Consider the following 57671-nt stretch of genomic DNA (forward strand, 5'->3'; position numbering starts at 1 on the left):
CCGCCGTAGGGGACTGGCGAACCCGAAGGGCGAACCCGAAGGGCTAATGGCTAATTTCCTGCCGTAGGCGACTGGTGTATAGCCCAGACGGGTATCGTCTGCGGCATTGGGTATCCCTAGCCCAGACACTGCGCGTATAGCCCTTACAGGCACAACCTACAGCATCGTGTAGCATACGCAAAGCACACGGTATCTCCAAAAGGAGATAGGGCTAATGGCTAATAAAAATAAACAATTAACAATTAGCCATTAGCAATTAGCTATTAGCTATTAGCAATTAACAAATAATAAACACCACATAAGAAATGACAAATATGCATATCGCGGTAGTGGGGTTAAGCCATAAAACAGCCCCTGTTGAAGTGCGGGAAAAGTTGAGTATTCCAGAACCACAAATCGAAAGCGCAACAGGTCAGTTGCTAAGTTATCCCCATATTGAAGAAGTCGCAATACTAAGCACTTGTAATCGTCTGGAAATCTATATCGTTACCCAAGAAACAGAACAGGGTATTCGTGAGGTGACTCAATTTCTCTCAGAACATAGCAAATTGCTTGTATCTTCTTTACGCCAACATTTGTTTGTCTTGCTGCATCAAGATGCTGTGATGCATTTACTGCGTGTTGCTGCTGGATTGGATAGCCTCGTTCTTGGAGAAGGTCAAATTCTAGCTCAGGTGAAAAATACTCACAAACTCGGACAGCAATATCAAAGTATTAAAACAATTTTGAATCGGTTATTCAAACAAGCTCTGACCGCAGGTAAGCGAGTGCGTAGCGAAACTAGTATCGGTACGGGCGCAGTTTCTATTAGTTCGGCTGCTGTTGAACTGGCTTATATGAAATTGGACAATTTAGCAGCTTGTCAAGTAGCAATTCTTGGGGCTGGTAAAATGTCGCGGTTGCTAGTACAGCACTTACTTTCTAAAGGAACTAACAGAATTTGTGTTTTAAATCGATCTCTCGAACGTGCTGAGGAATTGGCAAAACAGTTCCCCGAAGAATCTATTAAAACTTGTTTGCTTTCGGAAATGACAGCAGTTATTTCTGAGTGCGATTTAGTGTTTACAAGTACATCAGCAACAGAACCGATTCTTGACCGTGCTAAGTTAGAAATGGTTTTAGAACCCAATCGTTCTTTGATGCTGATTGATATCTCTGTACCTCGCAATGTCCACGCGGATGTCAATGAAATGACAAATGTACAGGCGTTTAATGTGGATGATTTAAAGGCAGTTGTGGCACAAAACCAAGAAAGTCGTCGCAGAATCGCTCAAGAAGCAGAAGGCTTGTTGGAAGAAGAGTCAGAAGCTTTTGATGTTTGGTTGCGATCGCTTGAAACAGTGACCACTATCAGTTGTTTGCGTGACAAAATAGAGACTATTCGCGAACAAGAGTTAGAAAAAGCTTTGTCGCGATTGGGTTCAGAATTTGCTGAGAAACATCAAGAGGTCATTGAGGCTTTGACGCGAGGCATTGTTAATAAAATTTTACATGACCCAATGGTACAGTTACGAGCACAACAAGATGTTGAGGCAAGGCGTCGCTGTATGCAAACTTTGCAAATGCTGTTTAATTTAGATGTAGAAGAATTGTTTAGCTGATTGCTAATAGCTAATAGCTAATAGCTAATTGTTCAACAACGATTAACTATTAGCCATTAGCCCTATCTCAGAAGCGGAGACGCTATGTGCAAGGCACAGGCTCCGTGATGCCGCAGGCTATGCCCGTAAGGGCTATACGCGATGCCGCAGGCTATGCCCGCAGGGCTATACGGGTTCGCCAGTCCCCAGGGCGTGGGAAACCTGCCTGCAGCACTGGTCTCGCCATTAGCTATTAGCCTTAGCATGGATTATGAATCGTATTTTTAAATCGGTTGTTTTTCTGTTGGGATTGTGGCTGTGTTTTGATTTAATATGCCATTTGACGGGAGAAATATTGTGGTTTGATGAGGTTAAATATTTTAGAGAATTTTGGGTGCGTTTGGCAACTCAACTCGGTTTATGGACGCTCGCTTTCTTCTCTTCAATTTGTTTTTTGCTTGGCAATTTAACTATAGCGTCTCGTCTAAAATACTCTCATGAAAAACCAGGGGTTATTGTCAGCGCTTCCTCCCGTTTCCCGTCTTATCCCCCAGATCTCAAGCCCCCTTTCTCTCCTTCCTCAACTCTCCCACTACGCTTTTTATTGCCACTAGTTATCATCTTGAGCGTGGTGGTAGGGTCGGTAGTGATTTTTTACAGTCAAAGAGTTTTAGATTTTTGGGAACCTAATATTAAATTGCCAAGTGCTCCCCTGCAATTATCACCTTGGTTAAAGCAAATAACTCAGCAATTGAATATCCAACAATTATCTGTTCCACCCGTACAGTTGGGATTGCTGCTGATTTTAACAATTGCAATTCTATGGCATAGCGAGTTTTGGTTAAGGGCTATTGCTGTATTTATCAGTTTATTATTAGGGTTTCTTTTGTCGGCAAAGTGGGACAAGGTTTTACTGTCTTTTCATCTCGTCCGTTTTAACCGCGTCGATCCCTTATTTCATCAAGATATTAGTTTTTACGTATTTTCATTTCCAATTTGGGAATTGTTAGTTTCTTGGCTTTTAGGGCTGTTGCTTTTTAGCTTAGCTGCGGTTGCTTTAACTTACCTATGTTCGGGAAATAGCCTCAGTGAAGGTCAGTTTCGCGGGTTTTCTGTGTCGCAACGACTTCACTTAAATGCTTTAAGTAGCTTGTTTATGTTGGGAATTGCTTTATATGACTGGTTGCAACGCTACAAGCTTTTGTATTCTACCCGTGGTGTCAATTATGGTGCGAGCTACACTGATGTTACAGTTCTGTTACCAATTTATACGGGATTAAGTCTTTTGGCAGTTGCGATCGCAGTTTATTTAATGATGCGAGTTGTCCTTTTGTCAAAGACAACAAAAACGCGCTTCAAACCTATTCCCTACCCAATCCATCTCATATATGCTTTAGGGCTGTATGTCCTTGTGGTGGCAATTTCTGGAGAAATCTTGCCATCAGTTATACAACGCCTGGTAGTTCAACCAAACGAGCTCATCCGGGAACGTCCTTATATCGAGCGTACTATCTCCCTGACGCGAGAAGGATTTAATTTAAACACTATAGAAGCAAGAACTTTCGATCCGCGAGGTCAACTCACGACCAAAGATTTGCAAGCAAACAACCTCACAATTCGCAATATTCGTCTTTGGGATACGCGTCCCCTTTTACAGAGTAACCGCGAGTTGCAACAAATCAGACCTTACTACAAGTTTCCCGGTGCTGATATTGACCGTTATACTCTCAAGCGAGAGGCGACAACTGAAAAGCAGCAGACGATTATAGCAGCGAGGGAACTAGACTACAATGATGTTCCCCAACAAGCACAAACTTGGATAAACAGACATCTGATTTATACTCATGGCTATGGTTTTACACTCAGCCCAGTAAACCTTGTTGGTCCGGGTGGATTACCTTATTACTACGTTAAAGACATTGGAGTTGATGAAGCTGGCGATCGAGGTTCGTTACAGATATCGAGTGAATCAGTGCGAGCTAGCCTTCCCGTAGGGGAACCGCGTATTTACTACGGTGAAATTACTGATACTTATGTGATGACTGGGACAAGAACTCAAGAGTTAGATTATCCCAGTGGCAATGATAATGCATACAACATTTATGATGGTCGTGGGGGTATTGGAATCGGTCATATGTGGCAGCGTATTCTATTTGCCGAGTATTTGAAAGATTGGCAGATGCTGCTAACGAATAACTTTACCCCCCAAACAAAGCTGTTGTTTCGCCGCAATATCAAAAAACGAGTACAAGCCATTGCTCCCTTTTTACGTTACGATAGCGACCCTTATCTAGTTGCTGCTAATGGGGGTGGAACAACGAGCAAAGGAGAAGGAACTTATCTTTACTGGATTCTGGATGGCTATACAATTAGCGATCGCTACCCTTATTCCGATCCTGGGAACAATCAATTCAATTACATTCGCAATTCTGTCAAAGTTGTTATTGATGCCTACAATGGTTCGGTTAACTTTTTTGTAGCTGACCCAACAGACCCAATAATTAACGCTTTCAAAGCCATCTTTCCTGGCTTGTTAAAACCCTTAGACGCAATGCCGATTGCTCTTCGCAATCACATCCGCTACCCTGTTGACTTGTTCAACACTCAATCAGAACAATTGCTGACTTATCACATGATCGATCCCCAGGTATTCTACAATCGAGAAGACCTGTGGCAAATTCCCAACGAGATTTACGGTAGCAAACCGCAACAGGTAGAACCTTACTATCTCATTACAGCGCTACCGCAAGCGGAATCAGAAGAATTTATCTTACTGCTACCCTTTAAACCCACACAACGCGCAAATTTAATTGCTTGGTTGGCTGCCCGTTCAGATGGAACGGAATACGGCAAGTTGCTGCTTTACGAATTTCCCAAGCAACAGTTGGTTTACGGAACCGAACAAATTGAAGCTTTGATCAATCAAGACCCCGTGATTTCCCAGCAAATTTCCCTGTGGAACCGTCAGGGCTCGAGGGTAATTCAAGGAAATTTACTGGTGATTCCTATTGAGCAATCTTTGCTTTACGTTGAGCCCCTCTATTTAGAGGCAGAACAAAACAGTTTGCCAACGTTTGTTAGGGTAATTGTCGCTTATAACAATCGAATTGTCATGGCAGAAACTTTGGAGCAAGCACTTGCTGCTATCTTTAAGCCAGATCGAGCTACAACACCTGCGATCGTGCGTCCTGTGGAGTAACGGTACGGTGGAGGACAGACAAACCAAATGGTCAAGAATTAGACTAACGCTTATGTGCCTAATGCAATCAATATATATTTTTTTTGCAAAAGTTGCTACCAAAGTAGATGAATGGCAATCTATGGAAACCGATTTGACTAATTCAGATAACAGCTTGCTTGTTCGCTTGGAGGTGTTAAAAAGTAAATTTACGCTACTACAAGAACAATCTAGCGTCACTAAAGCAAAATCTACCATACTTATAGAGCAGGCTCATACGCTTATCCTTCAGTCTAAAAATCTAGAATTTAAGTCTGATGAGATTGACACAAAATTGATGAAAATTAGATATTTATTTAACAAGCCGTAGTCTGAATTTGTTCTGCCACTTTTTCTGTCATAATTTCCTTGATTAAGTGGTCAGCGATCGCGTCTAGAGGAAGAACCCAATCAACTTTGCCAGTATCAATAGCAGATTTGGGCATACTGAAACACTCGCAGGTTACCTCATCCTGAGCGATGACTAGACCGCCATATTTTTTTATAGCTACCACGCCTAAAGTGCCATCGCTGTCTTTGCCTGTGAGAACGACTGCGATCGCACGACTTTTAAAACTAGCTGCAACTGAGATAAACAGTTTATCAGCTGCAGGGCGGACAAAGTGTACCTTTGGCCCATATGCAAAAGACAGCGTAGCGTCTGGCTTAACTATCAAATGTTTGTCAGGAACACAAGTATAGACTGTTCCTGGGCGTAAAAGTTCCCCCTCCTCTGCCTGCTTTACACGCAAAGACGTGCGGTTAGCCAGGATTTGTGCCATATAGCTGGGGAACTTGGAAGACAAATGCTGTACCACGACAATTGCTGCCGGAAAATCAGCTGGCAATGCTGACAAAATTTTGCCGATCGCTTTTAGCCCGCCTCTGGAAGCCGCTATTGCGACTATGTTATATGCAACATTGGGAAAATGGGAGATCGCCTTATGATTTTCTTTGAAAATAGGGCATTGGGCATTGGGCATAAAAAAAATTATTTTTCCGCTTGGCTGCGAGATTTTTTTGTAAACAGCTGTGTTAGCTAATTCCGCAAGATACCAACTGCTAGCCTGAAGGAGATGAAATGCTTGTGTTGACTTGTTTACAGATAACCTAATTATATTGTAAATAAGTTTTGTACGCTTGCGTACAAAACTTATTTACAATGCTTTTTTCTTTCGCCAGACGACATGGACTGACGCAATGAGCTATTTGATTGATATACCACTGGCTTAAAGAGGTTTCTGATGTCCGTGTCTCAAAACTCTCACAATCCTGTAAATCGGCTGCTCGGTGCCATTCCACCCGAGGAATACCAACGTCTTTTGCCTCACTTAAAACCTGTCTTCCTAGAATACAAACAAATCCTCTACCAACCAAACGAACCCATCGAGCACGTTTATTTCCCCAATAACGGCGTTATTTCCCTGCTGACTGTTATGGAAAATGGTGAAGCAGTGGAAGTGGCTACGGTGGGTAATGAAGGCATGATCGGTTTACCCGTATTCCTAGAAGCCAATACAATTCCCGGTCAGGCGTTTAGTCAGATTCCAGGTGAAGCTCTGCAGATGAGAGCAGATGTTTTCAAACGCGAAGTGACTTCAGCTAGCCCCCTTTTCAAGCTGCTGCAATCCTATACGCAAGCATTGTTTAATCTAATTGCCCAATCGGCTGCTTGCAATCGTTTGCACTCCATTGAAGAACGATTTTGCCGATGGATGCTAATGACTCAAGACCGAGTTGGGTCAAACGAGTTTCCCCTCACCCACGAGTTTTTAGGGCAAATGCTGGGTGTGCGTCGTGCAAGCGTGAGCGTAGTTGCTGCTACGATTCAGAAGGCGGGGTTCATTAGCTACAGGCGTGGCAAAATGAGCATTCTTGACAGAGAAGGTCTAGAAGATATCACTTGCGAGTGTTATGGGATTGTCAAAGCTGAGTTCGATCGCTTGCTGGGAGGCAATTAAGCATATTAGTTTAACCGCGATCTGTAACCAGTGAAGCATCCCCTACTCCCCAGTCCTTATTTTCAAGCTTGTTGTTCTAAATAACTCACGTCTGAACTATTGGCGAGCGCTGGCAGTTGCACGGTAAACGTTGCTCCCTGACCCAATCCAGGACTTTCTACTTGAATAGTACCACCATGTAGTTCCACTAGCTGGCGGACGATCGCCAGACCTAGCCCCAATCCATTGTGCGCCCCAGTAGTCGTATCCTCGGCTTGGCGGAAGCGATCGAACACGTAGGGCAAAAAGTCAGGGCTGATACCAATCCCAGTATCGCTCACCTTAATTTGGACTTGGGAATTGGCAGTTGTTAACCAAACTTTAACTTCTCCACCAGCAGGCGTGAACTTAATAGCGTTGGAGAGCAAATTCCAAACGATTTGCTTTAAGCGGTCGGGGTCGCCCCACACCAAACCAACTTTGGGATCGAGATAGGATGAAACTTGAATCTTTTTAGCGTCGGCAGTGGGATGCACTGTATCAATAGCTGCTTCGATCGCTTGTACAAGGTGGGTTGGATGGGCTTGCAAGCGAACCTGACCCCGAATGATGGATGAAACATCTAACAAATCTTCAATTATTTGTTTCTGAGCTTTGGCGTTGCGCTCAATAATTTCTAGTGCTTTATTAGTTTGAACTGAGTCCGAGTTACCAGAACGCAGTATTTTCGACCAACCAAGGATAGCATTCAAGGGCGATCGCAACTCGTGGGAAACAATTGCCAAAAACTCGTCCTTTGTACGGTTTGCTGCTTCGGCTTCAGCACGTGCAATTTGCTCGCGAAGCAACTGTGCGCGATCTTCTTCTGCGCGTTTGGCTAGAGTAATGTCGCGTTGCACTGAAACCCAGTGAGTGTAACACCCTGTTTCATCCATGAGCGGTACCAGGCTCATCTCTATCCAATATTCCGAGCCGTCCTTGCGATAGTTAATTAGTTCGACAACCACAGGCTCAAATTTCTCTAAAGCTGTCCGAAGTGTATTCAGCACGGCGCGGTCAGTCTTTGGACCTTGCATAAAGCGTGGGGATTTACCAAGCACTTCTTGAGGATGGTAGCCACTTATGCGAGTAAAGGCTTCGTTAACATACACAATACGCGGACCTGGCTCGTCAACAGGCTCAATTTCTGTAATGAGAATAGCTTCATTGATATTTGTAACTACCGACTCCAGCAACCGCAACCGCTCCAGAACCTGTTTGCGTTCGGTGATATCGCGTAGCAGCCAGCGCAAGGCGACTAATTCACCTTTCTCATTGCGGATAGCGCTTACCGTCATAGAAGCGTCAAAAGGTGCCTTTGTACCCTCTCGCTCGCGTGGCACCAAGCGCACTTCCCAGTCTTGCACCCAGTTCACCTGGCACATCTGATATAGTTTAATACGAAAATTTTTCCGCTCTTCACGGGTGACGAAGTTAACTAGTGGTTTGCCCACCAAAAACTGAGGAGCGATGTTAAGCAAATTGGCAGCAACGTTGTTGGCTTCCTGGATCTTTCCGCGTGCATCAGTAACAAGGTAGCCGTCAGGAGCAAACTCGAATAAATCCCGGTAGCGCTGCCGCTCTGCTTCTACTGTCTGACGAGCAGTTGCTAACGCTTCATTTTGCGCTCGCAGCTCCTCCTCAGCCACCTTTAATTCCTCAAAGGCGGTGTTAAGTTCCTCAAGCGCTACACGCAGCCACACTTGAGCCGACAGCGATGTACCACTAGTATCATTCTGTAAGGCACTCACGCGCTCGTACAAAATCTTTAGTTGCTGGAAAAATTTCTCCTCGTTCACGCCTAATCTCTTCCATTCGTGACGCTCAATTGCTAGATAAAGCAATTTTAGAATAACTTCTTCATCAACAGGTTAAGGCTTATTTGAGCCTGCTTCAATCTCACGAATGAAAGAGATTTAAACTATTTGTTTTGTCACCAGCAACTTTTGTAGATAGTTAGCGATCGCGCTCATAGGGAAGAATGAAATCAATTTTCCCAGTATCAGTAGCCAATTTGGTCGTACTGTAACATTCGTAACTATCCTTATCCTGCCAATTCCAACCACTAACTACGGTACGGGCGTAAGGCGTTACGCTTCTACCAACCACCAACTAAATGTTTATAATAAAATTCGTTTTCTTGCTTGATAATCCAATAAAGCGCCTTGAGTTACTACAGTTCTTCCATTTCTTCTACTAGTAGGAATTTCTCCTTTTTGCAACGCAATGTAAAGAGTAGACTGTTCTACTTGTAAGTATTTTGCTGCTTGTACAAGTGAAATGCCTGTCTTAATCATAATCTAACCTCATGATTCATATTAGCGATCGATAATTTATGGCGAAATGTAAAGAACTGCTTAAGAAAACTAAATATTCTTAGTCATTTGTAACAGAATTAACTTAACTAAAAAATTCTCAAGACAAGCTCTGTGCTGCGTCAAAGGAGAACAGCACCTTTATTTTGATGAATATCTAATTAGATTTGCGTCTAACAGCAGTATAACAGAAGATGAACAGTGAGCAGTTTCAAATTCTGCTGCGCTTTTTGAAGGCGTTAGCAGATGAAAGCCGACTCAAAATTTTGGGTATCCTCGCGAATCAGGAGTGTAGCGTTGAAGAATTGGCAGTTCTTCTGCAACTGAAAGAGCCAACAGTGTCGCATCATCTTGCAAAACTGAAAGAGCTAAACCTAGTGACAATGCGTCCGGAGGGAAATACTCATTTGTATCAGTTGAACAACCAATCCCTGGAAAAGATTGGCAAGGAGATTGCTAAGCCGGAGACAATAGCCTCTTTGGTTGAAGATGTGGATACCGAAGCATGGGAAAGCAAAGTTCTTGGTACATATATAGAAGGCGATCGCCTCAAAGAAATTCCCACAAGTCGTAAAAAACGCTTAGTTATTTTGAAGTGGTTGGCAAGCAAATTTGAGGTAGGAGTAAATTACTCAGAAAACACTATGAATGAAATTCTTCAGCAGTACCATCCTGACTGCGCGACTTTACGCAGGGAATTAGTTGGTCACCAGTTAATGCAAAGAGAGAATGAAGTTTACCGACGTTTTGTAGAGGAATAATAAGGGAATAATCCATCTGTAAGTTGACGTTTCTCTTCCCCCTCTCCCAACGGGACCTGCGGTGGTGTACACAAGTCTTCTAAGATGCATTAAAAGCGGTTTCGATCCCCCCTAACCCCCCTTAAAAAAGGGGGGAACTTCATTCCAATTCTCCCTTTTGACGATGTTTCATCTCTTTTTTAAAGATTTGTACACCACCGTAGCCCAACGGGAGAGGGGCTGTGTCGTTGCTGACGGGTCATAGGTCATTGGCTAGCGATCGCAGTAACCAATTTGGTCTTGATTCTCGATCCATCCAGTTTCCCCATTGGGAAACTTGTATCTTTCTGCCATTGGGGTTTTGTAAAGGTCAATTTCTACCCAGAGCAAATCTCTATTGCGATAAGAACTAACACTACCATCTCGTCTCAATCTCACCATGACAACTTGTCCGCTTCTAACCGTTGCAATTGGTGTGTAGTTTTTATCGGGTTCTGGATAAACCTCATATTGTACGTTTTCTATTCCTCGGATTCTTCTGCAAGCTGTAGTCCTAGGCGGCTTTCCATTACCAGAGTCGTTAGATGAATCGCAAAAATCCAGTACTTTGGTTTGGATATATCCATATTTTTCTGAGTCTGGTTCAAAGACTGCAATCAGTTGAAGCCCTTTTCGAGGGGATTCTTGTAGCAAGACCCGACCGCCTTTATCAACAGTACCAATTTGCTGTGATGTCGTTGTGCGTTGTGTAAACAGAGGAGTATCTGTTGTTGTAGAACGACATCCAAATTCAGGAGGTGAATCTATTTGTTTGGGGCGAGCTTCTGCTACGGTGAATGAAGTGGAACTCCAAAGGATGGAAACAATGAGAACAATTTTTGAAGCGTTATGAGCAATCATAGCCGGTGAATTTGGTAGTCCCCTCGAAAACTTTTGGATAATTCTAGTTAAATCTTATTGCAAGAGCAATATCAATAAATAACATTTTGAAATTTTGAAGATGCTGGGCGAATAGAAGTCTGTTCGCCCAGAACTCCCAATATCATTTCACAAAATACCCGATACAAATGATGAGTCTCTCATTGTTTCCCCATCGCTTCATCTCCCTACTGCCTATTTGTATCAACCTTAAAGTGAAATGATATAACACGCTTGAAGATAAAAAAAATCACCCTCGAAGGTACTCTTTTCTATCTGTGTTGCTTGTAGGGAACTCTGAAGTCTGTTTTATAAGTCTTAAAAAATCTCCCTCACATAAAAAACTTTCTACTTATGCCCGCTATCATTCAGTACCCTACTCAACGACCCACTTTACAGTTTGGTGCTTTCGGTCAAATTGTCAAAGAAATGCAGAAAGCTTTGAACCAAAGACTCGTTCAATTAGACACTGTATCAGCTTGTCCCATGTCAGTTCCCACAACAGGCTACTTTGACCGACAAACTCAAAATGCTGTGAAGTATTTGCAATGCCTTGCTTTTTTAACCGTGGATGGAATTGTCGGAGAAGAAACTTGGAATTATCTGTACAAAGGGTCTGATAGTCTACCAAAACTTAGCATTGGCAGTCACGGATCTGTTGTGCAAGCCCTTCAAGAAGCACTCAAAGCTGGTGGCTATTATTCTGGAACTGTCGATGGTGTTTTTGAAGCAAAGACTGAGAATGCAGTTCGGGCATTTCAAGCAGAGCATTACTTGGTTAGTAATGGCATAATTGAATCACGAACTTGGCGCATGTTGAGCAAGCTAGAAGTTCATGCTTGTCGCTGTAATATTAATGCATTTAGCGGTTAGTGTCGCAAATCTTGTAGGTTGTTTTTTACGAACTCAACCTACAAAATTTCAGTTTAAGAGCTACTGTGGTGTACAGATCTTTATAAAAGAGATGAAACATTGTGAAAAGGGAGAATTGAAATGAAGTTCCCCCCTTTTTTAAGGGGGGTTAGGGGGGATCGAAACCGCAATGAATGCACTACATAACACTTGTGTACACCACCGCAGCGATGAATTGGGAGGAATAAAGCCCCCATGCGCGATCGGGCGGTTCGGGAATCTTCAAGGATTAAATATTGTTAACTGAACCGTATTGGTTCAAGAGCTAACGATCCATCACATTGATTGGAAACGAGACAGACAATTCAGATCTACTCAGCAAAATGACCCCTTTTCATTCGCGATTTTGTATCCTACAAGAAGTTGGGTACAGCGATTCAAATGCAAAATCGGTTAATCCAAAATTTCTTTCAAGCCGATTTTCCGAGGTAAGCTTCTAAAACTTTTGAATTGTTTTGAATTTCTTGTGGTGTTCCATCAGCCAAATTTTTTCCTTCTGCAAGCACCCAAACGCGATCGCACAAGGACATGATGACGTCCATATTATGCTCAATAATTAGAAATGTCATCCCTGCTTTGTTCCAAGAAGCAATGCGATCGCAAATGTCATCAATCAATCTGGGATTCACGCCAGCTGCTGGTTCGTCAAGCAAAATTAACTTGGGATTAGTCATCAGTGCTCTTCCCATTTCTAGCAGCTTGCGTTGTCCGCCGGATAAACCCCCTGCGTAGTCCTGTGCTTTATGTGCCAAACCTACAGATTCTAACAAGAACATGGCTCGTTCTTTTAGTTCTTTTTGTTCTTGAGCGATTTTGTGTTGTTGGAATTGCACTTGCCAAAAGTTTTCGCCCGTTTGTTTTTGCGCTGCTAGCAGCATATTTTCCAGCACTGACAGACGCGACAGCGTTCTGGCTACCTGAAAAGTTCGTACCATACCAGCACTGGCAATTTGATATGGCTGCAAGTGCTGAATGGGTTCTCCATCAAAAATCACCCGTCCTTTATCTGGGCGGATAAAGTTTGAGAGTAAGTTAAATAAGGTTGTTTTGCCAGCACCGTTAGGACCAATTAAGCCAGTGATACCACCACCGGCTGCATGAATTTCAGCATTATCAACTGCTCGAATACCGCCAAAGCTTTTACAAAGCCCGGTGGCTGATAGTAATTGAATTTGGGATGGCTCTTTATTTACCAAGGGTAAGTTCCTCCTTTTTCCCTAAGATACCTTGAGGACGCCAAATCATCAGTAGCATCAGAAGGAGACCAATAATCATGATACGAAGCGCACTCAATCGATCTGAATCTAGGGGAATGATTCGATCTAAATTACGAGTTCCTTCATAGTAAATAAAGTAAATGACTGCGCCAAGGATTGTCCCGAGATTGCTGCCAGAACCGCCAAGAATGACCATAATCCAAGCGTTAAAAGTTTCTTGCGGTTCAAAATTATTGGGATAAATTGCAGCAAGTTGCCATGCAATAAAAGCACCAGAAATCCCTGCGATCGCACCTCCTAACATGAGGGATTGTACTTTATACCAGAAAACGTTTTTTCCCAGTGCTTTGGGAATTTCTTCATCTTCGCGGATAGCTTTAAGAATGCGACCCCAAGGAGACCGCACCAAAATTTCCAACCGCCAGAATACAAAAGCTAAAACTATAAGTGATAGCAGCATTAAACCTGCTTTTGGATCGTAATCATACAATTTAATAACACCAGAAATATAAATGACTGCTATTAACAGTACCAAGAAAATTCCTACGATGAGACGAGAGATAAATTCTTGTTTTTTAACTGTTACTCTATTGGAATCGGCGTGTGTGACCTGAGAAGCGCGAATCCATCGCCATAACTGCCATAAAGAGATAGCAGCAAGCAGGGTTAACAGTGCAATCATCAAAAGTCTGATCAATAAATTGGGTGCAAAAGTTGCTAGCGGGATGGGATAACTTTGTACACCAAAAGCACCAGATCTCCATTGGTCGCCCACAGGTAAATCCTGGTTATTGACTACCAATCGAATCAGCTCGCCAACACCGATAGTGACAATTGCTAAATAATCTTCCCGCAAGCGCAAAGTCGAAAAACCGATGATGAGTCCCAACATCGCAGCAATAACAGATCCAATTATCGCTGAGAGGATAATGGGGATACCCTTAAGGGTTAACAGTATAGTGGTGTAAGCGCCTAATGTCATAAAGGCGACATGACCAAAATTAATTAAGCCTGTAAAACCCCACTGTAAGTTCAGCCCCAAACTGAACAAAGCAAAAATTGACGAAGAAATTGTGAGAAAAACTAGGTATTCTGCCATAGGAACTTAGGTGTTCGTTGTTAGTTGTTGGTGGTTGGTGGTGTAGGACAGGTGTCTTCCCTATCATCGTAAGTGGTTGGAAGTTACTCACTTTGTCGCTGGCTGGTTGTTGCTCGTAACAAAGTAACCATTATTACTGGCTAACCATTAACCACTAACCATTGACCATTAACCAAATGTGTTAAGCATTGCCATTGTTATGGGAACACTATAATGGACTGTGGTTGGGGTAAAACATATGAATTTGTTGCGAATTAGGATACATCATTTAATTGAGCAGTTGGCGGATGAGGATTTGGAGAGTTTTTGGAGTTTGGTACACGCAAGGCATTGTGACTTTTATATGCTAAAAGCCATACAAGAAGTTAAGCGATCTCAGCAGCCTTGGGATACTCTAACCCATGAAGAAGCGTTGCGACTGTTGATTTTTTCATAAATGACGGTAATGAGTGGGTAATGATTTGTGAGAATAGAAGTCCGCTATGCAAGGTCTTTTTTAAAAGATCTTAAGAGTTTAGAACCTGCAGCATACCAGCGGGTTTATGATTTTGTTTTTATTGAATTTGCTAATAAAGGGCTGCTGCACTGTTTGCCAGAGATGCGCCAGATTGACAGCGAGGGGATTTTTTACCGTTTTACTGTAGATGATTATTTGATAGGATTAGAGGTTAAAGGGGAAATTGTCAAGTTCCTTAGGGTCATACCCATGCCAGATGTTTAAGCTATAGAGTTGGGCAAACACTTAAAACTGTATAAGAGAGACCGAGGAACGAGAGCACCTTGGCTTAAACTTGTTTTTGAAAATCACTTTACTTGAGATCTCCCTATGGACGCTACGGCACTTTGGCAGCGATACCAGCAATGGTTGTATTTCCATGAAGGATTGGGCTTGTACTTAGATGTTAGCCGGATGCGCTTTGACGATGCCTTTGTCGAGAAGTTACAGCCGAAGTTTGAAAAAGCTTTTGCGGATATGGCGGAACTTGAGAAGGGTGCGATCGCCAATCCAGATGAAAACCGGATGGTTGGGCATTATTGGCTGAGAAATCCGGATTTAGCGCCTTATCCAGAGCTAACCCAAGAAATTGTCGATACAATTGAGCAAATCAAGGATTTTGCTGATAAAATTCATACAGGTGGAATTCATCCCCCAAAAGCTCCCCGCTTCACCGATATTATCTCCATTGGTATAGGTGGTTCTGCCTTGGGTCCTGAATTCGTTGCTGAAGCCTTGGCCCCAGACTTCCCACCACTGGCAATTCACTTTATCGATAATACCGATCCAGCAGGAATTGACCGCATCTTAACTCAAGTGAGAAATCGCTTGGCTAGTACTTTAGTACTAGTAATTTCTAAGTCTGGGGGAACTCCAGAACCCCGCAATGGCATGCTCGAAGTCAAGAAAGCTTACGCCGGACAAAATTTGGACTTTACCCAGTATGCGATCGCCATCACCATGCCAGGGAGTAAGCTAGACGAACAAGCAAAATCTGAAAACTGGCTGGCTAGATTCCCCATGTTTGACTGGGTAGGAGGAAGAACTTCCGAGATGTCAGCGGTAGGGCTTGTACCAGCAGCATTGCAAGGAATTGATATTCAAGCAATGCTAGAGGGGGCAAAAGAGATGGATGATGCCACCCGAGTACCCGATTTGAAAAAGAACCCAGCTGCATTGTTAGCGTTGTCTTGGTACGCTGTAGGCAATGGACGCGGAGAAAAAGACATGGTTGTCCTACCTTATAAGGACAGCTTGCTTTTATTCAGTCGCTACTTGCAACAGCTAGTGATGGAATCCTTGGGTAAGGAAAAGGACTTGGAAGGAAATGTCGTCCACCAAGGAATAGCCGTTTACGGTAACAAAGGTTCCACCGACCAACACGCTTACGTTCAGCAGTTGCGTGACGGTGTACCAAACTTTTTTGTGACTTTTATTGAAGTTTTGGAAGACCGCAAAGGTTCATCTCCAGAATTAGAACCCGGAATCACAGCAGGCGATTACTTATCCGGTTTTCTCCAAGGAACCCGCCAAGCGCTGTATGAAAACCAGAGAGATTCAATTACAGTCACCATTCCCCAAGTCAACTCCCGTACAGTGGGTGCATTGATCGCCTTATACGATCGCGCTATTGGTTATTATGCCAGCTTAGTTGGCATCAACGCCTACCATCAACCAGGGGTAGAAGCCGGGAAAAAAGCAGCCGCTACAATTCTTGAATTGCAAAAACGAGTTGTGGAAGTCCTGCAAAATGAAACAGCAGCCCTTTCTGTAGAAGAAATAGCTGCTAAAGCAGGTGCATCCGACCAAGTGGAAGCCATTTACAAGATTTTGCGACATTTACATACAAATCAGCGTGGTGTAGTGCTAGAAGGTAACCTCGGACAACCCAGCAGTTTAAAAGTTTCTCTCGCCTGAGTTGGTCTACATTCCCGACTTCTTCAAGAAGTCGGGGAGATAGTCATACCGATATTGGAAGCTTCACATATCACATCTTGTGCCTTTTTTGTTGTAAAAGTAACATTTTTTTAATGTAGAGCATTTAAGATTGAACGTAAACCTTTAATCTTAAATGCTTTTTTAGGATATTCAAATGAGTAAATACCGGGGGATAGAAATCCGCAAGTTAGAATCCAGCAAAGGCGGAATGTTGCACTTTTTTACAGCACAAGCCAGTGATGAAACTATGCTGGTACAGATTCCACCCAATACAATAGATGATTTATTTGTTCATAAAACACATACCGACCAACTATTAGTTGTTAAAGGTAAGTTTGTCATTGTAACTATGCTTGACAAGCAGTATCAGTATATTCCTTTAAGTGAAGACCATCCTGTCATGGTCGTTATTCCACCAGGTGTTCTACATGGAGCCATAAATTTGAGTTCGGAACCCGTTGTTTTGGTGAATGCGTTATTGCGTCACAAACCACCTATTGAACGAGATTATATTCCACAAAAGCGACCTTTTTCTTACGATTTAGAAGCAGCAAAAGCAGCGTTGAGAAACTTGGAAAAGAGAGAACAAGCAAGTAGTTTGGCGTAAGAAAATCTCACCCCCAATCCTTTTTCCTCACAGGGAGAGAGGGCTGTTTGCGCTTGTAAAGCGGGTGAGGACAAAAACCATCCTTATAGTTCAATACGGTTCAGATAAGACTCGATCCCCCTGGGGGAGCATCCCGTTTTGACAAAATGCCCTCAGAATAGAATTCTGGACGGCAGGCGCTTCAACGGGGGGAACCCTCCGAAGTTTGCTATTGGGGGAAACCCCCAAGCCGCAACTTCTCTCCGCAACGCGCTGCCTCGGCTATACAAACTAAGTCCGCCTGCGCGGACTTAATAAAAAGTCCACGTAGGTGGTGAGTCCAGCTCTGATAGCGCAGCGTGGCACTTTCGTGCCATAGGCGGGTTTCCCTGGCGACTGGCGAACAAGGGAGGGCGAACCCGAAGGGACGAGCGTTTGTATAGACGTGATTACGAACATCGCAAAGCGTATTGTTTCCAAATTGGGATGCTCCCTCTCCCTGGGGCGTGTTTTCACGCCTATCTGTTCAGCCTCCTAATTTTCTAGATCCCTCTAAATCCCCCGATGAATTGGCGGACTTTTAAGTATCTTAGCCCCCCTTTTTAAGGGGGGTTGGGGGGATCTTCAAGGATTTAGATATTGTTAACTGAACCTTATAGTTTGATTTTTAGTAGATTTGTACAGCTTTTCAAGTAGTATTAAAATACTATTGTTTAATGAATTTACCATATATGAGTGAAACAACATCACAACAACCTGTACGTCGTCGGGGACGAATATTTCCTGAAATTACCATACCATTAGAAGAAGTTACTAAACGTAAAGCAGAAGATGAAATATTTTATCAACGGTGTTGGTCAATTTTTGAGCGAGTCCGTTCCGAGCTTATTGAGCAATATTCTGGCTGGTACATAGCTGTTGAGCCAGATAGCGGTGATTATTTCATTGATGAAGACAAAGAAACTGCTACCAAGAAAGCTTGTCAGAAGCATCCAAACTCTATCCATTTTATGTTCCGCCTCAATGAAACTGGAGCTACAGGCAGAATATGATTCAAGGTATGTTTGGCGAACAAGGACAGCTATTTTTTGAAATTGAATTGCTGAATACAGATTGTTTGAACTTGCCTGTGGATGCTATGTTAGATACTGGTTTCACAGGCTTTCTAGCAATGAACAAACAAGATCTGGAGAGCTTTGATTGGGATTTTATACGTAAAGAAAAAATGCAAACCGCACAGGGAGAATCAAGGTTTGATATTTACGCAGGCAAAGTACTTTTAGATGGACAAGCATATGAAGTTCCTGTTTGTGCAGGTGAAGAACTGACGGAAGTTTTGTTGGGTTCAGAGTGGCTCAAGATTCTACCCTTAACTGCTAATTATCAAGCAGAAATACTGACGTTGGGATAAAGAAGGGAATGCATCTACTTGTTAGCTTGTAGCAAGAGAATTTTTTTAACTCTGCGATCGCAGGAATGAACCACAGTAGATACAGAGGCAAAATTTATGTTTCTACAAAGCTTGAAATTCCGCCTCGTTGTAGACATCTGCTAAGGAAATCTGAAACGGAATTGAGGTAAAATTTATACTCTCATCTTCTTCGTTATATTCACAAAGCGACCCGCTATAGGAATGATTAGACCGTCAATATACTCACTCTTTTACTCGGCAATTTCTTCTCGTTGTAAATATTCTTCAGGCGAGTCATATCGCTGTTCTTGGTAGGTTTGCATAGCTTTTAAAGACTTTATCTTTCACACAATACCGCCGTTAGCTCGAATATGCTGTCCCGTTATCCAGCGTGCATCCTCTGAAATTAGCATAGCTACTACATCAGCAATATCAGCAGGCTGTCCAAGCCGCCCAAGAGGTGTTTGTGCAATCAACTGCTCGACCTGTGCTTGCTCCAAGACCAAACCGTCGGTGCCTGTGACTCCCGGAGATACAGTATTTACCGTAATTCCACGTACACCCAGTTCTTTTGCTAATCCTGCACTAAATTGCTCGATCGCTGCTTTACTACCTGCATAGGCACCTCCTGTTGGAATAGCCATCGCTGTGCCACTAGTAGAAATACTGATAATCCGACCTCCATCTGCCATATGCTTTGCTGCTTCTTGCAGAGCAAAGTAAACGCCTCTGGTGATATCGAACATACTATTATATTCTTCTTCAGTCATCTCAGCAGTGGGTTGGAAAATATTTTTTCCGGCAGCATTGTTTACCAGTATGTCTAACTTACCGAAACGATCTAGTGTTTTCCGAAAGAGGCTGCGAACGTCTTCAATTTCTCTGACGTTGAGTTGTACAGCAATTGCCTCTGAACCACTTGCTTCAATCGCTGAGACAACTTCCTCCGCCTTATTCTGATATCCGGCGTAGGTGACGACTACTTTTGCTCCATCTCGTCCTAAACGTTCAGCAATTGCTCTTCCAATCCCGCGTGATGAACCGGTGACAATAGCGACTTTTCCTTGCAAAGATGACATAGAATTTGCTGTCCAATAGCAGATGGTGGTTAAACAAATTCCAAGATAAACGTATACTGTTTTTTTTGGAAGTACTTACTTTTTTGTAAGTACCTATGAGTCCTTAAGGAGGCACAGATGTCAGAACAGACGGAAGGTACCGTGTTTGTGCAAACCACGCTCAAAGTTTTGGGCGGTAAGTGGAAGATTTTGATTTTGTGGCACTTGAAAGATCGAGCAAGACGCTTCAGTGAACTCAAGCGATTAATACCTGAAATCACAGAGAAAATGCTAATACAACAACTTCGCGAACTGGAAAAAGATGCGATTGTGAATCGGAACATTTATTCGGATGTGCCTCCTAAAGTTGAGTATTCGTTTACTGATTACGGTAGAAGTCTCGAACCTGTTTTAAGCGCACTCTGCAAATGGGGTGAGGAACATTTCAAACGGCTTAATCGGTAGTTACTGTATCAGTATAGTAAAATGCAAAAAAAACAAAGGGACTAACCAATGAATATTTCTCTAACTTCCGAACGGGAGAAATTTATAAAAACTCAAATTTAAAAAGGTAAATATACCAAGGTTTCTGAGGGGATTAGTGCTGCTTTTAAACTGTTAGAAGACAATGTTCGACAGCAAGAAGAATTGCAAGACGGTGCTTTCACTAGTTGGTGGAGGATGAAACGCTTTAATTTCACCAACTTGGGCGATCGCACAAGGCATATCAAGAGGAACACCAAAGATGAGTCATAGATTAAGAAATCCATTGACAGCCATTTTCAAGTCAATGAACTACATTTTTTTTTGCGTTAAAATAGTCTGTAAAGGTTGTAATAAAATTCCCAATATTTTATCAACTTCTTTAATATAGTATTCCACCAAGTCTATATAAACCGTCTTTCTTTCTATAAATAAAAATCTCCAATTAGTTCCGGTAGTAACAGACCCATAAATACGTTCAATCTCCTTTCCTTGACCTTGATTGAATAATTGGGCTGCAATCATCGCCGCCACGCATTGACCGAGACCACCATTAATATCTTCTTTTTTCGCCTCAAAAATAAACATTACAGGAGTAGAAATAAATAATTGCTCTTGCGAACCACTGATAATATAATCGCAAAAGCCTTGTAATCCTTTGCTTGCATCAACATTAAATTCATTCCCAGAAAATAGTGATATTTGATTTTTTAATAACTTTCTTACCTCCGCTAGAATTGGTGCTATCAAAAACTCCGAGCGAGCTTTTTCAGTGGCAATTGAAGTTGCCAAAGGTATGTAATCGCTCAAGAGAGTTCTTAGCATTTCTGATGGAGGAACTGGTTTTATATCGGCAAATAAATTACCAGTTTCATCGAATGTTAAGTCAAAGCTTTCTTTGACCTTAGCAAGATTAAAATCACTGTATGCCATCTTTCTACCTCGCGATTACTCTTGCCGTGCATACATTAATATCCCACATTCCGAGAGAATTTATTTCTTGGAAATCCCTAAATTAGTATCTCAGCAGACTAGGAAACGCTATAAACTATTGGTAAGTCTCGCAGGAAGTAAAAGCGATCGCTTTTCCAATCACTGCCTTTTATTCGCCCTAAATACCCTGTTAGTGGTGAGGAAAGCTCCAGTAAAATTTCGTGCATTTCTTCACGAGTTATGCTTTGAGGTGGATTGGAGTAACCATAAGCTCCAAACAGAGTTGCAACCTCAACATTGTTATCGCCCGTGTTTTCTTGGTGTTTTTTGACAAGTTGTACGAGATGAGAGCGCAATTTAATTGTTTTATATACTAGTTGAATATATTTTTCAATTTCATCATCAGCAGAGCCCGGTTTCAGATGTTCTTTAAGCTTAAATAAATCTACTGAACCGGGATAATTACTGTGCAACTTTACTAATTGCTCTAAAGTTTTTGGATTAATAATTGCCATACCATGTATTATTGCTGCATCTTTTAATTGAGTCGTGGGTTCTCCAGGACCGATGATTAATTTAGCTGATTGCTTAAATAGTTCTGGACTTTTTAAACGTAGGGTTCCTAAATTGAGTAATTGTACTGCCGTAGGATTGGGGATTTTTTTACCTGCTTTACACTCTCCAACAAGAGGATAGGGTTTTGAACAAAAAACATCTACACCCCCAGCGCCACCTTTGTGAAAATAATCAACTGTAAATCCCAAGAATTCCAGGCTTTTACGGACTATGTTTTCAAAGTCTGTTCCTGCTTGATAATTACTTCTGCCTTCATCGTGCTCTTTGCTGCGATCGCCCAGTGCTGCAATATCGTTTATCCAATTCAAGTTCGTATTTAATATTCGACTAGGCGGTTCACTCGTCCAACCCAATATTTGCTTAATATCATAATTTAGCTGTTGAACCTCTGGATTTTTGTCTAAAATCTCCTCACATTGAAACTGGAAAATTTCAAGACTTGTATATTCATAATCTTTCCCTACTACCAATAAAGCTTTACGCTTATTAAAACTTGTCTTGTAAAGTACTGGAGTATTACTTTCACATACAGTAGTTATTGAGTCTTCAGGTTTAGGCCAGAAGAAAGCACCAGGATCTGTTGGAGAGTTAATAATACAAGGAGTTGATAAGCGATAAACTCGTAATATCAACATTTTTATAACCTGGTATTGGTCAAACATAAGTTCCAAAGCATTCAAGTTCCAAACTGTTGCTCGTGCAATTTTAGATAAAAAATGCTTTTGTTCAGAATTGATCCGCCAGTGCTGTTCACAACGCGCCCAAGCTTGAATATGAAATGGATGCGTTTTATATTTAGCAAATACACTTTTAGCCCTATTTAGATACTCAGGCTGATAGTATTCCTCCAAGCTTAGATTCAAAGGAAGATTTTGACTAGGATATAGCCAAAATGCTCTGCCTTCCTTTTGAAATTGGACAAAAGGTACTACAATTAATTTACCCAAGCTCAGCATTTCTACATCAAAAGCTGGCAGTTGAATTCCATTAATAATCGGGCTACTCATCTTACACTGGCGCACTTAGAATTTGACAAATTAGTGGATTATCAGCAACTAGCCTTAACTCTTTCACAATGTTAATAACTTCATTTTTATCAAAGCAGTAGTTTTCAGCTTGTTCATAAATTGTTTGTATTGCTACAAGAGGCTTAATCTCATTCCTTTTTAAAACAACTACTTCACCGCCTTGCTGATTAACAAGTTGATCTTTTAATTGGTTTCCAACTTTCCAATTACGAGGAATGTCGGTAGAACGCACCAAACAGCCACGAGTTATTCCATGTTTACTATAATCTAGTAGTCTTCTAATAACCGCGTTAAATGTGTTACCAGTAGTAGTTTCACAAACTCTCACTCCTATCTTGACATTACGTTGATGAAGACAATCGTAGCCACAAACTGTTAAATGCAGCTCGTGTAATGAATTATTATTTATTAGAACTTCAGTAACGACGACATTTTCCGTACCTCCATTAGGAATCATTCTCATAGCACAGGCAATAATTGTTGCTAATTTGTCATCATCTTTTATAGGAATATAAATTCGGTTCAGTAAATCATTGTAGGTATCCAAAAATTCTGTTTTTTTCCTATTTATTGGATTTGGTGGTCGTCTCCCCTCTATTTGTTCAAATTGCTCGGCACACCATTTCATTAAGGAACGCACACCAGCAGCTTCATTCGCTATCTTTTTAATTTGGTCTTCTTGAAAAGGGTGTAAATCGGGATAGTCGTGAGCATTAAGATTATTTTTCTTGTAAAACCAATCCAGTCTTAGTTTGACCAGTTCTACGATTTGTTCAGCAGCAGGTGGCTTAGCAGTAACTAACCATTGACCCACTCGGTCTGGAATACCACTTCCCATCTGCTCAATTTCACGCCATGTATCGCTGATAACACAGCAAATGAGAATTACATTACTACATAAAAAGTAAATTTGATCGATACACTTAGCAACAGTTTCTGCTGGACTATCTCCACAATCACTATCAGTTCCAGCACAATCTAATTGATCGAAGCAAATCACTACGGGAAATGATGCAATTTCAGAGATTCGGCATATTTGCTGAATCATCCAGATAGATTTTTCCTCTTTTTCTTCAGATGGAAATTCGGGTAAACATACTTTCTTAATTTCTGGGTTATCTTCACCTTTAATCCAAGCTAAGGCAATTTGAGCATCTTTTTTGTTTTTTAATACTAAAAATAGTATCGCTCTCAAAAAATGGAAATCAATGTTAGGTTTTTTCTCTAATATTGCTTCAGTTAACTCATCAAAAAATTCTAGTAATTTATCTTTTTGTAAATTTTCCTCAATGTACTTTTTTAAGTCGTTAGGAGTATTGCATCTTTCAATATATGGATGGTATCGTTCCTCAAATTCTGTATCTTTTAAAGTACTGATTGCAGCAGCAGCAAGCTTCTGCCACTGGGTTACTCCATTTATATCCTGATTACTGAAGCTACTTGCTAGATAAAAACGTACATGAGAGTTAATGCGCTTGGGATTAGAAAAGGGACCTATATAGGCAAATACGCATTCACCTTTTTGTTCAATATGCTTCCATATGCGATGGATTACATGACTTTTCCCTGTTCCTCTATCACCCTTAATAGAAATTCCAATTTTGTTAGAATACTTTTGCTGAACTTCATATATGGCATCATATATTTTTGCATCAATATGTTGATTTAAGCTGGGTAGATTAGTCAGAACCTCACCCCAAACCTCTTTGTCAGCTACGACTGTTTCTAGTTTAAAAGGATTTGGGCATTGTTTACGCGCTTGTGCAAACAATGCAAATGCATCTGTACTCGACATTACTTTTTTCGTTTACCTTAATTTCAAGATGGTTTGCTAGCAAAAAATAAAAGCCCTCGAATTTCACTCTCAATTGAATTCCGCTTCTGCTCCTCAGTTGCTCCACGAGCTTCGCCACTTTGAAGATAAAACAGCTGCTCTTCCTGCATTGTCATCATCCAGTTATTGAAGTTTTCGCGGTTCACTTGCTTTCCTAAAATGTCACGTAGATGCCAGATCGGAATAAGACCACCATAACTATGGGTAATGTTTAGTTCATTAAACAAGTTGAGAGCTACTGGCTTAAACTCGTCGTAAGAAGCGATTGCTTTGCCAACATTAGAAGCTGCACTTTTCACCCCATTAGTTGATGAAGCCAGAGAACTAACCATACTGTTTGTCTGACCGATCCATTTCAGGAGTGCATTCGCGGTCCAAGTTCCGACAATAGTTCCTTCAAATTTAAAATGCGGGCTTTTGAGCCCTTCACCCAAAACTTCTAAACCTTTGGGAGAGAGTATAGTGAAGCCTGTTTTCGAGATAGCGATCGCACCCTGTTGTTGCAATTCGTTGAAAATACCCTGATAATCTGCTACTTTCCGGGTTTTTGATACAATCCGCTTGGTGAGTTCGCCTTTCTTCACTTCTTGCTTTGCTCCACCTAAATCCCACAATGCAAGGAGCAGACGAGTAGTTGCTTGAGTTTTCATAAGATGTAAGCTTTTTGACTTTAAATCAATGATTATCTTCGGCAGAACCAGTATAGTTTTGACTCAAAGCTTTTCACTGTTGGGAAAATACTGAAAAATCTCAAGTAATTTCTTCCCTATGACCTGAAGTTACTTACGTAGACTTATCTATATTTCCTGTGGCTGAATGCAGTGTCCTTCAAAGGCAAGATGAATTCCTAAAGAAATTACATCATGATTGCAAGCATACTGTTTACCTGTGCTGTTGTAGATGGAGCGGCAATTGTTCTTTTACTATGCCATTGGAAGCAGCAGGAATTCAACACTGTTGTTGCAACAGCAGGGCATTTAGCAAATGCAGGACAATTGAAAAAACACTATGAACATAAATTTCTCGGGGCGCAAAATTACGTCTTTTCCAGTTGCTGTTTTTCTTTCGGCATTACTAACAGTTCCAGTTCTTAGTGGCTGTGGTGGTGGAAACCCTCAAAGTAGTGCTCCACCTGTTGATGATACCGTCAACGGGAGAAATGTGAATTATCCCAATCAAGCCAACCCACCACAACAAGCGAGAAGGGGATTATCAACGGGTCAGAAAGTAGCTATTCTTGCGGGTGCAGCTGCTCTTTACTACCTCTACAACCAGCGCAAGAATGCACAGGGAACAGGACCTCAAAGCAAGTACTACATATCTAAGAACGGGCGTGTTTACTACCGTGATGCTCAAGGTCGCGCTCATTGGGTAACACCTCCCTCTGAAGGAATTCGAGTTCCGGCGTCTGAAGCAGAACGGTATCGGGATTTTCAAGGTTACAACGGACGCAGTACAGGTCGCACTTTAACTGACATAGCTCCGCAGGAAGTTTATTAAGAGATTTTCAACAAGTAGATTTTGAATCTTGTGGGGTGAGTGTCTTTGGCTTGCCTTAAAGCCCTCACCACAGTAAAGGCAATTAGTACCACAAGACAACAAGAGCAAAGCGCAATTAACTAAAGAAATAAAAAGGAGATAGGTCATCATGGTAGACGACTTTTTTAGAAAAGCAAAAGATTTGTTTGTTGGATCGGATGAAGATAACCGTCAGGTACGTCCCGCTAGTGAAGACCCATACGGCGATCCAGCTGACCAAGAATATTATGGAAACAGCCCTGTAAATCAAGACCCTTACGGTGACCCCTACGGTCAATATGGCAATGCTATCCCAGCAAGCCAAGACCCTTATGGCGATCCAGCCGACGTTTACGGGCAGTATGGCAATGCTATCCCAGCAAGTCAAGACCCTTATGGCGATCCAGCCGACGTTTACGGGCAGTATGGGAATGTAATTCCAGCAAGCCAAGACCCTTACGGCGATCCCGCTGATGTTGACGGGCAGTATGGCAATGTGATTCCAGCAAGCCAAGACCCTTACGGCGACCCCGCTGACCAAGAGTATTACGGCGACCAACGCGATCGCAACTACCGTTAATTCTCAATGCATTGGTCTAGTGCGATCGCGTATAAATATCTAGAGCATCAGTAATACCAAGAACCCAAAACCCGGTTTCTCTACAACTACTTAGAGAAACCGGGTTTTTTAGACCTTTGAGTATGGAATTTATATTGTAGTATAAAATTCACATTCAAGTTGGGTGTAAACGATGGCATTCATAAATAAAAACTATGAATAAATATAAATTTATAAATTTTTTAAAGATTTTGCGTATACTTTCGAGCTATCCGCGATAAGTCATGATTGACAACGATTAAATCTCAGCAAATTTTATGTATAAAAAAGGACGACTTAGAAAAAGTGTGCGCTTATTAATAATCATTAGTACGTGCTTTGCGCTACTTTTGGGATGGAATGTACTCGTTATGGCTCTTCCACCGACAGAAGCACAACTTGTACAAACAGTAGAAAATCCCAAGCAACAAAATGCCAACAACTCTGAAGAACTCGCGAGAAATCAAAAATTATGGAACACACAAGAAGTTCTCAACTACCGCTACACGCTTACCAAGAATTGTTTTTGTACAAGTGATGCTAGAGGACCCGTGATTGTAGAGGTTGGTAATGGTACCACCACTTCCGTGACTTCCGTAAATGCCGATGGATCGGTTAATCGCCAGTTGTTTGATAAGTACGATACAATTCCCAAACTCTTTGATGCGATCGAAGATGCAATTACACGTAATGCAGATAGCCTTAAGGTAGAATATGACCCTACTTTTGGCTACCCAACTCAAATTAATATAGATTACAGCAGCCAAATGGCTGATGAGGAACTGTTTCTCACAATTGAAAATTTCACCAAGTCTGCAAATTCTAGTAGAGCCAATATTTTTAAACTGAGTGGGGCTTTTGTTGAGGTAACTTACTCGGACACAAGTATTCTAGGAGGTCCGCAACTAAACTATCGTGACAACAATATCAATCGTACCTTCATGGGAGAGGCAATTCGCGTTCGCGAGACAGAGCTCGGTCAGTTAATTACAGTCACTTTAGAAGCAGTTCCCGATTTACGTACAGTTACGTTTACCTTAATCCTGCCATTGGTTAAGCTGAATACTGTATCTGAAACTATTCGCATTCGAGTCCCGAGTATCACAACCACGACTCGTACTACCATTGCAGGTCCTGGCGCTGGTGCAGAGAAAACCTATAAAGCGATCGATCTTAGAGGAACTGCTCAATTTGTTGTTTCGTAGCTGATGCTACCAGTTTTAGCCAACTATTTTTGCTTGGTCTGAAGATGAAACCCCTTTCCTTCGCTACGAGGAGGAGAGGGGTTTGGCGTGAGGTTTGTTTTGACTTCATCAAACTCATGTTTCCTTAACATTCTCAGTTTGAAATTATTAATACTAAATTTGCGTCTTATACCCCCCTTTATAATTTAGTCCGCGCAGGCGGTGAGTCCAGTCCTGCAGGCGGGTTTCCCGCCGTAGGGAACTGGCGAACCCGGAGGGACTTCGTTTGTATAGCCGTGATTTCTAATCACTAGGGCTTATTGGGGTTATAAAAATGGATTTGGTATAAGAAGCTTGCATAAATGTTTCCCTAGCATTTATGCAGGTACAACTCAAGAACAACTATACTGATTATTTGTTGATATATGGTAGGAAGACCCAAAGTAGGGTAACAAAATGAGAATTTTAATTGTGGAAGACGACGATCGCATTGCCAAACCCGTTGCAGAAGATTTGAAACACCAGCATTACGTAGTCGATGTAGCCTGTGATGGAATAGAGGGTTGGGAATACTCGCAATCTACCCAATACGATCTTATTTTATTAGATTTGATGTTACCTAAACTAGATGGAATTAGTTTATGTAAACGTTTGCGTGCTGCTAAATGCAATTCTCTCATCTTGATGATGACAGCACGAGATACCACTGCAGATAAAGTAATTGGGTTAGATGCGGGTGCTGATGATTATTTAGTTAAACCATTTGAATTAGAAGAATTAGCAGCACGAATCCGAGCTTTATTTCGGAGAATTCCAGAAACTCGTCAACCAGTATTAGTTCATGGCAATCTAAAACTCGATCCTAGTAGTTGTACTGCGACTTATCTAGATAACTTACTCTCACTTACACCTAAAGAATATATGATATTAGAATGTTTTATGAGAAATCCCAGTCAAGTTTTAACTCGTTCTGTAATTCTAAACAAATTGTGGAGTTTCGACAAATTTTCTGGAGAAGATACAGTAAAAACTCACATAAAAAACTTGCGTAAAAAGTTGAAAGATGCAGGAGGTTCTGAAAGCTTGATTGAAACAGTATATGGTATTGGATACCGTTTATCTGACGTAAAAATAGAGGCTGTAGATTAGCTATTGGGGGACCGGGCAATCAATTTGCTATAGGAGTTCTATCAGTATTTATGTTTGGTCAAATAAGATATCGTTTATTGTTATCTTACATGGTTGTTCTTGCATTAATCTTGGGATGTTTTGCAATAGCCGTTCGTGTTTTTTTTACTCGCAGTTTAACTCAAGAATTGACTGACAAACTGATTGACTTAGGAGAGGGCGCTGCTGCTAATGCAAGATTTGAAAATGGTCATGTAAACATAGAAAATGAATTCTCTATACTCAACATTACTGCTCGACATCAAGCATTACAATGGTTTGATACAAAAGGTCGTTTGATCGATCAGCAGGGAGAAGATGTTCTTAACTTACCTCTTGCTATGAATCGCACCATAAACATTCAAACAGAGGAAAAAAATATTCAAGCCGTGACTTTACCTATTATTGGAAGTGATGATGGAAAGCTCATTGGCTATGTAAGAGCAAGCCAGTCTCTCAATGATTTTAATGCGACTTTAAATAAATTAGATTGGGGGCTAACAGGAGGAATTCTGATTGCTATTATTTTAAGCAGTGTTGGTGGAGTTCTATTAACTCGTCAAGCAATGCAACCAATTGAAGATAGTTTTCAGAGACTTAAACAATTTACTGCTGATGCTTCTCACGAACTCCGCAGTCCTTTAATGGCAATTAAAAGTAATGCAACGGTAGCATTAAAGTATTCAGAAGGGATGCGAGAAGGAGATGTAGATAAATTTCAAGCAATTGTTAGTGCTACTCAACAAATGTCTGCTCTCACAGAAGATTTACTATTTTTAGCACGAACTGACAAAATTCCCAATAAAAAAAAAGATACAGTCAATTTAGCGGAAATTTTGGAGAACTTAATACTGCAATATAAACCTGAAGCTGAGAGTAAACAAATTCATTTACAATATGCAATAGGTGCTCCTCATTTGTACTTGCTAGGTGATGGCATACAACTGATGCGACTTTTTACCAATCTAGTAGCCAATGCACTGCATTATACGCCTGATGGAGGCAAAATCGAAATTAAAGCTCACCGTACAGGCTCTCATATATTGGTGAAAGTGCAGGATACAGGTGTAGGAATTGCACCTGAAAACCTTGAAAAAATTTTTGAGCGGTTTTGGCGAGCTGATACTTCCCGCTCGTATCACGGTGGTGGATCTGGATTGGGATTATCTATTGTCCGAGCAATTGTCCAAAATCATGAAGGCTCAATTGCTGTTACAAGTCAGCTAGGTGTTGGTAGCTGTTTTACTGTTCGCCTTCCGGTTAGTTGAGTTTAGAGGTTTGTAAATTTTGTTCCTTGCTCTGTATTTCTAGAAGCTCGGGAATTGTGACAAAGCTGTAACCTCGTTGTTTTAATTGACTAATAATTTGCGGTAAGGCTGCTACAGTTCTAGCTCGATTTCCACCACCATCATGCATAAGTACAATACCACCAGGTTTTGCCTGTTTTAAGACTCTGTTAACTAAGGTGTTGACAGAAGGGCGTCTGTAATCTTGAGAGTCATCAGACCACATCACAATAGTATAGTTTTTCTTTCTAGCATAAGCAGCAGGACCATTACTGAGTATTCCGCCTGGTGGACGAAATAATGTTGTTGACATACCAGTGATTTGAGAAATTAAATTGGCTGTGCGATCGATTTCAAATGCAGCTGTTTGCTGATTGAGAAAATGATACCAGTGATGCCAAGTATGGTTCCCGATCGCATGACCTTCTGCTACAATCTGCATTGCTAGCTTGGGGTATTGCTGAATATTTCTTCCTAAAACAAAAAAAGTTCCTTTTACATTGTTTTGATGGAGAATTTTAAGGATACCAGCAGTGGAATTCAACCAAGGTCCATCATCAAAAGTCAAGGCAATATATTTCTCCTTGTTAAGCAATTTTGCCTGGTAAACAATGGCTCCAGAAAATTGGGGTGGAACTGTCAGTGTCACAACCTTCGATTTAACATCTGGCTGGAAATTATTTAATTTTGTTGTACTTAAACTATTAGGAAGCGATTTAGATAATAACTGAGTGTTGTTAGTATTTTGTGGAATAGCTAGGTCACTTAGAATACTATAAAAATACTTGTTTTTGATATTTAATAGAAGACTGGGAGCTACAACACCTAATATAATTAGAAGTATAAGCGATAAAATTTTTGGGGATAGAATAATTTTTTGGCTTTTCATTTGAATTAAAAAAAGTTGGGTTTAATCAAGAGATAAAACCCAACCTAAATAAGATGTGGGGTGAGAATTTCTCTACTATGTAGAAAATTCCCTAGTAAGAGGAGAAAAACTGAAATCGTGAAATCAAGCTGTTGTTTGCTTCATTAGAAAAATTGATATAATTACTAAATTTACTTCTTGTTAGGAGTTGTTGGTGTTTTTACTACATTAGTACCTGTCTCTTCTTTGGTAGTTGTAGTCTTGGAATTTGTATTACTTGCAGATTTTTTGGCGTGTTGTTGAGATTTCTTTTTCTTTAGAGAAGGCTGTGTAGTTTTATGAACATTATTGACTGTTGGATTTGCTTTGTCGTTCTTTGAGTTTGCAGTCTGAGCTTGAGCGGCGAAAGCACCTTGTGACATTAAGCTAAGACTTAAAAGACTCATTAGACCAAGAGCAAAAACATTTTTAGTTGTAGTTTTCATGGTTTTCAAAACTTCTCTGTTCTCTGGGTTGTTTGTCTTGATGTGGTTAATGTATAAGGTAAAAGTGAAGAACTCGGAAAGATTTAATGGCATCTCTCAATTTTTTTAATATCCCTCGCTTTGGTTGCCATTTGTCACTCCACTCAAAATCTTCCCAAGTTCTTGACAAATTTTGTATATCTTAAGGTTTTTGCCCAAACATTTATAACCATGAACACTTCAACCAAAACTATTCTCATTGGTTCATTATTGCTTGGTTTAGGCATAAGTGAGTTATTAAAAACGAATGATGCAAGCAAATCTCCGCAACCTGTTGCCATTATGCCCCAGCATGATAACAGTTTCTTAACTGCTCAAAGTAGAGCTAGCACTTCCTATCTCAACGAGGTTGAAGAAAAACCAGATTCATCCAGACAGAGCGAACCCGAACCCAACAAAAATCCTATCCCTGTTTCCTTAAGTAAGGTCAGTCACTACAGTAAAATAGTATACAGTACTGTTAAAGCAAAAGACTGGCAACGTGCGACAGAGAATTTATTCTTCTTAGAAGATTCAGCACAAGGTATGAATCATGAAATTAACGGTGAAAAATCACAACTGGCAAAGCTAAATTCCAAAATTGCTTCCCTTAAAGGAACGATTGCAGTTCGAGATCGCCTAACTGCAATGCATTATGCCAATCAAATCACTCTGATTGCTGCTACGTTCGTAACGCACTTTCAGCCAAGAGTTCCTCTTGAGGTAACACAGCTTAACTACTACGGTCGCGAATTAGAAATTTGGACACCAACAGGGAACAAAGCTTGGTTGCATAAAACAGCTAATCACATGCGTCTTACATGGTATACAGTACGTCCGTCTATTTTGGTTCGTGGGGGAATCGATCGAGCACAGAAGTTTGATAAGTTGATCGACCGTGTTGAGGTAGCTTCTTCAGCTGCGGAGTACAGCCATCTAACTCCTCCTTTGCTTCAGGAGATGGACAACCTTGAAGATGTTTTTCTCAAAACCAGTTATACAAATCCCTCTACCCCCGCTCCCCATTTTGTGAGAACCCCGAGTTCTCCTGTCGTTGACCCCTAATCTCTATTCTCTAATTTTCCTGCTTTCAACAATCTTTCCAAGTTCTTTACAATTACTTCTTATCTTTAAAGACGCAGATTTATAAGATGAAGAACTGCAAAACTCAGAGATTTTTAGCTTATGAACACTTCAAAACATAATTTTCAAGATAACGATGAACAGAACATTGACTCCACTGCAAATCGTGATGTGAATAGACGTAACTGGAAAAAACCGATGAGTTACCTGGGTTTAGCATTGGTTTTAGCGGGATCGGGAATTACAGTTACAGGTATGCACTTACTGCAACCACAACAAGCAGCACTAGCAGTGACTCAAAATCCACCAGATAACTTAGCAACTGCTCGGGCTTCTAACTTTATCACAGAAGTTGTCGATCGCATTGGTTCTGCAGTAGTGCGGATTGATTCAAGTCACACAGTCAAACGTCCCGCATCTGATATTTTTAACGATCCCTTTTTCCGGGAATTTTTTGGCTCTGAAGTTCCCTCCCGTCCATCACAAGAAACTGTTCAAGGAGTTGGTTCCGGTTTTATCATGAATCCTAACGGTGAAATTTTGACTAACGCTCATGTGGTGAATGAAGCAGACACTGTCACAGTCACCTTAAAGGATGGACGTACCTTTAAAGGTCAGGTCGTGGGTAGCGATCCAGTTACCGATGTTGCTGTTGTCAGAATTAAAGCTAATAACTTACCGACAATCCCGCTAGGAAACTCCGAGCAACTCAAGCCAGGAGAATGGGCTATAGCTATTGGTAACCCTTTGGGTTTGGATAATACGGTTACGGAAGGTATTATTAGTGCTACGGGTCGCTCTAGTTCTCAAGTAGGAGTCCCTACCGAGCGAGTTAACTTTATTCAAACGGACGCAGCTATTAATCCCGGTAATTCAGGTGGACCCTTGCTCAACGCCCAAGGACAAGCCATCGGTATGAACACTGCTATCATTCAAAATGCTCAAGGTTTGGGCTTTGCAATTCCAATCAATACCGCCAAACATATTGCCAATCAATTAATCGCTAAAGGTAAAGTCGAACACGCTTATTTAGGTGTTCAAATGATGACGTTAACACCAGAATTAAAACAACAAATTAACAACAATCCTAATGCCCCTCTTAGTGTTGACGAATCTCAAGGTGTATTAGTTGTTAAGGTTGTTCCTGAATCGCCTGCAGCCAAAGGCGGAATTCGTGCAGGTGATGTGATTGTAAAGGTTAATAATGAATCTATAAATAAAGCGGACAGACTGCAACAAACTGTAGAAGAGACATCTATTGGGAGCAATCTACAATTAGAAATTCGCCGTAACGGTCAGACTCTCAATCTCAGCGTCAAACCAGGAGCGTTACCCAATACTCAGCAGGAAGGGTAGATTTAGTTATAGCAATTAGATGTGTATGCTCTCAAGATTAAGTTTGGATAATTTAGCTTAAATTTGTTCAATAAAGACTTAACGAATCATGTCTATCTCAACATCTCAACTAAGTTCTCTTCAACACACGCAAGACTCATTTTCTCGTAAAACTGATATAGTAGGCGCTTTTCTTCGAGACATAGGACGCATTCCTCTACTTAGCGACGAACAAGAAATTAACTTAAGCAAACAGGTTCAACGTTGGATGGCTTTGCAGTCCGCAAACCAAAAACTTACCGTTCAATTAAAACGAGAACCGACTCTTTCAGAGTGGGCTGTTTCTACCAATATGAGCGAAGAAGCTCTGCTAGAACGTCTTCGTGAAGGACAACAAGCTAAGCAGAAAATGATTCAGGCGAATCTCAGACTTGTTGTTGCGATCGCTAAAAAGTATCAAAGGCGAAATTTAGAGTTTCTTGACTTAGTTCAAGAAGGAACTTTGGGTTTAGAAAGAGGAATTGAGAAATTCGATCCAACTCGTGGATACAAGCTCTCAACTTATGTTTACTGGTGGATTCGTCAGGGAATTACACGAGCGATCGCAGACAAAGGGCGCACAATCCGATTACCCATTCATATGACGGAGAGGCTCAACAAAATCAAGCGCATTCAGGGTGAGTTATCCCAAAAACTAGGTCGCATTCCTACCTTCACTGAAATTGCCTTAGCATCGGATTTACAACCAAACCAGATTCGCGAATATTTACTATCTGCGCGTCCACCAATTTCTCTAGACTTACCAATAGGAGAAGAGCAAAATACAGAATTTCAGGAGTTACTAGAGTATAAAGGACTTTCACCAGATCGCTATGCGGCTCAAGAATCTCTTCGCCAAGACTTGCAAAAATTATTATCAAAACTGACTCCCCAACAACGAGAAATATTAACCTTGCGTTTTGGTTTAGCAGATGGAAATGAATTTTCTCTAGAACAGATTTGTCGGCGTATGGGTCTTAGTCGCGAACGAGTACGACAGATCGAAAAACAAGCTTTGAAGCGGTTACAGCTACAAGGAGATAAAATGCGCGGCTATTTAGCTAGTTAATCAACTGTCCGTATTGTATAGATTGTTACAGTAGTTGTGGAGAAGGGAATTTAACCTTACCACGCGTGACGAGCACCCTGACACAGTAAAAATGAAAAATTACTCTTTTGGGTACTGGTAAGGATGCGGATTTCCTCACAATCTCCTTGAAGTTTTTATTGATTGAGCATTCTTCAAGGAGGCTTTACAATGCAAGCTTCAACTTATATTAACAGACCTATCTTAAAACGAGGTTCTACTGGTTCACAAGTAGAAGAATTACAAGAACTGCTGAAAAAAAGAGTTCCTCTTCTTGATTGTATCGATTACTTAGATGTTAACGGTATATTTTGTAAAACTACTGAAGTAGCTGTTAAAGTTTTTCAGTTTCGCGTTTTTCTGGAAGACGATGGTATTGTCGGTCTAAAAACCTGGCAAGCCCTTTACCTGGGCGAACGCTTAAACTTACCACTATTGCGTTACGGTAGCCGTAGCAGAGATGTTGCTCAGCTTCAAAATGTTCTTAAATTTACTCCCATCGTTCAAGATTACATGGGTTTTAACGGTTATTACTTTGGAGCTATCGATGGCGAATTTGGTTTAAAAACCGAACAAGCTGTAAAAGTATTCCAAGAAGAAAAAGAATTGTTGGTAGATGGGGTGATTGGCACTAAGACTTGGAAAAGTTTGATGAATTTAGCAAGTATTATTAGCCACATTCATTTGTAAATATTGCGGGAGCAGAGCGATGGATGCTAGTGATGACCCTTAAAGCATTCTTTATCCCATGTTGGTTGATAAGAAGGACTAAGGTTGCTATCAGGAAACTGTACTATCACCGAGTGAGGAAATCATGAACCATGCTGATGAAATCGACTTGGATTATAGTTTAGAAGATTTACCCAAAGTTATGGATGCGATGGCGATCGCGTGCGATCGGCTCAAAAATATCAGTACCAGTTTACGGACTTTCTCCCGTGCTGATAAAGATTACAAAGTACCGTTTAATATCCACGAGGGTATTGATAGTACAATTTTGATTCTCAAACATCGCCTTAAAGCAAACGAACAACGCCCCGCCATTGACGTGATAACTGAGTATGGAGTTTTGCCCAAAATAGAGTGTTTCCCCGGTCAATTAAATCAGGTATTCATGAATATTTTGGCGAATGCCATTGATGCATTAGAAGAATCAAATAATGGACGGAGTTTTGAGGAAATTAACGCTAATTCCAACAAAATTTTTATTAAAACGACAGTCACAGAAAACCAAATTCAAGTTGTAATTGCTGATAATGGCATTGGGATGTGTGAAGAAGTCAAACAAAAAATCTTTGACAATTTATTTACGACGAAAGCTGTTGGCAAAGGAACGGGTTTAGGTTTGGCAATAAGCCGACAAATTATAGTAGAAAAACACAACGGTTCGCTCTCTGTGAGTTCTACACTTGGTAAGGGCTCTGAATTTGTCATTACCTTACCAATTCTAGCTCAAACTCTAAGTTAAATTGCCAATCTGGCTTGAGCCGTTAGCGAAGCTATTGCATTGTGAGATCGCACTCTAGAGAGAATAAATATGGCTGATTATCTTTATCTTAAAATAGTCTTACGTTAGAAACAGAACTTTACGTAGCAGTCTAAAATTTTGGTGTAGCAATTTTTGCAACTTGCTTGCGAAAAATTAGAATTTACAACTCCCGAAAAAATAATATGACTGCAAACAATCCCATACGGAAAAATCCTCTTCCATTACCAGCAACGCTAGCACGTCGCAACAAGTCCGATGTAGATGTGGGTGCGATCGCCAGAAGTGCATCCGTGCAGACGGATTTACGCGCCAAGATTGCCAGACCCGGACCTCGCGAACCAAAAATTGTTTCCACCGCGCACGGTCCCCTCAAGCATATTCTTTTTTGTTACCCTGCTTATGCTAGTGGAGAGTTCAGCTACAAACAGGTTTACGAAGATTTATTCCGTAAGTTACCTAAAACAACTCAATTTACGATCCTCACTCATCCAAGCGTTACTAACGATTTACTAGCAGCCCTTGATTCCACTCATGCAAGCGATCGCTCTACCATTGTAGAAGCACCTGATTTTTTGAATTTTCTTGTTTGGGCTGAAGACCCTTACGTGGTTGTCCAAGATACATCAACAACGGAAGGTACATCTTTCTTAGTTGAGCCTCACGTGTTTAGAAGATCGGGTGATGCGGCGATTGCTGAGTTAGTAGCAGAAGCAACCAATCTGCAAAGCATCCAGTCTCCTCTTTATTTCCAAGGTGGCAATGTACTGATTGGAGATGATTTTGTTTTCATCGGTACGGATTATCCAGAAGAGACCAAGAAGCTCATTGAAGAGGTAGGTAATATTGTAGTCCCCGAAGATGTTGAAAATATTGATGAATTTGTTAAAAATTTATACATCAAAACCTTCGACTCCAATCGCCAACTCATTTACATAGGTACAGAATTACCAGTTCCTCAACCGCAAGAACGTCCGATTACTATCGACGGTGAGGAATGGACTGAGGAGATATATACCGGAACTGGAAAGAAACAGCCCATATTTCACATCGATATGTTTATTTCGCTAGCAGGGCGCAGTTCTTCTGGCAAATATCGATTGTTGGTAGGCTCGCCCACTTATGCCGATCAAATTTTGGGACAAGAGCCTGTAGACCACTCGCTAGGGGAAATTTTTGATGATGTTGCCAAGACTCTAGAAGCTCGGGGCTTTGAAGTGATTCGCAATCCGATGCCGCTCACCTATGTAGATCTAGTTGATATTAAAGTGCGTACCTGGTATTATGCTACCGCTAACAACTGTTTGATAGAAATAGATGCAAACAGTGGTAACTCCGTGTGGCTACCAACATATGGTCATGGTGATTGGGCAGACTTAGCTCCTATTGATGCGGAAAACAAGCGCATTTGGGAAGAACTCGATTTCAAGGTTTACGAATTAACCGACTTTCATCCCTTTGTACAAAACCTGGGTTCGGTTCATTGTATTAAGAAGTATTTAGAGAGATAAAGCCTTCACCAATCGTCGATTTGGCTGGGATGCTAGTACAGAAATCTACGGTAATACCAGCCGCAAATACTTTCTTACAACCTGTGGCTTCAATCCCTTAAAGATTGATTGGGAAGATTCGGGGGAATGTTGGGGATAGTCCAAGGAACTTGTTAGAGCAAAACTGATTCTTAGGTATCACAACGTCTCTTTAAAAGTGCCCCTAGTAAACCATTCTGCATTAAATCGGTATTTACTAAGGCTTTTACGAAATTACCGGACCTCCTCCTGAAGTTATTTGGATAAAAATTAATTTTAGAATAAACTAATTCTAGAAAAAACGTAAACCAAAGTGGTTGATTAAAAAAGTATGGCAACCGCAAAACCAAAGATTAATTCTGTTGCTGTCCCAAAAAAATTACCCTTTTTGGAATCAATTTGTTGGCAGACTGCGGATGTGTATCGCTTCTCTCCAGAAGAAATGCTCAGTCGCTACGAGCGTGGTTGGCGATATCGCGACATATACAACAATCTAGAGGGTGAAGAAATTAATTTCCTTAAAGAACTTGCCAGACTTTATAAATCCTGGTTGTTAGTTGAGTTATGACCTTTAGATTCGACCATCATAATAAAATTCTTGAAATTCTTAAATCTTTAGATTGTGAAATACTTAAGAAGGGTTCTGCTTACTTTGGTGGCGGAACCCTTCTGGCTCTTGATTTTGAAGAATACCGATGGAGTAAGGATGTTGATTTTATTGCTTCTGTTAGTACAGAAGGATATAAATATTTACGTACAATAGTATTTGATGGTGGACATGAAGCATTATTTCGTGATTTAAGTAAAATCCAAATTGGGCGCGGTACAACAGATCAGTATGGGATACGCATGACAGTTATTGTAGGCGAATTCTTGATTAAGACAGAAATTATTGCTGAAAGTCGTTTTCGACTCGATCCTCCGAGATACCCCAAATGGTCACCTGTTCCGTGCTTAAGTTTAAATGATTGTTTTACCTCTAAACTATTGGCAAATTCTGACCGATATATGGATGATGGTGTAGAATCCAGAGATTTAATCGATTTAGCGGTTCTCAGGTTACAATGTCCAATACCTCAACCATCAATTGATAAAGCAGAAGAGGCTTACGAAGTCATAAGACCTTTAAAAAAAGCGATCGAACGCTTTCAGCAAAGACCAGATTACAGACACAAGTGTTTTGAGAATCTACAAATTGATGAATCTCAGATACCTAAAATTATTGATGGTGTTGATTTGCTTTCTATGGATTTAGGTTTATCCGAGACTCAAAGGATTTTTCGAGAACAGCATGATATCTTTACTGATTTAGAAAATTGAGTTTTGAAAATTCAAGAAGTTTAACCCCAGACAACTACTGCTATTATTGATTAGAAATTTAATATTAATTGGAGATATTAAGAATTATTTTTGTGCAAACTAGGATTAAATAGACTCAAAAATTAATTTATCTAATAATATAAAAACATTAAATAAGTTTTATTAATGATACGATAATATTAAACGTTTAAACACTCAGGCTAGACATTAAGACATAACAATTATGGACAGAAGAAGATCACCAAATTATGTACAACACAATGTGAGCATACCCAGACAGTTATCAACCCTTATTAGAATGATTTGCGCTAATGAGCGTAAATCATTAGGGGAGGCAACTGAAGAAGCTTTGACTTTATGGATAAATTTGCAAAAAGAAAAAATTGCAAATTTAGCTAAAACAAAAACCGAGTTTTCAAAAACTTCTGAAACTCCCAAGTATGTAAATAATATTTACAAGAAAGACGATTCATTCATTAAAAAAGAGGAAGTGTTTATATGAATCAAAAAATAAAAACATCAACCAATAGTACGACTAAAGTTAATGCTGACTTAGAAATTCACACTATTAATGGAGCCTTAAAGAGCATCAAAGTTTTTTACAAGGACAATTTTCCAACTTGTTATTGAACCAAGTGACACATCTAAAATTGTTTGAATTTCCTCATCTCATACTTGTAGCCTTGATAAACCAATTTCACCGCTAAAGCTTTTCTCTCCTCACGGGCATCTAGGCGATTATCTATAAATTCTTGTAGTTCCGCGATCGCATCTTGTAATGGATTGACTCTATTCAATATATTTTGACGTTAATTGATAAGCAATCCTGTTATGCAACTTCTATGCAACTAAGTTGTTTTAAGAAGATACTGTTAACGTAAAACCAATTCATGTAACTTGTTCAAAATCACTGATTCTTCGATACTCTTTACCAAGCCCGTGATGGGGATTGAACTCATGACCTCACCCTTACCAAGGGTGTGCTCTACCACTGAGCTACACGGGCAAATTTTACTTGAAGGTTGAGAGTTAGGAGATCGGAGTTTTGTTTATTGCTCATCTCTCTTAACTCTATTGCAGGTGGGCCGGGCTAGATTCGAACTAGCGTAGGCGCAAGCCAGCGGATTTACAGTCCGCCTCCATTAACCACTCGGACACCGACCCGTGTCACCCACGATTACTAATAGTAGCACAAGCTTTTGGAAATGCAAGGGGGGTGTGAAAAAAAATTTTTGGATTGGGGACAAGGAGGACAAGGAAGAAAATTCTACCGTGTCTCCCCCCTCTCCCTAACCTCTAACCAACCAATTCCCCAGTCTCTTGCAGGGAGTGCAAGCGATGGTAAATTCCTTCGTGACGCAGGAGTTCGTGGTGGTTTCCAACTTCTACTATTTTGCCTTTGTCCAAAACCACAATCTTGTCTGCTTCCCTAACTGTACTCAATCGGTGGGCAATAATGATTGTGGTGCGAGTTCCTAAAATTGAGCGCATCGCTAACTGAATTGAACGCTCTGACTCATAGTCCAAACTGGAGGTTGCTTCGTCAAACACCAGCACGTCTGGTTCGACTAACAACGCTCTTGCAATCCCCACACGCTGTCTCTGACCCCCAGAGAGCCTCACGCCTCTCTCTCCTACAACTGTGTAATATCCTTGGGGAAGTTGCTGTACAACTTCATCAAGTCTGGCTATTTTGCACGCTTCTTCAACTTGCTCGAAACTAGCATTGGGGTTTCCATAAATCAGGTTATCCAATAAGGTTCCGTTGAAAATATCTACTTCTTGGTGAACGATCGCCAGTCTGCGCCTGTAGTTACCTACGTTCAGAGTGCGAATATCCTCACCGTCAATCAGAATCTTACCTTCTTGAGGCTCAAAATACCGCAGCAACAATTTTACTAAAGTGGATTTACCAGAACCAGAACGCCCTACCAACGCGACTGTTTGATATGGCTCAATCAAGAGATTGATGTCTTGCAAAACAGGGCGCTCGCGATCGTATCCAAAGTTGACATGAGAAAACTCTAATTTCCCGGTAAATTTATAGGGATTGTCTGCAACATTTTTCTCTTCTAACAAACCCTCTGAATCCACTCCAGAAGGTTCTTTCAGAAAATCGTGGAACCGTACCATCGATATGTACCGGCGAGCAAAAATCTCCGCTAAGGTGCAAATAGGTTCTAATTCAGCGTATGCCATGCTAGACAGCGTGAGTGTCATGACAAAGTGACCGAGACTAATTCGCCCGTTCAGTGTTGCGGCTAAAGCCAAACCCAAGAGTGTAAAGACACAAAACTGAATAATACTTCTTTGCCAAGTCTGCAGTTTGACATAACCCTTGTGAATGCGGAATTCAACAAGTTTTAATTCGCGGGATAACCGGACTTTTTGCCGCTTTAGCTCTTTTGCTTCAGTTGCAAAAGCTTTAACCGTTTTGATATTGCTGATAATCTCCGAGGTACGGCTTTCTGTATCTTCCATGTACTTATCTAAGAGGTTATCGTGCCAAATCAACTTCTGTATTTTCTTGAGGCTAAATCCTAAGATCGCCACAAAGGAAATCAGGTACAGTAAAGCGATTCGCCACTCCACAAACCAGATAAACACAAAGATAGCTAGCACTCGAAACAGCTTGGGAAGTAACTGTCCGGAAATTTCAGGGTAAGTCCAAGTGTGGTTGGCAATTCCTCTTGCTACTCGTCCGGCAATACGTCCGGGGTTATTTTCGTCATAAAATTCTAAAGGTAAGGTAAGAATTTTTTCTATGGCTGCTTGGCTCTGAACGTGACGCGCCTTTAAGGCAATATCCCAGTGAAACCAATTGCTCAACCAAGGCTGCGTTGGTGCTCTCGCCACTGTAGCTAGAAAAATTAAACCCAGTAATGCTCCTAACTCTAAAGGTTTGCTTACTGGGTAGTGGATCAGGTTTGATAAATTTGCGATCGCGTCTTGAAGTGTTTTATCTAATGGTTGGTTGGACAAAACATTTAAAATTTGTCCGATAGCATAGGGTACCACCAGATCGATGACCTCATACATACTGGTGGCTGCGATACTAAAAGCACCAACCGACCAGTAGGGACGAAAGTAGTTGAGAAGATCTCGAAAATTAGCCATGATGCACACTACTCTTAGAGCGCGAACCTGTAACTGAGGTTTTAATACTACACGTATACTACAAAAGAGTCAAGAGTTGAGATATGTAAATCTTTCTTTGGGAGTAGGATTTAGGGAGTGGGGAACTCAAAACCCCACACAGTAGGGATTGGGGAGAGATTGGGGGTTAGGTTATTGATATTTCTCCCAGCCCCCAATCACCACTCACTGTTACGAAAAAATTCCAGCCGATACCGATACAGCGCAACGGGTCGAGAACCAGCACTGAAGTAATTTGGATCTTGCGGTGACAGGTAAACAGCAGTCACTTGATCTGCTTCTATTGCAGGGCTTCCAGCAAGACCATCTAATTTGTGATATGCAGTTGTGGATTCAACAACATTAAAGAAAGGACGCCCACCACCTTTAAATATTTGTTGAAAGACTTCTGTTCCAATGAATTTGCCATCACCTGTCGTTTCTGTGGCGCGTCCACTAATTGTAGAAACAAGCTGGCGATCGCCACGCAAAAAAGTAATTTGACGATTGGGAGTTTTTGGATCTACTTTGACAGATAACACAGCATCACTCAGATAAGCCCGTGCCAAATTTAAACCGTTAAAAGCTCTATCCGCTACAACTGCGACTGACTTGCTATTGATTGTGGGAATGGCTTTCAGCGCTATGGCTGGCAATTTTGATTTGACAAATCGTACTTTGAAACTTATGGGTTTGTTGAGGTACTGACGATTACCTTCAAATCCGGGTGTAACAATGTCCGGTGCTAAAGGTGCAGCTAAATCGGAAAGTGTGCTTTTCACCTCCCAATCACCCTCCATCCATTCTGGGTAAACTAAATCACCTACAGCAGGTTGTACGGATGTTAGTTTTTCCCAACGCTCGAAATTTGCCAACTTTTCAGATAATTCTCCAGCTTCTGCTGCTCCACCCCAATACAGATATAACAAAATTAAGCAACAAGCCCAAATAATTTTCATAATCGCGATATATGTTAATTTATTTTAAATTATTCAATGCGATCGCTCATATAAGAAAAACTTAGGTTACTTTTTTATCATCAAATTTAACAAAGACATAACAAAACTAAATACAAACATTTGTCTCTTAACTAAAATACCATTTAAAAGAAGCTCAAGGATTGAGCAGAGACTCAAACACGACTTCATGCTCTAGAACTACTGATTTTTTTGGTGGAGTGGAAGTTGCACACTAACACCGAAAGGTGTACAGATCTACCCTAGTGCTCATCGCCCGATTCTGATAGAAAGGCAGCCATCAACAAACTATTTCTTGAATCAATACGGGTAGATAGTATTTTTTACTATCTCAATGATTCCACGATATGTATGTATATAAGTATACTTATAAAATAATCTATATATGTAAATTTCCTGAAAAAGATGAACCGGAAAATTTCTTGTCAGTAATATTACTCTTTTTAAAGCTAAAGGAGGGTATCTATCCTTGCTAACAAGATGTTTTAAAAGTCGCATAACGATCGGGGTGCAAGTTGATATAAATCAATCATCGAAAGAGTACTTGCACGAATGAGTCTATCTAGTTCTTTTACGGATTTTTCTTTAGCTGAATTGTTCCAACTGATCGACCACGGACGAAAATCTGGTTGTTTAACAGTTTGTACCTTACCAGATCTACAATCTCCCATGTCTAAATCCCAGTATTTCTACATCTGGTTTAGACAAGGAAGAGTGGTAGCGGCTGCTCATCACTTGCACGGTCAGGAGTTAATTTCTAAAATTGTCAAGCGAGGCTTGGCAAATTGGAAAGTTATAGAAAAAGTTTGTACGGATGCTCCTACAGCTATACCTCTTGGGTTACTGCTGAAAACTGAAAGTCTCCTAACAGCCGAGCAACTCAACCTGCTGTTTGCAAACCAATTACAAAAAGTTCGGGAACTTTTTGAAATTCAACAAGGAGTATTTAAACTAGATAGCAAAGCAGCTTTGCCTCTAGAAGAAATGACCGGATTAAGTCTCAGAGCAACGGAAGTGGCTCTGATAGCTTTAAGAGCATTAAAAAACTGGAAAGCACTAGAAGATGTTTTGCCAAATCCCAGTTCAGCTGTCAAAAGTATTTCTCACGCTAAACCACAAATTCGCTTGCACGCTTGTGAATGGCAGGTATGGGAATTCGCTAATGGGAGTGTTTCTTTAAATGCGATCGCAGCCCAAATCAATCAACCTCTTGCTTTAGTTCAACAAGCGACTTTCCGGCTCATGCTTGCGGGTTTAGTGGAAGAAGTTCTCACAGTGACATCAACATCAAACTTAAATGATGACTCTTTGAATTGGGACTTCATCGAAAATTCTGAAATGAAACGCCAAAAATCAAAGGAATCGGAAGCACTCAAAATCAGCACTTCATTTTTGCAAAATCTAGTTGGTTTTTTAAAGAGCAAAACTTGAAAATAGGGGTTAGGAAAGACCCAACGACCATTTTTATTTGTCCTAATGTTAGGACAAGACATGAAGGCTACTAAATTGACAGACACTAGAAACACGACTCCCTGCCAACCACTCACCACTATAGTGTAATAATAAAATCACAACATTAAAGTATGTGCTGTAGTTACCATGCCTTTGGGCAAAATTCTGAATCTACTGCTAGTAGCACTTGAAAGAATATCAGCTAAGCCTGCAAAAGTAACAGACGAATTGCAAACCACAGAAGAGTTGCCTTCAACCACTACTGTGGAAAATACAGAAGTTAGTGGAGAGAATGTCTCAAATTTGTTATCCTTGACAGAAGCCGCTAAATCCCCTCAATCAGAAATATTTGAGGAAAAAAATGCGATCGCATTTTCTAGACTCCAAGATGAGTTACACAACTTTGTCTCCGGTAGTGCTGAAGTTGAAGGTGCAATTATTATTAGCCCTGATGGCGTGGCGCTAGCTTCTGTGTTATTACCAGGTATGAATGAAGAGCGTACTGCTGCAATGTCAGCATCCATGCTTTCATTAGGGGAACGTTTTGGACACGAACTTGCCCGTGGTGCTATCGATCTGATTGTAGTGCAAGGAGAGCGAGGTTACGGAGTTTTAGTTGGTCGCGCTCAAGAGGCTTTTTTGTTAGTTCTTGCCAGTCCTGCGGCTAAGCAAGGCATACTGTTTCTAGAAATTAAACAAGCATTTACCAAAATAGCCCATTTGTTGAACTAGAAGAAGGTAGTCCTGATTTATCAGTTTTGATGGGGTAAATTAATCTAACTCCCGGCTTCTTATCGGAGTTGGGGAGCTAGCAGACCGATGAAGAACATCCTTCTTCCACGCTCTCTATTATCAAGTAACAGAATGTAACGAAATTTTGTATAATGTATAAAATTTTGCTACTTTTTAGTGGCTGCGTAAGCATACTAGCTGAAGAAATGTTTGTTTTAATACTTAGGAGAACTCACAATGGCTTTAAATCCATATACGTTTCTGCTGACATTAGAGAAGCGTGCTGGTTTTACAGATGAAGATAAAGCTTTGCTTCAAGCTAATGCAGATTGGGGAGTCAAAGTTGCTCCAGCTATGACCAATCACTTTTATGCCTACCTCGGACGCGATGAGGAAATGAATAAAATTTTACACACCGGAGAAGAACGCATTCATCGCTTGCATGAAACTTTTATACAATGGTTTCAAGAAATGTTTACGGGTATTGATAATTGGGGTCCTGCCTATGCAGACCGACGCTGGAAAATTGGTTTAGTTCACGTTCGTATTGGAATTGGACCTCAGCACGTTGTACCGGCAATGGCAACAGTCATACATGAAGTAGCCAAAGAGCTACAAGTGGAAGGTCAAAGCGAAGCACTGAAAGATTCTCTCAGTCGTATCTGTATGATTGACTTGGCTTTTATCGAACAAGCTTATGTGGAAGTCTCTTCAGCAGCTGTTCTCCAGGAAACTGGTTGGACAGAAGGTTTATTTAGGCGCTTAATTGCGACTGGCGCACGTTCTATGTAAAACTGGTTCCCAGAGCCATAACAGGGTAAGCAATACGACTAAAGCCGCCTCTAAGGGGTGCATATGCCAATGTACTTTTAGTAACTGAGAAATACTACTTATAAGCGGATTAGGGGGGGAACATTTCACAACGTAGTTATTTAGAAAATTTAGTATTTAAGTTTGAAAACTTACTAACTACTGTTGTAAAATCCCAAAGATAGCAATAAAGCTAGTTCAGGGTGTGCAATCTGTCATGCAATTTTTATATCGTTTGCATCAGTTGAAACAAAAAAATTGTTGTCACATTACCTGAAGAGGATAAAACAATAATGTATCTCGTCAAGTTATCTCTGTTTGTAAAGTCAAAGTTACAGAGTAAGTTCATTATTATATTTACGTGGCTTGAGATTACCTGCGACATTTCCCCAGCGCTTGGATGTGGCTCCAAGGGCTGTAACCTTATGAGGTATCAATGGCAATTCTACGCGTAGTAGTTACAGGAGGCGTAGGCGCAGGAAAAACGAGTTTGATTCGTACAATCAGTGAAATAGAAGTCGTGGATACCGATAAGAAAGCGACAGATGAAGTGCGACAACTGAAGGAAAAAACTACAGTTGCTTTAGATTTTGGACGACTCACTATTGCATCGAATCAATCGCTCCACCTATATGGTACACCCGGTCAACTGAGGTTTGACTTCATGTGGGATATTCTAATTGCCAAGGCGCATGCTTACATTTTGCTAGTAGATGCTCATCGTCCAGAGCACATAAGATTTGGACGGCGGATACTCAGCTTTGTCAACCAACAAGTGAAACTCCCGCATATCATTGGCTTGACACATACAGATTGTCCGGATGCATGGGATGCAGAAGACGTAATTCTTGCTTTGGGATTGCTAGATGAGCGTACTCGACCGCCAATTGTATCTGTCAACGCGACTAGTAAACCTTCCGTAGCACAAGCTTTGATTGCTCTTGTTCAAGAGATCGGTAACTTTTACCTAAATACTAATCCGTAGCCATTTTGTTAAGCGATCCGAGTGCATACCTATAACAATATCAATACAAACAACACCCTTTTGGAGAGGTAAAGCCATGATTAATGTTTCAATGTTGCAAGATGAATTACAAAATTTTGTGTCTAGCAGTGCTGAAGTTCAAGGTGCAATCCTTGCTAGCCCTGATGGATTGGCGTTAGCTTCCGTGCTGACAGTAGGAATGGACGAAGAGCGTACTGCTGCTATGTCAGCGTCCATGCTATCACTTGGAGAACGCATCGGACGCGAGCTGGCTCGCGGTAGTGTTGACCGAATTGTGGTAGAAGGTGAGAAAGGTTACGGTATCTTAGTAGGCTGCTCTCAAGAAGCTGTTTTATTGGTTCTTGCTAGTGCAGCTGCTAAGCAAGGTGTTTTGTTTTTAGAAGTCAAACGGATTGTGTCTAAGCTTGCGCCTTTGCTGGCATAATTCAGGCATGGAGTAGCAAGATACCCGGCTTCTCAAGGAGGTCAGGTATCTGACTGGCGTAAATAAAACTGGATGTGGCAAACTTAAATCTCAGATGGTGCAGGTTCCCACACTTCGCCGTACTTTTCGCGCAGACTCTGCCAAGCCTCTACTTGACCGGGTTCATATTCTCCTGGTTTCCCCCACTGCAAAAAGACACTTAAAGCTGGTTCCTGTTTTTCATCAAGAAAGCGGATGGCATAAGTCGTAAAGTTACCTCTTTTTGCCTCTCCTGTTTCAAATTTTACTTGAGTAATTTTATCCATATTCAAGTGAAATTCAAAACCTTCGGTATGCATATTCGCATATTTCCCTTTAGGTAATTCTGCATAAAACAGCTTTTCTATCTTGCCCCGCGCTTCTAAGACAGCCGCACTACTTGTGACAATAAGACGTAATGTACCCAAAGTCTCACAAGCTTCTAAAAATTCCTTTAACGTAGCTGTCATAGTTAAATGTCCTTTCTTCCGTGTCTAAATTTTATAGTACTAGAGCAGACAAACTAATGACAGGTTAGATCTTGTGGGTTGGGAATAGATCCGTCCTCATTTTCGGCTGTTAACACTATGCGACCATCAGGAGTTATAAATAACTGTTTTGCCTCGGTAATGCGATCGCCCAATTTCCAAGTCTGAATCTTTTCTCTGTTGACTCGTCCTTGTCGCTCCTCACGTCCTGAAACTGGTTGCACTTGCGTGACAATATAAGGTATGGTGCCCTCATTTGGTGTTTCTGGCAAACCACCATTACCTGTGACAACAAAGCTTCCACGGGAGGCATTTCTGCTAGCCAAACAGCTATTTGCCACTATAGTATCAGTCGCAATAAAATTGCTAGGCTGTTCTTGAAGAGAGCTTTCCTGCTTAATCTCGGGACTGGTTATATTAATTATCCCGTTAATCCCTAGTTCGCTAGAGGCGGTAATGTCGCTATCAGAAGAGCGGAAGATACCTTGAGTATTAATGTTGATATTACCGCCTTTGCCTTGAGATGCGTTCGCGGTAATATCGCTGTTTTCAAGTTGAGCTATAGCTCCCACATTCAGCGTAATGTTGCCACCATTACCAGAACCGCCAGCAGTGGCGCTAATAGAACTACCACGACGCATCATCAAGGAATTTGCTTGCATGAATATGTTGCCACCTTCACCCAATCTGGTTGTGGCAGAGAGAGATCCTTGATTATCTAAAAGAATAGAGTCAGCATTTACCTGAAGTTTACCCGCCTCTGTCGGTCCGTTATTCGCAACAGCTACCGTACCTTTATCTCGAACAACCAGACGGTCAGTATTAATATTTACACTACCTGCTTTTCCAGTAGGATCTGTGTTAAATCCATTAATAATAGAGCGAATTTCTGGGGAAGTTGCAGACGACGTGATAGTGCCACCACTCACATCAACTAATTCTGAAGTATTGATAGTAACACTTCCAGCATTTCCTTGACCAATAGTCGTAGCATTGACTCTCGCTCCGTCTCGAACTGTTAATCGTTGAGCATTGACAATCAAACTACCGCCATCTCCATTGTTGAAACTACCGACCCTCAAATCAGTCGGTCCTCCAAAACTTAGATCTTTGCCAATCAGTTCTACAGTCTCAGCATTCACTGTCAAATCTCCTCCCGCTCCAACACTATATGATGCAGTGGAAATGATGGCTCCATCAGTAGCAGTTAACCGCTTAGTCGATATACTTAAATCACCCGCATTGCCAGTAGAACCACCATTCACGCTCACAAAAATGCTACTGAGAAAGCGGGGATTCAAAGGTGACGAGCCGAGCACTTGTACCGAATCTGAAGCATTTATACTGACATTGCCAGAATCTCCAGCACCAAAGGTTCTAGTGACGATTTGTCCACCTTCTTGAAAAGCCAAGTTTTTGGTAGAAACTTTAATTTCTCCACTAGCTCCAGATGTCGTTGTTTCAGTAGTAATACTACTGCGAATTCTTCCATCTGCGGTTGTACCGATAAATTCCAGTGATTCCGAGGCGTTAACATTGATACTCCCTCCCGGTACTGAAGAGACTAAGTTTTGAACGAGCCCAACAGAACCGTCTGCTAGTCGTACTTGGCGTCCCGCAACGTAAATTCCACCACTGCTATTAGACTCACTCGCATCTAAAGAGGATTTTTGAGAAAGTTGAATATCTCGAAAGTCAGAAACTCCTTCATAAGAAAGTGTAAATCTAGTAGAAGCCGAATTTATCTTGACCTGACCTGCGCCAACACTTCCCAATTCAATTCGTCCTTGTTCTGCAACCAGTTGACCGCCTTCTAAGGAAATACCCCCTCCAACCAACGCCAGCGTTCTTCCCGGTTGCACGCTTAACGCTTGGGGATTCGTCTCTCGGGTAAAGGGTGGGAAAGCATCTTTGGGTGTCGGAATAAATCTTAGGTTATGACCTGTACCCTCTACCCTAATAGGTGCTGGATTGCTACCAAAGCCCAAGCCAATAGGAACGCTAACTGTCAGGACAGGAACCGATTGAGAATTGGCACTAAATTGCGTCCCGTCAGCAAAGTTAATACTGCTGGCTGTTGTACCCAAAAATGACCCTTTCAAATCCAAGCTTGCACCCGTACCGAACACAATGCCATTCGGATTCATCAAAAATAAATTGGCATTGCCCAAAACGCCTAATGTACCGTTAATAATAGATGGATTTGTGCCTGTCACTCGCGTGAAGATGTTAGTAACATCTGTGGGGTTACTGAAGTAAACACTGCGTCCGGCATTAATATTAAATTCACTAAAGCTGTGGAATAAATTATTACCCTTAATAGTGCCACCATTAATGACATCACTTAATTGTCCATTCGGTATCACTTGAGTTCCAAGTGTAGCGTCCGGAGTCACTTGCGCCATAGCCTGAGTCGGAAAAATCAGGGTAAGCAATCCCACCCCATACAATTGCCACCAGTTCTTCATATTCATAATCTAAAATCTAAAATCTAAAATCTAAAATCAATTACTGCCAATTCCCTACCAAAATAAACGGCGACCAAATCGCTGGATGTCCATCTGGGTCAGCAATCATCTTCAGTTGCGCTTGTCGTAACGCTTCTGCTTTAGAGACGCCTGGTTGCTGCATTTGGGTATAGAAATTCTGAATGAGAGGTACCGTATCGGCATCATTTACAAACCACAAACTTGCTAGCGTACTTTGCACGCCCGATCGCAGTGCTACTCCCGCAATACCCAAAGTAGCACGAGTGTCACCCGCAGCAGTTTGGCAAGCACTGAGGGTTAGCAATTCAATTGGGTGTTTGCTGGAACGCAGTAGTGCCTCAAATTCGTCAAGTAAAATACGGCGGTCAAAGAGTTGCAAGAAAGTGCTGTTAGGGTCTGCACTAAACTTGCCATGGGTAGCTAAGTGAATAATGGGATAACCAACCTTATCGATTTGCTGTTGCAAATTTTTCAGAGTGAAATCATTATCTAAAAATCGCTCGCCACCAAGAATTTTCTGTACGCCCTCAGCTTCTGCCTTCACATTAGGTAAAGGAGCAAAGGGTGGAATCTCGGCAGTTAACCCAAAAATTGCCGCTTTGGTATTGTGTTTGGTTTGTTGCTTGCTTGGTGTAAAGTTTAGACCGAGAGTGGCAGCAATAGCATACTTTTCTACAAGAAAGTGTTTGCCGTCGTGTAAAGCAGCCATTGGTACGTTTCTCAGCACACCATCATTGATAAATACCAAGGTATTTGGTTTCGCTTTTTCTAAATCTGTTGCAAGGGGTTGAATCAACAAGTTGTACACTTTCTGTGCTTCTTGCAAATACTCATCGCTCGAAATATCTTCCAAGGAAAAGCGCAAGCGGTCTATCGCTTGTTCCATCTTTTTTCCTGGCATTGCTACTGGATAGGTCTTGACCTCACCATCTGGTAGACGCAACACCATATAAGTACTTTCGTTAAGAATAATTGAGTTAATAACTGCGGCATTGTAAGTATTGGGCTTAATGAGGCGATCGCTCGTTAAACGTTGCACTGGCACGCACTCATCACCAAAGAAGTTTTGCAGTTCACTCAATTGCAGCAGTTCTGATACCTGAAGCACTTCTTGGACTGGAGAAGATGGGCGATCGTTCTGTACTGCTTTGGCTTGTTGTACGGATGTGAAATCTTGCATCTTTTGGCTAGTGACTTCTTTCTCCAAAAGCAATGCCATTAATTCCCGGTATACGGGTTCTACTGAATCGCGCAAGTCAAATTGTAAGTCTTTACTAGCAACGGCAATATCGCCGCGAATGTTTTGCACTGAAGCAATAGCTTGTCTGTAAACTTGAACAGCTTGCTCAGTTTTTCCTTGGGCTTTATAAATGTGTCCTGCTTGTGCTTGAGCGCGAAAGACGCTATCTGTGGCATTGACCTGCTGCGCTATAAACTGCGCCTGTTGGGTTAATTCCAGAGCTTTTTTTAGATCCCCCGACTTTTCATAGGCTTTGCCTAAAGACGTCAGTGCAAAGGATTCAGCCCTGAGATCGCCAATATTTCGAGCGGTAGTAATGGCTTGAAGCAGGTTTTGAACTTTCAGTCCTGTTTGATTTTGACTTTCTACCAAGTTAATTAAAGCGTAAGCTTTAGCACGAGAATCTGGTACTTCCTTGAGAATTGCCATCGCTTTTTGATGATATGTCTCGATTAATTCCTGTTGCGGTGATTGCTCGAGAGCCAAAAAACGTGCCAGATTTAACAATGCTTTAGCTTGGGGTATCCCACCTACTGCCACAGATACCTCGACGCTTCGTTCATAAGCTGCTCGAGCGGCTTGTGCATCTTGCTTTGCCAAATTTGACAGGTTTGCTTCTTCTTTCTCGTCCCCTTCCCGCTCGGCTAAATTTTTTAGTAGCAAATATCGTTGATAGCGGTTTTGATAAACATTGCCCAGGTTATTCCAGCCAGTAGCGATAAAGTTGGAATTTTTTAATTGAGTAGAGATTTCTATACTCGCTTTATGGGATGCGATCGACTCCTCCCAATTTCCTAATGCTGCATAAGCATTTCCTAATGCTCCACTAGCAGCTGCTTGCATAGCTATATCTTGGTTTTTCTCAGCCAGTTTCATTACTGAGTGAAGTATTGGCATGGCATTTCGAGGCTGTCCCAGAGCATTGTAAGCTTGCCCTTGTTCGGCTAATATCTGTGTCAGCAAACGACTAGATTCTTGATTGTCGATCGACCGATAGATTTTAGCGGCTTCTTCCCATGACTTTAGTGCTTCTCCCAAATTTCCACTTTGGCGATAAGCAGAGGCAAGATTGGTGTAGAGAACGGCTCTCGTTTTCTTGTCAGACGTTTGCCCTAGCACCTGATTCCAAAGCTCGATCGCCTGTTTATATTGCCCAGCCACGTATTGGGCAAAGGCTTTATCCACCAGTCCGCCAGATACAGAACGAGAAATTTCTGTTGGACGAGCGAGCTCTGTGGCGTTGACTATTTGCTCAGAGGCCAGACAATGCAACCCCAAACTGACAAGAAAAGCCATGACATATAAAAACCCAGAGCGATACAGAGTTTTCTGCCGCATACAAAAAGCCGCCCTCTTTAAAGAAGCCATTGGCGATAATGTAACTTTTGTCTGACATCTTTCGTCAATGGTAAAAATCATGAAATTTTGATTCTGTTGTAATTAATTTGTTCTGGAATTCCAGTATTTTTTCGATTGCTTATATTTGAAAATCGATCTTGTTGTATTTTGACAAACATAGAGGTTTTCAAAATAACAAATAACTTTTCATATATTAATCCGAGACAATACTGATTTTTCTATCTATTGAGAAGCAGGAAAATAGTATTACAAAACATTTTTTGAAGAAGGATGCTAAAAAATGATTTTTTGTTCAGCCAACTAGTTAGGGAGTAAAAAGTAGACTTCAAAATTTGGATTTTACTCCCTTTTCGCTCTAAAATTATACCGCTCTTGTAGAGTGAGTATTGCCCACCCTACTCTTAGAGGATGTTTGAAAAGTAGCAGCCGAGGTATTCAAAACTTTAGAAACCCCTAAATTACCTTTAAAAAGGTAATTTTAAGATGGCTTTCCCCCCTTTTTAAGGTGGGCTAGGGGGGCTCTTAATACAAGGATACACTTTACAGACATCCTCTTATAAGTAATTTTCTAGCGGAAAGGGAGTAGCTTATAGTCTCAAGCAAATTCTTCATTCAAGGGTTTTCAATTATGATTGTAATTCACAAGTTTTTTTCAGTATTGGGAGTAGCCTCCTTAAGCCTGGTAGGAGTCTTTTCTTCCATTAGCGTTACTTTTAATAATTCTGGCTATCAAGCCTCATTACCGCTAAAAATTGTGAATGGCTCGGCTAATGCTGGTACGCAGCAATACGTTCCTCCAAGCGGTCGGCGTCGTATTCAAAGAACAGAAGGCAGTGGTGCCCGTGGTTGTAGTAATTCTATACCAGTGAGGTTAAACTTGTTAACTCCAACAAACCATATTGCTAGAACGACATTGTCACATCCGACATTTTTATGGAGTGTATCAGAAAGTACTGATAGAGTAATGGTATTTACGTTAACAGCGCCAGGTAGTATACAGCCTGTTTATCAAAAGCGGATGAAGGCAGATAAAGCTGGAATTATGAGTCTGGAACTACCTCAAAGCTCTCCAGAATTGGCTGTTGGTAAAGAATATCGCTGGACGGTAACATTAATGTGCAACGAAAAACGTCCTTCCGAGAATATTAATGCCCGTGCTTGGATTGAACGTGTTGAGATCTCGCCAAATTTATCTCAACAATTGACAACTGCTAATTCAGAACGAGATCGCGCTCTTGCTTATACTCAATTAGGTATCTGGTATGATGGACTGGCAATTCTAAATAAACTACAAGCAGCTAATCCAACAGATCGACAAGTGTTTAATTCATTTATTTCACTATTGGAACAAATTGGTTTAAATAATGTCGCAACGCAAGAGCGCGATCGCCAACAAAATTAAAAATATCCAAATCTCTCTTGCAGTCTGTTGCTGGCAACTTGTTCTACGGAATAAGACGACAAGGACGCTCGCCCCACATTCAGAGATTCAGATTTGGAGATAATTAATTTCTTGGAAAGTTCTAAGAGTGAATTCCAAGGTTGCTTGGGAATACTACGAACAGGTGCGTTGTTATATTCACTCAACCACCTGTTTGACCTTCACAACTCACTCAGCAATGAAATCTTTTTTTAAGACTAAGGGACTTTACCATTTTCCTAACAATCTTCATTCTCAATTTGTCAGTTTTTTAAGTAGCAAACTAAAAAAATTTACCACTCAATGGCATGGAACGTTAATTGTTGCACCTACTGTGGCAGGATTAACTATTGCTATCCGAATGCTGGGTTGGCTTGAACCTTTGGAACTGACAGTATTAGATCTCAGTTTTCGCCTGCATCTGCAACCGCCACCCGATAATCGCATCGTTATAGTTGGAGTTGAAGAATCAGACCTTGCTAGGCTAAAACAATGGCCTATATCAGACGCTACAATGGCAAAGCTTTTGACTCTAGTCAAACAACAACAGCCTAAGGTTATTGGTTTAGATATATATCGAAATTTACCTGTTGAACCAGGTCATAACGAGCTAGTCAAGGTCTTTAAAACAACACCAAATCTCATTGGCATTCGAAAAGCAGTGGGCGATCGCTTTAGTTCAGAAGTTGCAGCACCATCTGAATTAGCACGTTTGAATCAAGTCAGTGCCAATGATATTGTCATTGATAACGATGGTGTATTGCGTCGGGGAATGCTCTATCCCATACCAGGAGAGCCGTTACCGAGTTTGGGACTAGCAGTAGCACTCGCTTACTTACAAGATAAAAATATAGCGCCAGAAGCAGCTAGCGATGGCTCTCTGAAACTGGATAAGACTGTTTTTCATCCTTTTGAAGCAAATGATGGTGGCTATATAGGAGCCGATGCAGGTGGGTATCAAATTTTACTTAAATTTCGAGGGAGTGCAGGCAGTTTCTCTACTGTATCAGTTATGGACGTATTGGAGGGGCGGATACCACAAAATTTAATGCGCGATCGCATTGTGCTGATTGGTGCAAATGCTACAAGTTTAAATGATGCTTTTTATACACCGTATAGTCGTAATTTTCGCAGCACACCCGTGCGAACTTCAGGAGTAGAAATTCAAGCAAATTTAGCAAGCCAAATATTAAGTTCAGTCTTAGATGGTCATTCCCTTATTCAGACTTGGAGTGAACCATTAGAAAATTTGTGGATTGTCCTGTGGGCTGCAGTCATTGCTGGCTTGGGTTGGAAGTGGCGGTATAATAAGGCGCACTTTTTTTTGTTGCAACTGACGGCTTTGCTATTAGGGGCGATCGTAATTGCTTGTCTAATTGCTTACATGAATTTTCTACTATCTTGGTGGATTCCTATAGTACCACCCTTGCTGGCTTTATTTGGCTCAACTATTGCAATTTCCGGGCAAGTTTATATCAGCCGACTGCGAGAACTCAATACCAAACTTGAGCAAACAGTAAAGAATTTAGAACAGGCAATGAGCGATTTAAAACAATCACAAATTCAACTTATCCAGAGTGAGAAAATGTCTGCTCTTGGTCAGTTAGTCGCGGGAGTAGCACATGAAATAAATAATCCTATAGGTTTTATTGCTGGCAATATAGAATCCTTAAAAGGGTATATGCAAGACTTGACAAATCACCTAAAACTTTATCAGCATTGTTTTCCCAATCCGGGGATGGAAATTGAAGAAGATGCTGAGGCTATAGATTTAGAATACACATTAGAAGATTTATCAAAAATAATTTCCTCATTAAGAACAGGAATACAGCGCGTTAAAGATATTAGTATTTCATTGCGGACTTTTTCCCGTAGCGATAGTTCTGCTAAAGTACCTTTTAATATTCATGAAGGGATTGACAGTACGATACTCATTTTAAAACATCGCATTAAAGGAAACAGCAAACGTCCGGAAATTAAAATTTTTCAAGAATACGGTCATTTACCAATGGTCAATTGCTTTCCCGGTCAGTTAAATCAAGTATTCATGAATTTAATTGCCAATGCTATTGATGCCTTTGACGAATCGACGCGGGAGCAGTCTTTTGCAGAAATGGAAGCTAATCCCAATCAGATTAGGATTATTACAGAAGTCCTAGCAGATAAGAATATGGTAGTGATTCGAGTGAAAGATAATGGTATGGGTATGTCAGAAGAGGTAAAACAAAAGATATTTGAACACTTATTTACCACCAAAGCTGTAGGTAAAGGAACTGGTTTGGGATTATCAATAAGTCTCCAAATTATTGAGGAAAATCATGGTGGTAAATTGACTTGTATTTCTGCTCCGGGAGAAGGCGCAGAATTTATAGTAGAAATTCCGATTAGTTAAGAGTTGGATTGCCGCTAACTTTAAAATGGCTGGTAGATCAAAGAGAAATATATGCCATTGTCTTGTAAAGAATTTCCTTGTCGGTCGAGAGAAGTGAGTGGAATTCCCCAGTCTAGGCGAGCAGAAAAAGCACCGCTATACTGCCAGCGCAAGCTCAGCCCCGTACTTGCAAAAAATCTATTATCTACCGCTGCGCCTTTATTATTCCAGACTTTACCAAAATCAAAAAATGGGGCAATTTGTATTGTCCCAAAACCACCAGGGTCTTTCACTATTGGAAAGCGGATTTCTAAAGAACCTGTAATGCCATTATCTGCAACGAATTGGTTTTGTCGATAACCCCTGACTGTATCCACACCGCCAATACTAAATTGTTCTAAAGGTAACAATGAGTCAGGTGTAAGTT

At 41.1% G+C, this 57671-nt stretch carries 52 protein-coding genes, 2 tRNA genes and 3 pseudogenes (1 of these 57 running past the window's edge); 34 read left to right on the forward strand and 23 right to left on the reverse strand.

The window, feature by feature from the left end:
• The first annotated feature begins 314 nt into the window (after positions 1-314).
• The 3 genes from AB0756_RS30260 to AB0756_RS30270 all read left to right on the forward strand — a co-directional run bounded on the left by AB0756_RS30260 (position 315) and on the right by AB0756_RS30270 (position 5128).
• On the forward strand, positions 315-1601 hold the full coding sequence (locus tag AB0756_RS30260; protein WP_167844879.1) for a glutamyl-tRNA reductase: 1287 nt from the start codon (positions 315-317) through the stop codon (positions 1599-1601).
• A 250-nt stretch (positions 1602-1851) separates the two neighbouring features.
• Positions 1852-4779, forward strand: a complete 2928-nt coding sequence (locus AB0756_RS30265; protein ID WP_038083194.1) for a UPF0182 family protein — start codon at positions 1852-1854, stop codon at positions 4777-4779.
• 61 nt (positions 4780-4840) lie between these two features.
• Positions 4841-5128 (forward strand): hypothetical protein, encoded by a 288-nt coding sequence (locus AB0756_RS30270; RefSeq protein WP_050046767.1) that lies wholly within the window; start codon positions 4841-4843, stop codon positions 5126-5128.
• Here AB0756_RS30270 and AB0756_RS30275 read toward each other — a convergent pair.
• Positions 5115-5780: a chemotaxis protein CheB gene (locus AB0756_RS30275; RefSeq protein WP_050046768.1), complete on the reverse strand. Its 666-nt coding sequence runs from the start codon at positions 5778-5780 to the stop codon at positions 5115-5117. The genes AB0756_RS30270 and AB0756_RS30275 overlap by 14 nt on opposite strands.
• Positions 5781-6041: 261 nt before the next feature.
• On the opposite strand from AB0756_RS30275, the gene AB0756_RS30280 reads away from it, so the two are divergent.
• Positions 6042-6758 (forward strand): Crp/Fnr family transcriptional regulator, encoded by a 717-nt coding sequence (locus AB0756_RS30280; protein ID WP_038083189.1) that lies wholly within the window; start codon positions 6042-6044, stop codon positions 6756-6758.
• A gap of 62 nt (positions 6759-6820) precedes the next feature.
• On the opposite strand, the gene AB0756_RS30285 is transcribed toward AB0756_RS30280, so the two are convergent.
• The 3 genes from AB0756_RS30285 to AB0756_RS30295 form a co-directional block, all read right to left on the reverse strand.
• Positions 6821-8575, reverse strand: coding sequence for a PAS domain-containing sensor histidine kinase (locus tag AB0756_RS30285; protein ID WP_050046769.1), 1755 nt, complete (start codon positions 8573-8575; stop codon positions 6821-6823).
• 157 nt (positions 8576-8732) lie between these two features.
• Entirely contained in the window at positions 8733-8885 is a 153-nt protein-coding gene (locus tag AB0756_RS30290; protein WP_153021446.1) for a hypothetical protein, read from the reverse strand.
• Between the two features lie 11 nt (positions 8886-8896).
• The gene (locus AB0756_RS30295) at positions 8897-9073 is read right to left on the reverse strand and encodes a helix-turn-helix domain-containing protein (protein ID WP_072040832.1); all 177 of its coding nucleotides are present in this window, start codon (positions 9071-9073) and stop codon (positions 8897-8899) included.
• A 212-nt stretch (positions 9074-9285) separates the two neighbouring features.
• Here AB0756_RS30295 and AB0756_RS30300 point away from each other — a divergent pair, with 212 nt between their 5' ends.
• Complete coding sequence (locus tag AB0756_RS30300; protein WP_038083186.1) at positions 9286-9852, forward strand: DUF2087 domain-containing protein; 567 nt, start codon at positions 9286-9288, stop codon at positions 9850-9852.
• A gap of 252 nt (positions 9853-10104) precedes the next feature.
• On the opposite strand, the gene AB0756_RS30305 is transcribed toward AB0756_RS30300, so the two are convergent.
• Positions 10105-10731, reverse strand: coding sequence for a hypothetical protein (locus AB0756_RS30305; RefSeq protein ID WP_038083184.1), 627 nt, complete (start codon positions 10729-10731; stop codon positions 10105-10107).
• Between the two features lie 372 nt (positions 10732-11103).
• Here AB0756_RS30305 and AB0756_RS30310 point away from each other — a divergent pair, with 372 nt between their 5' ends.
• On the forward strand, positions 11104-11622 hold the full coding sequence (locus AB0756_RS30310; protein WP_050046770.1) for a peptidoglycan-binding domain-containing protein: 519 nt from the start codon (positions 11104-11106) through the stop codon (positions 11620-11622).
• A 449-nt stretch (positions 11623-12071) separates the two neighbouring features.
• Here the strand turns inward: AB0756_RS30310 and AB0756_RS30315 are convergent, their stop codons facing one another.
• Together AB0756_RS30315 and AB0756_RS30320 are read right to left on the reverse strand one after the other, a co-directional pair.
• Positions 12072-12857: an ABC transporter ATP-binding protein gene (locus tag AB0756_RS30315; protein ID WP_038083182.1), complete on the reverse strand. Its 786-nt coding sequence runs from the start codon at positions 12855-12857 to the stop codon at positions 12072-12074.
• The gene (locus tag AB0756_RS30320; RefSeq protein ID WP_038083180.1) at positions 12847-13977 is read right to left on the reverse strand and encodes a branched-chain amino acid ABC transporter permease; all 1131 of its coding nucleotides are present in this window, start codon (positions 13975-13977) and stop codon (positions 12847-12849) included. Before AB0756_RS30320 ends, AB0756_RS30315 begins: the two co-directional genes overlap by 11 nt.
• Before the next feature lie 238 nt (positions 13978-14215).
• Here AB0756_RS30320 and AB0756_RS30325 point away from each other — a divergent pair, with 238 nt between their 5' ends.
• The 6 genes from AB0756_RS30325 to AB0756_RS30350 all read left to right on the forward strand — a co-directional run bounded on the left by AB0756_RS30325 (position 14216) and on the right by AB0756_RS30350 (position 18408).
• Complete coding sequence (locus AB0756_RS30325; RefSeq protein WP_038083178.1) at positions 14216-14413, forward strand: hypothetical protein; 198 nt, start codon at positions 14216-14218, stop codon at positions 14411-14413.
• Positions 14414-14446: 33 nt separating this feature from the next.
• The gene (locus AB0756_RS30330; protein WP_038083201.1) at positions 14447-14698 is read left to right on the forward strand and encodes a cytotoxic translational repressor of toxin-antitoxin stability system; all 252 of its coding nucleotides are present in this window, start codon (positions 14447-14449) and stop codon (positions 14696-14698) included.
• Positions 14699-14803: 105 nt separating this feature from the next.
• The gene (locus AB0756_RS30335; protein ID WP_038083175.1) at positions 14804-16390 is read left to right on the forward strand and encodes a glucose-6-phosphate isomerase; all 1587 of its coding nucleotides are present in this window, start codon (positions 14804-14806) and stop codon (positions 16388-16390) included.
• A 175-nt stretch (positions 16391-16565) separates the two neighbouring features.
• The gene (locus AB0756_RS30340; RefSeq protein ID WP_038083173.1) at positions 16566-17018 is read left to right on the forward strand and encodes a cupin domain-containing protein; all 453 of its coding nucleotides are present in this window, start codon (positions 16566-16568) and stop codon (positions 17016-17018) included.
• Positions 17019-17728: 710 nt separating this feature from the next.
• Positions 17729-18049, forward strand: a complete 321-nt coding sequence (locus tag AB0756_RS30345; RefSeq protein WP_038083199.1) for a hypothetical protein — start codon at positions 17729-17731, stop codon at positions 18047-18049.
• Positions 18046-18408, forward strand: a complete 363-nt coding sequence (locus AB0756_RS30350; protein WP_038083171.1) for an aspartyl protease — start codon at positions 18046-18048, stop codon at positions 18406-18408. The genes AB0756_RS30345 and AB0756_RS30350 overlap by 4 nt, the downstream gene beginning before the upstream one ends.
• A 344-nt stretch (positions 18409-18752) precedes the next feature.
• Here the strand turns inward: AB0756_RS30350 and AB0756_RS30355 are convergent, their stop codons facing one another.
• The gene (locus tag AB0756_RS30355; protein ID WP_038083169.1) at positions 18753-19487 is read right to left on the reverse strand and encodes an SDR family oxidoreductase; all 735 of its coding nucleotides are present in this window, start codon (positions 19485-19487) and stop codon (positions 18753-18755) included.
• A 117-nt stretch (positions 19488-19604) separates the two neighbouring features.
• Here AB0756_RS30355 and AB0756_RS30360 point away from each other — a divergent pair, with 117 nt between their 5' ends.
• Positions 19605-19931 carry a winged helix-turn-helix transcriptional regulator gene (locus AB0756_RS30360; RefSeq protein ID WP_038083167.1) on the forward strand — a complete coding sequence of 109 codons (327 nt, stop codon included), beginning with the start codon at positions 19605-19607 and terminating at the stop codon, positions 19929-19931.
• Positions 19932-20261: 330 nt separating this feature from the next.
• Here the strand turns inward: AB0756_RS30360 and AB0756_RS30365 are convergent, their stop codons facing one another.
• From AB0756_RS30365 to AB0756_RS30380, 4 genes are all read right to left on the reverse strand, one after another.
• Positions 20262-20882: a hypothetical protein gene (locus tag AB0756_RS30365; protein ID WP_038083165.1), complete on the reverse strand. Its 621-nt coding sequence runs from the start codon at positions 20880-20882 to the stop codon at positions 20262-20264.
• 98 nt (positions 20883-20980) lie between these two features.
• Entirely contained in the window at positions 20981-22465 is a 1485-nt protein-coding gene (locus AB0756_RS30370) for a DUF1802 family protein (protein ID WP_050046771.1), read from the reverse strand.
• Between the two features lies 1 nt (position 22466).
• On the reverse strand, positions 22467-24281 hold the full coding sequence (locus AB0756_RS30375; protein ID WP_038090269.1) for a P-loop NTPase fold protein: 1815 nt from the start codon (positions 24279-24281) through the stop codon (positions 22467-22469).
• Positions 24282-24304: 23 nt separating this feature from the next.
• Positions 24305-24970 (reverse strand): hypothetical protein, encoded by a 666-nt coding sequence (locus AB0756_RS30380; protein ID WP_050046773.1) that lies wholly within the window; start codon positions 24968-24970, stop codon positions 24305-24307.
• Between the two features lie 358 nt (positions 24971-25328).
• On the opposite strand from AB0756_RS30380, the gene AB0756_RS30385 reads away from it, so the two are divergent.
• From AB0756_RS30385 to AB0756_RS30405, 5 genes are all read left to right on the forward strand, one after another.
• On the forward strand, positions 25329-25820 hold the full coding sequence (locus AB0756_RS30385; protein WP_038090273.1) for a hypothetical protein: 492 nt from the start codon (positions 25329-25331) through the stop codon (positions 25818-25820).
• Between the two features lie 148 nt (positions 25821-25968).
• Complete coding sequence (locus AB0756_RS30390; RefSeq protein WP_038090276.1) at positions 25969-26418, forward strand: hypothetical protein; 450 nt, start codon at positions 25969-25971, stop codon at positions 26416-26418.
• 389 nt (positions 26419-26807) lie between these two features.
• Positions 26808-27641, forward strand: a complete 834-nt coding sequence (locus tag AB0756_RS30395; RefSeq protein ID WP_063779575.1) for a DUF6174 domain-containing protein — start codon at positions 26808-26810, stop codon at positions 27639-27641.
• Between the two features lie 435 nt (positions 27642-28076).
• Complete coding sequence (locus AB0756_RS30400; RefSeq protein ID WP_038090277.1) at positions 28077-28769, forward strand: response regulator transcription factor; 693 nt, start codon at positions 28077-28079, stop codon at positions 28767-28769.
• Between the two features lie 50 nt (positions 28770-28819).
• The gene (locus tag AB0756_RS30405; RefSeq protein ID WP_050046774.1) at positions 28820-30055 is read left to right on the forward strand and encodes a sensor histidine kinase; all 1236 of its coding nucleotides are present in this window, start codon (positions 28820-28822) and stop codon (positions 30053-30055) included.
• Here AB0756_RS30405 and AB0756_RS30410 read toward each other — a convergent pair.
• Together AB0756_RS30410 and AB0756_RS30415 are read right to left on the reverse strand one after the other, a co-directional pair.
• On the reverse strand, positions 30048-30962 hold the full coding sequence (locus AB0756_RS30410; protein WP_038090279.1) for a polysaccharide deacetylase family protein: 915 nt from the start codon (positions 30960-30962) through the stop codon (positions 30048-30050). The two genes, AB0756_RS30405 and AB0756_RS30410, sit on opposite strands and share 8 nt — an antisense overlap.
• A 170-nt stretch (positions 30963-31132) precedes the next feature.
• A complete protein-coding gene (locus tag AB0756_RS30415) occupies positions 31133-31426 on the reverse strand; it encodes a hypothetical protein (RefSeq protein ID WP_137986585.1) in 294 nt (97 codons plus the stop codon).
• A gap of 210 nt (positions 31427-31636) precedes the next feature.
• Here AB0756_RS30415 and AB0756_RS30420 point away from each other — a divergent pair, with 210 nt between their 5' ends.
• The 9 genes and pseudogenes from AB0756_RS30420 to AB0756_RS30460 all read left to right on the forward strand — a co-directional run bounded on the left by AB0756_RS30420 (position 31637) and on the right by AB0756_RS30460 (position 39825).
• Positions 31637-32509, forward strand: a complete 873-nt coding sequence (locus tag AB0756_RS30420) for a hypothetical protein (RefSeq protein WP_063779576.1) — start codon at positions 31637-31639, stop codon at positions 32507-32509.
• A gap of 120 nt (positions 32510-32629) precedes the next feature.
• Positions 32630-33883 carry an HhoA/HhoB/HtrA family serine endopeptidase gene (locus AB0756_RS30425; RefSeq protein WP_038090283.1) on the forward strand — a complete coding sequence of 418 codons (1254 nt, stop codon included), beginning with the start codon at positions 32630-32632 and terminating at the stop codon, positions 33881-33883.
• Between the two features lie 88 nt (positions 33884-33971).
• Positions 33972-34970 carry an RpoD/SigA family RNA polymerase sigma factor gene (locus tag AB0756_RS30430; protein WP_038090286.1) on the forward strand — a complete coding sequence of 333 codons (999 nt, stop codon included), beginning with the start codon at positions 33972-33974 and terminating at the stop codon, positions 34968-34970.
• A 189-nt stretch (positions 34971-35159) separates the two neighbouring features.
• A complete protein-coding gene (locus tag AB0756_RS30435; RefSeq protein ID WP_038090290.1) occupies positions 35160-35678 on the forward strand; it encodes a peptidoglycan-binding domain-containing protein in 519 nt (172 codons plus the stop codon).
• A gap of 88 nt (positions 35679-35766) precedes the next feature.
• Positions 35767-36456 (forward strand): annotated as a pseudogene (locus AB0756_RS30440) (sensor histidine kinase); the annotation flags it as partial.
• 203 nt (positions 36457-36659) lie between these two features.
• Positions 36660-37985, forward strand: a complete 1326-nt coding sequence (locus AB0756_RS30445; RefSeq protein WP_038090300.1) for a hypothetical protein — start codon at positions 36660-36662, stop codon at positions 37983-37985.
• A 349-nt stretch (positions 37986-38334) separates the two neighbouring features.
• Complete coding sequence (locus AB0756_RS30450) at positions 38335-38571, forward strand: hypothetical protein (protein WP_038090302.1); 237 nt, start codon at positions 38335-38337, stop codon at positions 38569-38571.
• The gene (locus AB0756_RS30455; RefSeq protein WP_038090304.1) at positions 38568-39323 is read left to right on the forward strand and encodes a nucleotidyl transferase AbiEii/AbiGii toxin family protein; all 756 of its coding nucleotides are present in this window, start codon (positions 38568-38570) and stop codon (positions 39321-39323) included. Before AB0756_RS30450 ends, AB0756_RS30455 begins: the two co-directional genes overlap by 4 nt.
• Positions 39324-39546: 223 nt before the next feature.
• On the forward strand, positions 39547-39825 hold the full coding sequence (locus AB0756_RS30460; RefSeq protein WP_137986586.1) for a hypothetical protein: 279 nt from the start codon (positions 39547-39549) through the stop codon (positions 39823-39825).
• A 110-nt stretch (positions 39826-39935) separates the two neighbouring features.
• On the opposite strand, the pseudogene AB0756_RS30465 reads toward AB0756_RS30460, so the two are convergent.
• The 5 genes and pseudogenes from AB0756_RS30465 to AB0756_RS30485 all read right to left on the reverse strand — a co-directional run.
• Positions 39936-40096 (reverse strand): annotated as a pseudogene (locus AB0756_RS30465) (IS630 family transposase); the annotation flags it as partial.
• Between the two features lie 161 nt (positions 40097-40257).
• Positions 40258-40329, reverse strand: a tRNA-Thr gene (locus tag AB0756_RS30470).
• A gap of 75 nt (positions 40330-40404) precedes the next feature.
• Positions 40405-40487, reverse strand: a tRNA-Tyr gene (locus AB0756_RS30475).
• Between the two features lie 132 nt (positions 40488-40619).
• On the reverse strand, positions 40620-42440 hold the full coding sequence (locus tag AB0756_RS30480) for an ABC transporter ATP-binding protein (RefSeq protein WP_038090457.1): 1821 nt from the start codon (positions 42438-42440) through the stop codon (positions 40620-40622).
• A 197-nt stretch (positions 42441-42637) separates the two neighbouring features.
• Entirely contained in the window at positions 42638-43417 is a 780-nt protein-coding gene (locus AB0756_RS30485) for a DUF6816 family protein (RefSeq protein WP_038090317.1), read from the reverse strand.
• Between the two features lie 570 nt (positions 43418-43987).
• Here AB0756_RS30485 and AB0756_RS30490 point away from each other — a divergent pair.
• The 5 genes and pseudogenes from AB0756_RS30490 to AB0756_RS30510 all read left to right on the forward strand — a co-directional run.
• Positions 43988-44866, forward strand: a complete 879-nt coding sequence (locus AB0756_RS30490; protein WP_038090320.1) for a DUF4388 domain-containing protein — start codon at positions 43988-43990, stop codon at positions 44864-44866.
• A 168-nt stretch (positions 44867-45034) separates the two neighbouring features.
• Complete coding sequence (locus tag AB0756_RS30495; protein WP_038090321.1) at positions 45035-45619, forward strand: roadblock/LC7 domain-containing protein; 585 nt, start codon at positions 45035-45037, stop codon at positions 45617-45619.
• Positions 45620-45856: 237 nt separating this feature from the next.
• On the forward strand, positions 45857-46411 hold the full coding sequence (locus AB0756_RS30500; protein ID WP_038090323.1) for a protoglobin domain-containing protein: 555 nt from the start codon (positions 45857-45859) through the stop codon (positions 46409-46411).
• 454 nt (positions 46412-46865) lie between these two features.
• The gene (locus AB0756_RS30505) at positions 46866-47414 is read left to right on the forward strand and encodes a GTP-binding protein (RefSeq protein ID WP_038090325.1); all 549 of its coding nucleotides are present in this window, start codon (positions 46866-46868) and stop codon (positions 47412-47414) included.
• A 70-nt stretch (positions 47415-47484) separates the two neighbouring features.
• A pseudogene (locus AB0756_RS30510) lies at positions 47485-47859 on the forward strand (roadblock/LC7 domain-containing protein); the annotation flags it as partial.
• An 83-nt stretch (positions 47860-47942) separates the two neighbouring features.
• Here the strand turns inward: AB0756_RS30510 and AB0756_RS30515 are convergent.
• From AB0756_RS30515 to AB0756_RS30525, 3 genes are read right to left on the reverse strand one after another with little or no spacing between them, the layout of a single operon-like run.
• A complete protein-coding gene (locus tag AB0756_RS30515) occupies positions 47943-48347 on the reverse strand; it encodes a ChuX/HutX family heme-like substrate-binding protein (protein WP_038090329.1) in 405 nt (134 codons plus the stop codon).
• A 53-nt stretch (positions 48348-48400) separates the two neighbouring features.
• Positions 48401-50839, reverse strand: coding sequence for a two-partner secretion domain-containing protein (locus tag AB0756_RS30520; RefSeq protein WP_050046775.1), 2439 nt, complete (start codon positions 50837-50839; stop codon positions 48401-48403).
• A 34-nt stretch (positions 50840-50873) separates the two neighbouring features.
• Positions 50874-53513, reverse strand: a complete 2640-nt coding sequence (locus AB0756_RS30525; protein ID WP_082051904.1) for a CHAT domain-containing protein — start codon at positions 53511-53513, stop codon at positions 50874-50876.
• Between the two features lie 568 nt (positions 53514-54081).
• On the opposite strand from AB0756_RS30525, the gene AB0756_RS30530 reads away from it, so the two are divergent.
• Together AB0756_RS30530 and AB0756_RS30535 are read left to right on the forward strand one after the other, a co-directional pair.
• On the forward strand, positions 54082-54855 hold the full coding sequence (locus AB0756_RS30530; protein WP_167844767.1) for a DUF928 domain-containing protein: 774 nt from the start codon (positions 54082-54084) through the stop codon (positions 54853-54855).
• A gap of 127 nt (positions 54856-54982) precedes the next feature.
• Positions 54983-57265, forward strand: a complete 2283-nt coding sequence (locus AB0756_RS30535; RefSeq protein ID WP_050046777.1) for a CHASE2 domain-containing protein — start codon at positions 54983-54985, stop codon at positions 57263-57265.
• Between the two features lie 20 nt (positions 57266-57285).
• Here the strand turns inward: AB0756_RS30535 and AB0756_RS30540 are convergent, their stop codons facing one another.
• Positions 57286-57671: the 3' portion of a ShlB/FhaC/HecB family hemolysin secretion/activation protein gene (locus tag AB0756_RS30540; protein ID WP_050046778.1), read on the reverse strand. It continues 1486 nt past the right edge of the window; the window shows 386 of its 1872 coding nt (coding positions 1487-1872); its start codon lies off the right edge, out of view; its stop codon occupies positions 57286-57288.

The sequence above is a fragment of the Tolypothrix campylonemoides VB511288_2 genome (assembly GCF_045999855.1).
Lineage (GTDB): Bacteria > Cyanobacteriota > Cyanobacteriia > Cyanobacteriales > Nostocaceae > Scytonema > Scytonema bouteillei_A.

Coding starts and splice junctions, on each gene's coding strand:
- AB0756_RS30260 (WP_167844879.1), top strand. CDS start 315: ATGCATATCGCGGTAGTGGGGTTAAGCCATAAAACAGCCCCTGTTGAA.
- AB0756_RS30265 (WP_038083194.1), top strand. CDS start 1,852: ATGAATCGTATTTTTAAATCGGTTGTTTTTCTGTTGGGATTGTGGCTG.
- AB0756_RS30270 (WP_050046767.1), top strand. CDS start 4,841: ATGCAATCAATATATATTTTTTTTGCAAAAGTTGCTACCAAAGTAGAT.
- AB0756_RS30275 (WP_050046768.1), bottom strand. CDS start 5,780: ATGCCCAATGCCCAATGCCCTATTTTCAAAGAAAATCATAAGGCGATC.
- AB0756_RS30280 (WP_038083189.1), top strand. CDS start 6,042: ATGTCCGTGTCTCAAAACTCTCACAATCCTGTAAATCGGCTGCTCGGT.
- AB0756_RS30295 (WP_072040832.1), bottom strand. CDS start 9,073: ATGATTAAGACAGGCATTTCACTTGTACAAGCAGCAAAATACTTACAA.
- AB0756_RS30300 (WP_038083186.1), top strand. CDS start 9,286: ATGAACAGTGAGCAGTTTCAAATTCTGCTGCGCTTTTTGAAGGCGTTA.
- AB0756_RS30305 (WP_038083184.1), bottom strand. CDS start 10,731: ATGATTGCTCATAACGCTTCAAAAATTGTTCTCATTGTTTCCATCCTT.
- AB0756_RS30310 (WP_050046770.1), top strand. CDS start 11,104: ATGCCCGCTATCATTCAGTACCCTACTCAACGACCCACTTTACAGTTT.
- AB0756_RS30320 (WP_038083180.1), bottom strand. CDS start 13,977: ATGGCAGAATACCTAGTTTTTCTCACAATTTCTTCGTCAATTTTTGCT.
- AB0756_RS30325 (WP_038083178.1), top strand. CDS start 14,216: ATGAATTTGTTGCGAATTAGGATACATCATTTAATTGAGCAGTTGGCG.
- AB0756_RS30335 (WP_038083175.1), top strand. CDS start 14,804: ATGGACGCTACGGCACTTTGGCAGCGATACCAGCAATGGTTGTATTTC.
- AB0756_RS30340 (WP_038083173.1), top strand. CDS start 16,566: ATGAGTAAATACCGGGGGATAGAAATCCGCAAGTTAGAATCCAGCAAA.
- AB0756_RS30345 (WP_038083199.1), top strand. CDS start 17,729: ATGAGTGAAACAACATCACAACAACCTGTACGTCGTCGGGGACGAATA.
- AB0756_RS30350 (WP_038083171.1), top strand. CDS start 18,046: ATGATTCAAGGTATGTTTGGCGAACAAGGACAGCTATTTTTTGAAATT.
- AB0756_RS30355 (WP_038083169.1), bottom strand. CDS start 19,487: ATGTCATCTTTGCAAGGAAAAGTCGCTATTGTCACCGGTTCATCACGC.
- AB0756_RS30360 (WP_038083167.1), top strand. CDS start 19,605: ATGTCAGAACAGACGGAAGGTACCGTGTTTGTGCAAACCACGCTCAAA.
- AB0756_RS30365 (WP_038083165.1), bottom strand. CDS start 20,882: ATGGCATACAGTGATTTTAATCTTGCTAAGGTCAAAGAAAGCTTTGAC.
- AB0756_RS30370 (WP_050046771.1), bottom strand. CDS start 22,465: ATGAGTAGCCCGATTATTAATGGAATTCAACTGCCAGCTTTTGATGTA.
- AB0756_RS30375 (WP_038090269.1), bottom strand. CDS start 24,281: ATGTCGAGTACAGATGCATTTGCATTGTTTGCACAAGCGCGTAAACAA.
- AB0756_RS30380 (WP_050046773.1), bottom strand. CDS start 24,970: ATGAAAACTCAAGCAACTACTCGTCTGCTCCTTGCATTGTGGGATTTA.
- AB0756_RS30385 (WP_038090273.1), top strand. CDS start 25,329: ATGAACATAAATTTCTCGGGGCGCAAAATTACGTCTTTTCCAGTTGCT.
- AB0756_RS30390 (WP_038090276.1), top strand. CDS start 25,969: ATGGTAGACGACTTTTTTAGAAAAGCAAAAGATTTGTTTGTTGGATCG.
- AB0756_RS30395 (WP_063779575.1), top strand. CDS start 26,808: ATGGCTCTTCCACCGACAGAAGCACAACTTGTACAAACAGTAGAAAAT.
- AB0756_RS30400 (WP_038090277.1), top strand. CDS start 28,077: ATGAGAATTTTAATTGTGGAAGACGACGATCGCATTGCCAAACCCGTT.
- AB0756_RS30405 (WP_050046774.1), top strand. CDS start 28,820: ATGTTTGGTCAAATAAGATATCGTTTATTGTTATCTTACATGGTTGTT.
- AB0756_RS30410 (WP_038090279.1), bottom strand. CDS start 30,962: ATGAAAAGCCAAAAAATTATTCTATCCCCAAAAATTTTATCGCTTATA.
- AB0756_RS30415 (WP_137986585.1), bottom strand. CDS start 31,426: ATGAAAACTACAACTAAAAATGTTTTTGCTCTTGGTCTAATGAGTCTT.
- AB0756_RS30420 (WP_063779576.1), top strand. CDS start 31,637: ATGAACACTTCAACCAAAACTATTCTCATTGGTTCATTATTGCTTGGT.
- AB0756_RS30425 (WP_038090283.1), top strand. CDS start 32,630: ATGAACACTTCAAAACATAATTTTCAAGATAACGATGAACAGAACATT.
- AB0756_RS30430 (WP_038090286.1), top strand. CDS start 33,972: ATGTCTATCTCAACATCTCAACTAAGTTCTCTTCAACACACGCAAGAC.
- AB0756_RS30435 (WP_038090290.1), top strand. CDS start 35,160: ATGCAAGCTTCAACTTATATTAACAGACCTATCTTAAAACGAGGTTCT.
- AB0756_RS30445 (WP_038090300.1), top strand. CDS start 36,660: ATGACTGCAAACAATCCCATACGGAAAAATCCTCTTCCATTACCAGCA.
- AB0756_RS30450 (WP_038090302.1), top strand. CDS start 38,335: ATGGCAACCGCAAAACCAAAGATTAATTCTGTTGCTGTCCCAAAAAAA.
- AB0756_RS30455 (WP_038090304.1), top strand. CDS start 38,568: ATGACCTTTAGATTCGACCATCATAATAAAATTCTTGAAATTCTTAAA.
- AB0756_RS30460 (WP_137986586.1), top strand. CDS start 39,547: ATGGACAGAAGAAGATCACCAAATTATGTACAACACAATGTGAGCATA.
- AB0756_RS30480 (WP_038090457.1), bottom strand. CDS start 42,440: ATGGCTAATTTTCGAGATCTTCTCAACTACTTTCGTCCCTACTGGTCG.
- AB0756_RS30485 (WP_038090317.1), bottom strand. CDS start 43,417: ATGAAAATTATTTGGGCTTGTTGCTTAATTTTGTTATATCTGTATTGG.
- AB0756_RS30490 (WP_038090320.1), top strand. CDS start 43,988: ATGAGTCTATCTAGTTCTTTTACGGATTTTTCTTTAGCTGAATTGTTC.
- AB0756_RS30495 (WP_038090321.1), top strand. CDS start 45,035: ATGCCTTTGGGCAAAATTCTGAATCTACTGCTAGTAGCACTTGAAAGA.
- AB0756_RS30500 (WP_038090323.1), top strand. CDS start 45,857: ATGGCTTTAAATCCATATACGTTTCTGCTGACATTAGAGAAGCGTGCT.
- AB0756_RS30505 (WP_038090325.1), top strand. CDS start 46,866: ATGGCAATTCTACGCGTAGTAGTTACAGGAGGCGTAGGCGCAGGAAAA.
- AB0756_RS30515 (WP_038090329.1), bottom strand. CDS start 48,347: ATGACAGCTACGTTAAAGGAATTTTTAGAAGCTTGTGAGACTTTGGGT.
- AB0756_RS30520 (WP_050046775.1), bottom strand. CDS start 50,839: ATGAATATGAAGAACTGGTGGCAATTGTATGGGGTGGGATTGCTTACC.
- AB0756_RS30525 (WP_082051904.1), bottom strand. CDS start 53,513: ATGATTTTTACCATTGACGAAAGATGTCAGACAAAAGTTACATTATCG.
- AB0756_RS30530 (WP_167844767.1), top strand. CDS start 54,082: ATGATTGTAATTCACAAGTTTTTTTCAGTATTGGGAGTAGCCTCCTTA.